Annotated in this window: 48 protein-coding genes (1 of these 48 cut by a window edge); 11 read left to right on the top strand and 37 right to left on the bottom strand. The window is 61.2% G+C overall.

Going from position 1 to position 57,671, the window contains the following annotated elements:
* Positions 1 to 214: 214 nt before the first annotated feature.
* A complete protein-coding gene (locus tag DV532_RS06675) occupies positions 215 to 2,227 on the bottom strand; it encodes a nucleoside-diphosphate sugar epimerase/dehydratase (protein WP_056807302.1) in 2,013 nt (670 codons plus the stop codon).
* A gap of 291 nt (positions 2,228 to 2,518) precedes the next feature.
* Here DV532_RS06675 and DV532_RS06670 point away from each other — a divergent pair, with 291 nt between their 5' ends.
* Positions 2,519 to 3,754 carry an EpsG family protein gene (locus DV532_RS06670; RefSeq protein WP_082477204.1) on the top strand — a complete coding sequence of 412 codons (1,236 nt, stop codon included), beginning with the start codon at positions 2,519 to 2,521 and terminating at the stop codon, positions 3,752 to 3,754.
* Between the two features lie 92 nt (positions 3,755 to 3,846).
* Here DV532_RS06670 and DV532_RS06665 read toward each other — a convergent pair whose 3' ends face one another.
* The 23 genes from DV532_RS06665 to mtnA form a co-directional block, all read right to left on the bottom strand.
* On the bottom strand, positions 3,847 to 5,844 hold the full coding sequence (locus DV532_RS06665; RefSeq protein WP_056807308.1) for a nucleoside-diphosphate sugar epimerase/dehydratase: 1,998 nt from the start codon (positions 5,842 to 5,844) through the stop codon (positions 3,847 to 3,849).
* 51 nt (positions 5,845 to 5,895) lie between these two features.
* Positions 5,896 to 7,071 (bottom strand): DegT/DnrJ/EryC1/StrS aminotransferase family protein, encoded by a 1,176-nt coding sequence (locus DV532_RS06660; RefSeq protein WP_056807309.1) that lies wholly within the window; start codon positions 7,069 to 7,071, stop codon positions 5,896 to 5,898.
* 89 nt (positions 7,072 to 7,160) lie between these two features.
* Complete coding sequence (locus DV532_RS06655) at positions 7,161 to 7,784, bottom strand: acetyltransferase (protein WP_056807312.1); 624 nt, start codon at positions 7,782 to 7,784, stop codon at positions 7,161 to 7,163.
* Positions 7,781 to 8,377: a sugar transferase gene (locus tag DV532_RS06650; protein ID WP_056807315.1), complete on the bottom strand. Its 597-nt coding sequence runs from the start codon at positions 8,375 to 8,377 to the stop codon at positions 7,781 to 7,783. The genes DV532_RS06655 and DV532_RS06650 overlap by 4 nt, the downstream gene beginning before the upstream one ends.
* Before the next feature lie 46 nt (positions 8,378 to 8,423).
* Positions 8,424 to 9,644 (bottom strand): glycosyltransferase family 4 protein, encoded by a 1,221-nt coding sequence (locus tag DV532_RS06645; RefSeq protein WP_056807318.1) that lies wholly within the window; start codon positions 9,642 to 9,644, stop codon positions 8,424 to 8,426.
* Positions 9,645 to 9,650: 6 nt separating this feature from the next.
* Positions 9,651 to 10,781: a non-hydrolyzing UDP-N-acetylglucosamine 2-epimerase gene (gene wecB / locus DV532_RS06640; protein WP_056807321.1), complete on the bottom strand. Its 1,131-nt coding sequence runs from the start codon at positions 10,779 to 10,781 to the stop codon at positions 9,651 to 9,653.
* Between the two features lie 25 nt (positions 10,782 to 10,806).
* A complete protein-coding gene (locus DV532_RS06635; protein ID WP_056807324.1) occupies positions 10,807 to 11,919 on the bottom strand; it encodes an NAD-dependent epimerase/dehydratase family protein in 1,113 nt (370 codons plus the stop codon).
* Between the two features lie 3 nt (positions 11,920 to 11,922).
* Complete coding sequence (locus DV532_RS06630; RefSeq protein WP_056807327.1) at positions 11,923 to 12,957, bottom strand: polysaccharide biosynthesis protein; 1,035 nt, start codon at positions 12,955 to 12,957, stop codon at positions 11,923 to 11,925.
* A gap of 21 nt (positions 12,958 to 12,978) precedes the next feature.
* Positions 12,979 to 14,280 (bottom strand): hypothetical protein, encoded by a 1,302-nt coding sequence (locus DV532_RS06625; RefSeq protein ID WP_056807330.1) that lies wholly within the window; start codon positions 14,278 to 14,280, stop codon positions 12,979 to 12,981.
* Between the two features lies 1 nt (position 14,281).
* Positions 14,282 to 15,499: a glycosyltransferase family 4 protein gene (locus DV532_RS06620; protein WP_056807333.1), complete on the bottom strand. Its 1,218-nt coding sequence runs from the start codon at positions 15,497 to 15,499 to the stop codon at positions 14,282 to 14,284.
* Entirely contained in the window at positions 15,496 to 16,767 is a 1,272-nt protein-coding gene (locus DV532_RS06615; protein WP_236707566.1) for an O-antigen translocase, read from the bottom strand. The genes DV532_RS06620 and DV532_RS06615 overlap by 4 nt, the downstream gene beginning before the upstream one ends.
* 82 nt (positions 16,768 to 16,849) lie before the next feature.
* A complete protein-coding gene (locus DV532_RS06610; RefSeq protein WP_056807338.1) occupies positions 16,850 to 17,890 on the bottom strand; it encodes a Wzz/FepE/Etk N-terminal domain-containing protein in 1,041 nt (346 codons plus the stop codon).
* 229 nt (positions 17,891 to 18,119) lie between these two features.
* Positions 18,120 to 19,565 carry an MBL fold metallo-hydrolase RNA specificity domain-containing protein gene (locus DV532_RS06605; RefSeq protein ID WP_056807340.1) on the bottom strand — a complete coding sequence of 482 codons (1,446 nt, stop codon included), beginning with the start codon at positions 19,563 to 19,565 and terminating at the stop codon, positions 18,120 to 18,122.
* 102 nt (positions 19,566 to 19,667) lie between these two features.
* The gene (locus DV532_RS06600; RefSeq protein WP_056807342.1) at positions 19,668 to 19,931 is read right to left on the bottom strand and encodes a lipopolysaccharide assembly protein LapA domain-containing protein; all 264 of its coding nucleotides are present in this window, start codon (positions 19,929 to 19,931) and stop codon (positions 19,668 to 19,670) included.
* Positions 19,932 to 19,952: 21 nt separating this feature from the next.
* Entirely contained in the window at positions 19,953 to 20,249 is a 297-nt protein-coding gene (gene ihfB / locus DV532_RS06595) for an integration host factor subunit beta (RefSeq protein ID WP_056807345.1), read from the bottom strand.
* A 330-nt stretch (positions 20,250 to 20,579) separates the two neighbouring features.
* On the bottom strand, positions 20,580 to 21,644 hold the full coding sequence (locus DV532_RS06590) for an acyltransferase (protein WP_056807347.1): 1,065 nt from the start codon (positions 21,642 to 21,644) through the stop codon (positions 20,580 to 20,582).
* A gap of 83 nt (positions 21,645 to 21,727) precedes the next feature.
* Positions 21,728 to 23,404, bottom strand: coding sequence for a 30S ribosomal protein S1 (gene rpsA / locus DV532_RS06585; RefSeq protein ID WP_003252673.1), 1,677 nt, complete (start codon positions 23,402 to 23,404; stop codon positions 21,728 to 21,730).
* Between the two features lie 124 nt (positions 23,405 to 23,528).
* Positions 23,529 to 24,215, bottom strand: coding sequence for a (d)CMP kinase (gene cmk / locus DV532_RS06580; protein ID WP_056807350.1), 687 nt, complete (start codon positions 24,213 to 24,215; stop codon positions 23,529 to 23,531).
* Positions 24,212 to 26,419 (bottom strand): bifunctional prephenate dehydrogenase/3-phosphoshikimate 1-carboxyvinyltransferase, encoded by a 2,208-nt coding sequence (locus DV532_RS06575; RefSeq protein ID WP_236707567.1) that lies wholly within the window; start codon positions 26,417 to 26,419, stop codon positions 24,212 to 24,214. Before DV532_RS06575 ends, cmk begins: the two co-directional genes overlap by 4 nt.
* Positions 26,420 to 26,529: 110 nt before the next feature.
* The gene (gene pheA / locus DV532_RS06570) at positions 26,530 to 27,624 is read right to left on the bottom strand and encodes a prephenate dehydratase (RefSeq protein WP_016485356.1); all 1,095 of its coding nucleotides are present in this window, start codon (positions 27,622 to 27,624) and stop codon (positions 26,530 to 26,532) included.
* Positions 27,624 to 28,709 carry a 3-phosphoserine/phosphohydroxythreonine transaminase gene (gene serC, locus DV532_RS06565; protein ID WP_056807565.1) on the bottom strand — a complete coding sequence of 362 codons (1,086 nt, stop codon included), beginning with the start codon at positions 28,707 to 28,709 and terminating at the stop codon, positions 27,624 to 27,626. Before serC ends, pheA begins: the two co-directional genes overlap by 1 nt.
* Before the next feature lie 129 nt (positions 28,710 to 28,838).
* Positions 28,839 to 31,604: a DNA gyrase subunit A gene (gyrA, locus tag DV532_RS06560; protein WP_056807356.1), complete on the bottom strand. Its 2,766-nt coding sequence runs from the start codon at positions 31,602 to 31,604 to the stop codon at positions 28,839 to 28,841.
* A gap of 363 nt (positions 31,605 to 31,967) precedes the next feature.
* Entirely contained in the window at positions 31,968 to 33,044 is a 1,077-nt protein-coding gene (gene mtnA / locus DV532_RS06555) for an S-methyl-5-thioribose-1-phosphate isomerase (RefSeq protein ID WP_056807358.1), read from the bottom strand.
* Between the two features lie 110 nt (positions 33,045 to 33,154).
* Here mtnA and ubiG point away from each other — a divergent pair, with 110 nt between their 5' ends.
* From ubiG to DV532_RS06540, 3 genes are read left to right on the top strand one after another with little or no spacing between them, the layout of a single operon-like run.
* On the top strand, positions 33,155 to 33,853 hold the full coding sequence (ubiG, locus tag DV532_RS06550) for a bifunctional 2-polyprenyl-6-hydroxyphenol methylase/3-demethylubiquinol 3-O-methyltransferase UbiG (protein WP_056807361.1): 699 nt from the start codon (positions 33,155 to 33,157) through the stop codon (positions 33,851 to 33,853).
* 2 nt (positions 33,854 to 33,855) lie between these two features.
* A complete protein-coding gene (gene mupP / locus DV532_RS06545) occupies positions 33,856 to 34,527 on the top strand; it encodes an N-acetylmuramic acid 6-phosphate phosphatase MupP (RefSeq protein WP_056807363.1) in 672 nt (223 codons plus the stop codon).
* A 59-nt stretch (positions 34,528 to 34,586) separates the two neighbouring features.
* Complete coding sequence (locus DV532_RS06540; protein WP_056807366.1) at positions 34,587 to 35,327, top strand: YciK family oxidoreductase; 741 nt, start codon at positions 34,587 to 34,589, stop codon at positions 35,325 to 35,327.
* A 51-nt stretch (positions 35,328 to 35,378) separates the two neighbouring features.
* Here the strand turns inward: DV532_RS06540 and DV532_RS06535 are convergent, their stop codons facing one another.
* The 7 genes from DV532_RS06535 to DV532_RS06505 form a co-directional block, all read right to left on the bottom strand.
* The gene (locus DV532_RS06535; RefSeq protein WP_056807369.1) at positions 35,379 to 36,164 is read right to left on the bottom strand and encodes a TenA family transcriptional regulator; all 786 of its coding nucleotides are present in this window, start codon (positions 36,162 to 36,164) and stop codon (positions 35,379 to 35,381) included.
* Between the two features lie 30 nt (positions 36,165 to 36,194).
* Complete coding sequence (locus DV532_RS06530; protein WP_056807371.1) at positions 36,195 to 38,651, bottom strand: EAL domain-containing protein; 2,457 nt, start codon at positions 38,649 to 38,651, stop codon at positions 36,195 to 36,197.
* 97 nt (positions 38,652 to 38,748) lie between these two features.
* The gene (locus DV532_RS06525) at positions 38,749 to 40,581 is read right to left on the bottom strand and encodes an ABC transporter ATP-binding protein (RefSeq protein ID WP_056807374.1); all 1,833 of its coding nucleotides are present in this window, start codon (positions 40,579 to 40,581) and stop codon (positions 38,749 to 38,751) included.
* The gene (locus tag DV532_RS06520) at positions 40,574 to 41,206 is read right to left on the bottom strand and encodes a DsbA family protein (protein WP_056807377.1); all 633 of its coding nucleotides are present in this window, start codon (positions 41,204 to 41,206) and stop codon (positions 40,574 to 40,576) included. Before DV532_RS06520 ends, DV532_RS06525 begins: the two co-directional genes overlap by 8 nt.
* A gap of 3 nt (positions 41,207 to 41,209) precedes the next feature.
* Complete coding sequence (locus tag DV532_RS06515) at positions 41,210 to 42,142, bottom strand: rhodanese-related sulfurtransferase (RefSeq protein ID WP_056807379.1); 933 nt, start codon at positions 42,140 to 42,142, stop codon at positions 41,210 to 41,212.
* Positions 42,143 to 42,329: 187 nt separating this feature from the next.
* A complete protein-coding gene (locus tag DV532_RS06510; protein WP_056807382.1) occupies positions 42,330 to 42,626 on the bottom strand; it encodes a BolA family transcriptional regulator in 297 nt (98 codons plus the stop codon).
* Positions 42,627 to 42,636: 10 nt separating this feature from the next.
* Entirely contained in the window at positions 42,637 to 43,161 is a 525-nt protein-coding gene (locus tag DV532_RS06505; RefSeq protein WP_003252642.1) for a DUF2059 domain-containing protein, read from the bottom strand.
* 155 nt (positions 43,162 to 43,316) lie between these two features.
* Here DV532_RS06505 and DV532_RS06500 point away from each other — a divergent pair, with 155 nt between their 5' ends.
* Complete coding sequence (locus tag DV532_RS06500; RefSeq protein ID WP_056807385.1) at positions 43,317 to 44,711, top strand: class II fumarate hydratase; 1,395 nt, start codon at positions 43,317 to 43,319, stop codon at positions 44,709 to 44,711.
* A 123-nt stretch (positions 44,712 to 44,834) separates the two neighbouring features.
* Here the strand turns inward: DV532_RS06500 and DV532_RS06495 are convergent, their stop codons facing one another.
* The gene (locus DV532_RS06495; RefSeq protein WP_056807388.1) at positions 44,835 to 45,797 is read right to left on the bottom strand and encodes a DMT family transporter; all 963 of its coding nucleotides are present in this window, start codon (positions 45,795 to 45,797) and stop codon (positions 44,835 to 44,837) included.
* A 237-nt stretch (positions 45,798 to 46,034) separates the two neighbouring features.
* Entirely contained in the window at positions 46,035 to 47,528 is a 1,494-nt protein-coding gene (gene pap / locus DV532_RS06490; protein WP_056807391.1) for a polyphosphate:AMP phosphotransferase, read from the bottom strand.
* 127 nt (positions 47,529 to 47,655) lie between these two features.
* Here pap and mnmC point away from each other — a divergent pair, with 127 nt between their 5' ends.
* The 5 genes from mnmC to DV532_RS06465 all read left to right on the top strand — a co-directional run bounded on the left by mnmC (position 47,656) and on the right by DV532_RS06465 (position 54,909).
* Positions 47,656 to 49,635, top strand: a complete 1,980-nt coding sequence (gene mnmC / locus DV532_RS06485; protein ID WP_056807396.1) for a bifunctional tRNA (5-methylaminomethyl-2-thiouridine)(34)-methyltransferase MnmD/FAD-dependent 5-carboxymethylaminomethyl-2-thiouridine(34) oxidoreductase MnmC — start codon at positions 47,656 to 47,658, stop codon at positions 49,633 to 49,635.
* Positions 49,636 to 49,766: 131 nt separating this feature from the next.
* Entirely contained in the window at positions 49,767 to 51,554 is a 1,788-nt protein-coding gene (locus DV532_RS06480) for an N-acetylglutaminylglutamine amidotransferase (protein WP_056807399.1), read from the top strand.
* A 3-nt stretch (positions 51,555 to 51,557) separates the two neighbouring features.
* Positions 51,558 to 53,303, top strand: coding sequence for an N-acetylglutaminylglutamine synthetase (ngg, locus tag DV532_RS06475; RefSeq protein WP_056807402.1), 1,746 nt, complete (start codon positions 51,558 to 51,560; stop codon positions 53,301 to 53,303).
* Positions 53,304 to 53,412: 109 nt separating this feature from the next.
* On the top strand, positions 53,413 to 54,597 hold the full coding sequence (locus tag DV532_RS06470) for an osmoprotectant NAGGN system M42 family peptidase (protein ID WP_056807408.1): 1,185 nt from the start codon (positions 53,413 to 53,415) through the stop codon (positions 54,595 to 54,597).
* Positions 54,598 to 54,681: 84 nt separating this feature from the next.
* Positions 54,682 to 54,909: a YheU family protein gene (locus DV532_RS06465; protein WP_003252629.1), complete on the top strand. Its 228-nt coding sequence runs from the start codon at positions 54,682 to 54,684 to the stop codon at positions 54,907 to 54,909.
* Positions 54,910 to 54,913: 4 nt separating this feature from the next.
* Here the strand turns inward: DV532_RS06465 and csrA are convergent, their stop codons facing one another.
* A complete protein-coding gene (gene csrA, locus DV532_RS06460; RefSeq protein WP_056807411.1) occupies positions 54,914 to 55,102 on the bottom strand; it encodes a carbon storage regulator CsrA in 189 nt (62 codons plus the stop codon).
* A 118-nt stretch (positions 55,103 to 55,220) separates the two neighbouring features.
* Positions 55,221 to 56,030 carry an SDR family oxidoreductase gene (locus tag DV532_RS06455; protein ID WP_056807415.1) on the bottom strand — a complete coding sequence of 270 codons (810 nt, stop codon included), beginning with the start codon at positions 56,028 to 56,030 and terminating at the stop codon, positions 55,221 to 55,223.
* Positions 56,031 to 56,246: 216 nt separating this feature from the next.
* Between DV532_RS06455 and DV532_RS06450 the strand changes: the two genes are divergently transcribed.
* Positions 56,247 to 56,399: a DUF3309 family protein gene (locus tag DV532_RS06450; RefSeq protein ID WP_003252624.1), complete on the top strand. Its 153-nt coding sequence runs from the start codon at positions 56,247 to 56,249 to the stop codon at positions 56,397 to 56,399.
* A gap of 16 nt (positions 56,400 to 56,415) precedes the next feature.
* Here DV532_RS06450 and DV532_RS06445 read toward each other — a convergent pair whose 3' ends face one another.
* Complete coding sequence (locus DV532_RS06445; RefSeq protein ID WP_056807418.1) at positions 56,416 to 57,579, bottom strand: hypothetical protein; 1,164 nt, start codon at positions 57,577 to 57,579, stop codon at positions 56,416 to 56,418.
* A gap of 12 nt (positions 57,580 to 57,591) precedes the next feature.
* On the bottom strand, positions 57,592 to 57,671 hold the final stretch of the coding sequence (locus DV532_RS06440; protein ID WP_056807421.1) for a hypothetical protein. It continues 655 nt past the right edge of the window; the window shows 80 of its 735 coding nt (coding positions 656-735); its start codon lies off the right edge, out of view — the gene reads right to left on this strand; its stop codon occupies positions 57,592 to 57,594.

The raw sequence follows: 57,671 nt of genomic DNA, 5'->3' as shown, positions 1-57,671 counted from the left end.
GGATGATACGCGGGATGGGGGGGAGGGAAAACCCTGGGATGAAGGCAGGATGGCGCTGAAGTTATGAAATTGCCTGGGTGCAGCGGTAGCATATCGCCACCTTCCACACCCTGCGCACTCATTTGGGGGGCTTGTCCGCTAGCAGCGGCGACACCGGTGGCATCTAACGCGCCGCCTGCCCGCCCGCACATTTAAAACGGTGATCGCCTGACGCTCAATGCTCCAGGCGCCGCTGCTGGTAGATCCAGTCGACGATCTCCCCTTCCGGCGCATAACCGATGACCGTTTCACGCAGCAACTGCCGCACCCGCACGAAGTCGTCGGCTGCAGCGGCAGCCAACAACTGGCTCAACGCGTCTTTCAACGCATCCCATGCCAGGAAATCTTCATCGGCACTCATGATCATCGGGTGGCGGGTGGCGATCACATTGTCACCGATCAGCAGTTCCTCATAGAGCTTCTCACCCGGCCGCAAGCCGGTGAACTCGATGGCAATGTCGCCTTTCGGGTTACGCTCGGAACGCACGCTGAAGCCCGACAGGTGAATCATCTTTTCCGCCAGTTCGACAATGCGTACCGGCTCGCCCATGTCGAGCACGAATACATCGCCGCCCTTGCCCATGGACCCGGCCTGGATGACTAACTGCGCGGCTTCTGGAATGGTCATGAAGTAACGGGTGATCTTCGGGTGCGTGACCGTCAGCGGGCCACCGGCCTGGATCTGCTTGTGGAACAGCGGAATCACCGACCCCGAAGAGCCCAGCACGTTGCCGAAGCGAACCATGGTAAAGCGGGTTTTGTTGACCTGCGAAACGTTACCCGCATCGCCGAACAGCACCGGGGCCACTTCGCGGCTGAGGGCTTGCAGGGTCATTTCGGCCAGGCGCTTGGTGCTACCCATGACGTTGGTCGGGCGCACTGCCTTGTCGGTGGAGATCAGCACAAAGTTGGCGACACCGGCCTGCAGGGCAGCCTGGGCGGTGTGCAAGGTGCCGATGACGTTGTTGATCAGGCCTTCGCTAATATTGTGCTCGACCATTGGCACATGCTTGTAGGCCGCGGCGTGATACACGGTATCAACCCGCCAGGTTTTCATGATGTCGAGCATTTGCGACTGGTTGCGCACCGAGCCCAGGATCGGGATCAGGCTGACTGACAACGACTCACGGGCAACACGCTGCTCCAGCTCCGTGAGGATACTGTAGAGGTTGAATTCGCTGTGATCGACCAGCAGCAGTGTCTTGGGAGCTTGCCCAAGGATCTGACGGCACAGCTCGGAGCCGATTGAGCCACCTGCCCCGGTGACCAGCACCGCCTGGCCGACAATGCAACGCTCCAGCAGGTCGCCTTGCGCAGGCACGGCATCACGGCCCAGCAAATCGGCAATGTCGACTTCCTGAATGTCATCCACCTTGACCTTGCCACTGGCCAGGTCCATGAAGCCAGGCACACTGCGTACGTGCAGTGGGAAGCTTTCGAGGTAGGTCAGAATCTCCCGGCGACGGGTGCGGGTCGTAGACGGGACCGCCAGCAGAATCTCCTGGGCGCCGGTCACGTCGATCAGCCGCTGCAGTTGGTCGGGGTGGTACACCTGCAAACCGGCAATCACCCGGTCGGTGATGCTGGCATCGTCATCGATGAAGGCCACAGGGCGCATGGCCTTGTCCATGCGCAGTGCAGCCACCAACTGGTTGCCTGCGGCGCCTGCGCCGTAAATGGCCACTTTCGGCAACCCATCGTCGCGGCTGGCGAATGGCACATGCTGGACAGCGGCGGAAAACCAGTCACCCAGGAAGTACTGCCGCATGGCCAAGCGCAGCCCGCCAACCATGATCAGGCTCAGCCACCAGTAGTTGAACGTGATCGAGCGGGGGACCACGGCCTGACGGTCGCCCACCCAATAGATGATGACGCCAAGAATCAGTGCCGAGAGCGTAACCGCCTTGATGATTGCAATCATGGCGTCACTGCCAAAGTACCTCATTACGGCGCGGTAAAGCCCAAAACGGACAAACAACGGGATGGCCACAAACGGGGCACACAAAAACAACCATGCATGCTTAAACAACGGACTGAACAGGTCCTCTACCCCCAGCCTGACCACGAATGCCAACCACAAAGCGCACCAAACCAGAACGACGTCACTCACCACCTGTATTAAGCGCTTGTGCTCGCGCGGCAGCCTTTGCAAGCGTTCTCGAATGCTGTTGTCGGCCCACTTCCCCATAGCGATAGCGCCCCCATCTTTCAGTTTATTGTTATCACTTTAGGCAAGGCTTACCTAGGCGCATTGAGTGTCTAGCGATGTTGCAGTGCCATTTATCGGTCACACAGGACGATTCTCCGGGCATCACTTTATCAAGCTTTCCCGCGTCCATCGCTGCATTACGGCGGTGCACGGCCACCCAGAACATCCAGCATTTCACACGTGCTTCGCAGGGAACCCTCTGCCGCCGGGCAATGTCCACATTAGCCGAATCGGTGGCCCTTTCATTTATTGACTGCGACCAGCCCCTGAATGGCCATGACGGCCGCGCTCGATGCCCAGTTGTCCCTACCGTCTGGCAGCCAGACCAGAGAGGCCAAGATGATTTTTTACCTGTGTGTGGCCATGGCGCTCTGGCTGATGTCGGCCCCTAGCATATTCTCGCTGCGTAGCACTGGGATTAGCCTGGTGCTAGGGACGGTACTGGTCTGGTCCGTGTGCGCTTTGCGTTTCGAGACTGGCTTTGACTGGATGGTGTATGAAAGCTACTTCAATGCCATCGCGCAAAGCCCTTTCCTCGCCCAGCCACAGGACGTGGTGGCGATGGAGCCACTTTTCTATTTACTCAACTACCTGATCGCGCAGATTGGAAACTTTCAACTGTTTTTGCTGGTGGTGGGTACCATCAACATTCTAAGCGCTGTGTACTTCCTTCAGCGCTTTGATATCCGCGTGGTATTTGGCCTGGCCTATGTGTTTTGCTGGGTGTTCCTGCCGCTAGAACTGGGCACAATCCGCCAGTCGCTTGCCGTGTCGGCGCTGCTGGTATGTTTGACCCTATTGGCAGATGGCAAGGGCAAATGGTCCGTACTCTGGTTCATCGCCGCCGTGGGGTTTCAATATTCCGCGCTGATCTACGGTATCGTTTACGTGCGTAAAGCATTGCGCCCGCTTATGCATCATGCGGCAGCCGTTGCAGTCGTATGTTTCGTCTTCTACTGTATTGCACCGGCGGGGATTGGCCAGGCGACACTCGCCTTGGGCAGCGGCCTTGATATTCCATTTATTTCAGAGAAGCTAGCGGTGTACGCAGACTTTGGTGGGTCCCCCCGGTCTGTTGCAGGCTACGGTTTTATCCTGTTTAACTGCGCGCTGCTGGTGGCTACCCGCTACACCCTCGATTATCAGGCGCCACGCTACGTGCTTCTGGTGAGCCTGCTGCTGTGCCTGATCTTCGCGCAAGCGCTACTGTTCGACTTCGCGCTTATTTGGAACCGGGTGCACTATTTGGCCGCTTTCGTACAGGCGATATTGATCTATGACATTCTGGCAACGCAAACCATGCCAATCCGGGTACCCGCGTTTGTGCTGGTAATGGCGCTCAGCATCGCGGCAATTGGATTGTTCCTGCGCTCCCCGGCCGCCCTTCTGTTTGTGCCGTACCAGTCGTATGTTTCCAAAGAGTGGTCGAACACTGCAAGCGACGGCCGTGAACGTACACTTGAATACTACCGTATGTTCGAAGCTTCCAAGGCGCAGAACAACTAACCAGCTACCTGTCAGCCTTTGCAGGAAGCCTGTGCAACGCCCCCGTAGCGTTGCAATCCGCGCTCCGTAGCCCAACCACGGAGCGCATGCTGTCAGGGTTCCAGGCGACGTTGAAGATGCAGGAAGTCAACAATTTCGCCCTGAGGGGTGTAGCCAGCCACTGTTTCGCGCAGAATCTGCCGAATAGTCACGTAGTCATCCGATTCAATCGCTGCGAGGAGCGCCGTCAGCCTTTGCTTCATGGTGTCCCAAGGTAAATAATCTTCTTGCGCGCTCATGATCATCGGATGACGCGTGGCGATGACATTGTCACCAATCAGCAACTCCTCATACAGTTTCTCCCCCGGCCGCAGGCCGCTGAACTCAATGGTAATATCGCCATGCGGGTTACGTTCGGAGCGCACACTCAGGCCCGACAAATGAACCATCCTTTCAGCGAGCTCGACAATTTTCACCGGCTCGCCCATGTCCAATACGAATACGTCGCCACCCTGCCCCATGGAACCGGCCTGGATAACCAGTTGAGCGGCCTCCGGAATGGTCATGAAGTAACGTGTGATCTTCGGGTGAGTGACCGTAACGGGGCCACCGGCCTGAATCTGCTTATGGAATAGCGGGATTACAGAGCCCGACGAGCCCAACACGTTGCCGAACCGCACCATGGTGAAACGCGTGCGGTTGACCTGAGACACATTGCCCTCCTCGCCAAAAAGCACAGGAGCCGCTTCGTGGCTCAAAGCCTGCAATGCAAGTTCGGCCAGGCGCTTGGTGCTGCCCATGACATTGGTGGGGCGTACCGCCTTGTCTGTTGAAATAAGCACAAAATTGGCAACGCCTGCCTGCAATGCCGCCTGCGCGGTATAAAGGGTGCCGATGGCATTATTCAGCACACCTTCGGCGACATTGTGCTCGACCATCGGCACATGCTTGTAAGCCGCGGCGTGGTACACCGTATCCACCTTCCAACTTTGCAGCACATCCAGCAACAAGCGGGGATTACGCACCGAACCGAGTATGGGTAATAACCGCGTGGCCAACCCTTCGCGATTAATACGCTGCTCCAACTCCGACTGGATGTTGTAGAGGTTGAACTCACTGTGCTCGAACATCAGCAAGATGGTGGGCGACAGGCTTAGAATCTGCCTGCACAGCTCAGACCCTATCGAGCCGCCGGCCCCGGTGACCAGCACCGTTTGCCCCGTGATGCAGCGCTCCAGCAAATCCTCTTGCGCAGGTACTGCATCACGGCCAAGCAGATCGGCAACATCAACCTCTTGGATGTCATCCACCTTGACCCGGCCACTGGCCAGGTCCATGAACCCTGGGATACTGCGCACGTGCAGCGGAAAGCGTTCAAGGCAGGTCAGGATTTCCCGGCGCCGCACCCTGGTGGCGGAAGGGATAGCCAGCAGGATCTCCTGCGCCCCCGTAATATCCAGCATCTTCTCGATATGCTCAGGTTTGTAGACCTGCAAACCCGAGATCACCCTGTCAGCAATACTGTCGTCATCGTCGATGAATGCCACCGGGCGCATCATCTTGCCAATGCGCAGCGCCGCCACGAGCTGGTTGCCGGCGGCACCGGCCCCGTAGATTGCCACCCGTGGCAACCCGTCCTGCCGGCTGGCGAACGGCACATGTTGTGCTGCCGTGAACCAGTCGCCAAGGAAGTACTGCCGCATCGCGAGGCGTAGCCCGCCTACCATGATCAGGCTCAGCCACCAGTAGTTGAAGATGACCGATCTTGGCACCAAGTGCTCATGGTTGCTGTACCAATACACCACAAGCCCCAGAATCAAGGCAGACAAGCTAACCGCCTTGATAATGGTGATCAGGGCCTCGTTGCCAAAATAACGCATGACCGCTCGGTACATGCCAAATCGCACGAACAGTGGGATAGAAACGGCAGGAGCGGCGATAAACAGCCATGCATGCTCCAGCACCGGGTTGGCCAGTTCATCGATACCCAGCCTGACCAGAAACGCCAGCCACAGCGCCACCCACACCAGTAAGATATCTGCGATTACCTGAACAAGGCGCTTGTGGCGCCTGGGCAAGGCCAGCAACCAGGCGCGCAGTCTGTTAATCATGCTTCCACTTCCATGCCATGTTCCACCTAGGTCCCGTACAGTTGCGGAGCATTACGCCGCTGCCAACGCCATGACGTCTTTCAGTACCTGGCAGGTTTTCTCGATTTCCGCGGCGCTCAAGGTTGGGTGGACCATGAACATCAGGCTGTTTTCGCCAAGTTCCCGGGCAACACTCAGATGCGGGTCTGGGCGCCAGTTGGTGCCGTCAAATGCTTTTTCAAGATAGACCTCGGAGCAGGAGCCTGAGAAACAGGGCACCCCGCGCTCAGCAATCGCCCCCAAAATACGGTCACGCGACCAATCCGGGCGCAATGCTCCCGGCTCGACGAAAACGTAACATTTGTAGGCTGCATGGCCGATGTCCTGCGGGAGGACAGGCACCCGCAAGCCCTTGAGCCCTTTGGCACACTCCCAGATCGCAGTGGCATTGCCGATTCGCGCTTTGGCCCAATCAGGCATGCGACGCAACTGTATACGGCCGATAACGCCTTGCATTTCCATCATGCGCCAGTTGGTGCCGAAGCTCTCGTGCAACCAGCGGAAACCGGGGGCATGCTCGCGCTGATAAACCGCTTCCCAACTTTTGCCGTGGTCCTTGTACGCCCACATCTTTGCCCAAAGCTCACGGTCATTTGTGGTGACCATGCCGCCCTCGCCACCAGTGGTCATGATCTTGTCCTGGCAGAATGACCAAGCGCCGACGTGACCAATGGAGCCCACCGAACGCCCCTTGTAGGTTGCACCGTGCGCCTGTGCACAGTCTTCAATCACTTTCAGGTCATGCTGGGTGGCCAATGCCATGATGGGGTCCATGTCGCACGGCCACCCGGCGAGGTGAACACAGATTACGGCCCGGGTACGCGGCGTGAGCACTGCGCGGATGGTTTCGGCAGTGATATTTTGCGTATCCCTGTCGACTTCAGCAAAAACCGGCACCGCCCCGGCATTGACGATACTGGACACCGACGCGAGGAAGGTGCGCGGGGTGACGACGACTTCATCACCCTCGCCAATGCCCAGTGCATTCAATGCCAAATCCAGCGCAACGGTACCGTTGGCAAGCGCTACCGCATGGGCTGTCCCCGCCCAGGCAGCAAACTCTTGCTCAAACTGGCGGCACTCTTGGCCAGTCCAGTAATTGACCTTGTTGGACAGAACGACATCGCGAACTGCATTGGCCTCTTCTTCGGTGAATGATGGCCAAGGGGCAAAAGAAGTATTCAACACAGTGATCTACTCGCTATCCAAAATGTTCGTCGATACTGGCGACAAGCTGCGCCAGCAATAAATGCTTGGTTCGGTCACGTTAAGCGTGATCATTTGCCAACGGCCCGTGCGGGAACCCCAACGACAGTCAGGTGATCGGCAACCGTCGAAACTACCACCGCTCCGGCGCCCACTGTGACATGCGCGCCGATGCTGGTCAGTTGCCGCACGCAGGCGCCAATGCCTACCCAGCTCTCGTCGCCGACCTGCACCTGGCCTGCCAGACGCGCCCCAGGGCTGACATGAACAAATGCCCCTAGGCTGCAATCGTGATCGACACTACAACCGGTGTTAAGAATGGCACCGTCACCGACCTCGCAAAACGGGTTAATCACAGCTGTGGCAAACACTACGCTGCCGGCACCCAAACGCGCATGTTTACTGACCACCGCGGCAGGATGGATGATGGTCGCCATGACAGCCCCAGCCTGCTCAAGCAACTGCTGTTTGGCGCGGCGGATGGCGTTGTTGCCGATCGCCACGACTACGCCCTCATAGGCATCAACCGCAGCAAGCAGCTGGGTACTGCCCCCGACAATTGACCACGCGCCACATACACTGCGCTCAGGCCAGGCATCGTCAAAGAAGTCGATGTGTGTCCAGCCGCACAACGCTGCGGCATCGGCCACTACCTTACCGTGGCCGCTGGCACCCAGAATCGCCAGCCGGTTCATTTGCGCGAACCGGTAAATTTGGACATGGTGACCTCGCCCTGCGCACTAATACCGTCACGTATAAGGACTTTTTTCACCGTAAGAAGGATGACTTTGAGGTCAAGCCAGAATGAGCGGTTGTCTACATACCAGACGTCGAGCTGAAACTTTTCCTCCCAGCTCAGTGCATTGCGACCGTTGATTTGAGCCCAGCCGGTAACACCTGGCCGCACATCATGGCGACGTCGCTGCTCAGCGTCGTACAACGGCAGATACTCCATCAACAGCGGTCGAGGGCCGACCAGGCTCATATCGCCTTTTACGACGTTCCACAGTTCGGGCAACTCATCCAGGCTGCTTGAGCGCAAGAAACTGCCGAACCGAGTCATGCGCTGGGCGTCTGGTAGCGGGTTCCCTTGGCTATCGAGCGCGTCGCGCATGGTACGGAATTTGACCATCTCGAAAGGCTTGCCGCCCATACCGGGGCGTACCTGACGGAACAACACCGGTGAGCCAAGCTTGCGCCGGATCATCATCGCCACGACGACGATGACTGGCGACAGGATTATCAGGCCTGCCATCGCTGCTACCACATCGAACAATCGTTTCAACATCTCAATACCCAACCAGATTCAACGGCGCGCCCATGGAATTGCCCAATTAATTGCCCAAGCGCCGGAAATGCTCGCCAAAGCGTTGTACACCCACTTTCAAGGACAGCTTCTGCCGATAGAACTCCGCGCCTCGCTGGCCCATCTGAATCCGCTGCTGCTCACTCAGCAAGCTGAGCTCGATGCAGGCATCTGCTAGGGCTTGAGGGTTCTGCGGCTCGGCTATCACTCCGCAGTCGGCATCGCGTACCAACTGTGCTGCATCGCCTTCCACTGCCATGATCAGCGGCTTCCCGGCTGCCATGTAAGCTTGGGTCTTGGACGGAATGGTAATGGTAAAAAGCGGGTCCTTCTTCAGGTGTACCATCAACGCATCAGCACTCGCCAGGTATGCCCCCACCTCCGCCATGGGCACTCCCGGCAAAAAGGTCACGTTGTCGAGTTGCCGTTCCCGGGCAACAGCCTGCAGGCGCGAGACCTCAACGCCCCCGCCCAGGAAGGTCAGCGAGACATTGGCAGCCCTTTGCTTCAGGATCGCTGCCGCTTCGATGACCGCATCCAGCGCTTGCGCCTTGCCCATATTGCCGGCGAACAACACCCGGAAGGTGTCGTCAGGCGTGAAGTTCAAGGGCTTACCTGCATCCGCGGCACACACCATGTCCTCGGCACACCAGTTATAAATCACATCGATCTTTGCTGCCGGCACACCCCGCTCAATGAGCAACCGCTTGAAACCAGGCGAAAGTACCACGATCTGATCCACACGGCGGTACACCCAGTCGCATACCCGGCTGACCAGTTTCAGTGCCTTCTCGTTCGAGAACATGCCAGTAGCCTTCAAGGTATCCGGCCACATGTCCTGAATGTCATACACCACCGGTACGCGGCGGAGCATCCGTATCAGTGCTGCAGACATACCCACTGTCAACGGCGGGTGGTAGGCATAGATGACGTGCGGTTTACGCACGCCAAACAACCCATAAAATAGGCTAGTTGCAGCAAAACTTGCATAATTGAGCACACGCCCGATACCGCTCTGCCCATGGCTGGGATAGAGCGGAACGCGCGTCACCTTAACGCCATCGATCACTTCACGCTGTATGAGCTTGACCTTGTATCCCGAGTACAACTTACCGCCAGGGTAATTGGGGAAACCGGTTAAAACTTCCACCTCAAACCCCTGAGCGACAAGCTCACGGGCAAACACCAGCCCTTTGAAGGTGGGCTCCGGGTCAAACCATTGCGTCAGCAGTAGAATGCGCGTGGCCATGGCGGATCAGTACCTTCTCCAGACGGTACGCATTACATAGTCACGATAGCTGTGAATAATCCGCACCACTTTTTCGGACACGTTTGGCATGCTGTAGTCTTCGACCAGACGCAAGCCACGGACCTCGCCACGTGGTTGGCTTTCCAGTACGGCCAACCCCTGCAGCACGCGGGCCACCTCCAAGCCAGTCATCATCACTGCAGCCTCTTCCATTCCCTCGGGGCGCTCATGTGCTTCGCGCAAATTCAATGCTGGGAAATTGAGGATCGACGACTCTTCGTTGATTGTCCCGCTGTCTGACAGAACAGCCTTGGAGGCCAACTGCAGCTTGTTGTAATCGGTGAAACCCAGCGGTTTAAGCAGGCGTACGTTGGCGTGAAACTTGACGCCCAGCGCATCGACACGTTTCTGCGTGCGAGGATGGGTCGACACAATCACTGGCAGGTCAAACTCGGCTGCCACGGTATTGAGCACGTCCACCAGTTTGAGGAAGTTCTTGTCGGCCTCAATGTTTTCTTCGCGGTGCGCGCTGACCACGAAGAACTGCCCCTCTTCCAGCCCCAGACGTTGCAGGACATCCGACGCTTCGATCGACGGGCGATAATAGTTAAGGACTTCGAACATCGGGCTGCCGGTCTTAATAACCATGTCTGGCGGCAACCCCTCGCGCAGCAGGTAGTCACGGGCGATCGTGCTGTAGGTCAGGTTGATATCCGCCGTGTGGTCCACAATCCGCCGGTTGATTTCCTCTGGCACGCGCATATCGAAGCAGCGGTTACCGGCCTCCATGTGGAAGGTCGGGATCTTGCGGCGCTTGGCGGGGATCACAGCCATGCAGCTGTTGGTATCGCCCAGCACCAGAAGCGCTTCAGGTTCGATTTCGGCCAGTACCTTGTCCACCGCAATGATGACATTACCGATGGTCTCGGCCCCCGAGGCACCAGCAGCATTAAGGAAGTGATCCGGCTTACGAATCCCGAGATCGTTGAAGAAGATCTCGTTCAGTTCGTAATCATAGTTCTGCCCGGTGTGCACCAGCACCTGTTCGCAATGCTGGTCCAGTGCGGCCATGACACGCGACAGGCGGATGATTTCTGGTCGGGTGCCGACAACGGTGACAACCTTCAACTTTTTCATATCTATTCCTTGCTGATGCTGGCGCTCAAGCGTTCAATGGCTTCGCATAGGTGTCGGGAAGCTCGCGATCAAATATCTCGTTGGCCCACAGCATGACGACCATTTCTTCATCACCGATGTTGGTGATGTCATGGGTCCAACCTGGCACGGTCTCGACGACTACGGGCTTGTCACCCGACGTCTGTAGCTCATAAAACTCTCCCGACACCATATGACGGAAGCGGAAGCTGGCAGTGCCCTTGATCACCAGGAATTTTTCGGTCTTGGTGTGATGGTAATGGCCGCCCCGGGTAACCCCAGGGTGTGCGGTGAAATAAGAGAACTGGCCGCTGTCACGGGTCTTGAGCATCTCCACGAATACACCACGCTCATCGCCGTACTTGGGCACCTCGTACGTGAAGCGGTCCTCGGGCAGATAGCTGACATAAGTGGAATACAAGGCGCGTACGAAACCAGTCCCCACCGGCTCGGTGATCAGGTTTTTGCGGCTGGCCTGGAAGGCATTGAGATGGTCGGCGATTTCACCCACCGTCGCAGTGTACTGCGGCTCAACATTCACAAACGCCTTGCCGGCATGCTCACCACGCATCACTTCCAGGAAGCACCGGATGACGTCATCAATGTAAACCAGGTTGACCGCCGCCATCGGATCGTTAATTTGAATAGGCAAACCACGGGCAATGTTGTGGCAGAACGTCGCCACTGCGGAGTTGTAATTAGGCCGCGCCCATTTGCCAAATACGTTTGGTAAACGGAACAGATAAACAGGCGACCCCGTTGCCGCAGCCAACTGCTCCAATGCCTCTTCGGCCCCACGCTTGCTTACACCGTAAGCATTGTCCAAGGTTGCCTGGCTGGAGGACGTGTACAGCAAAGGGATCGCTTTGCCGCTCGCGCGAACGGCGTCGGCCAGCGCAAGGGTAAGGTCGACATTACCGGTCGTGAATTCCTGCGGGTCCTGCGGGCGGTTGATACCTGCCAGATGGAACACGAAGTCTGCTTCAGCGACCTTTGCCGGGAGAGCAGCGATATCATCGTGGCGCGTGAATGTGCTCACCACGGTGCCTTCAAGCTCTTGCAAGTGCACCAGCAGGTTCTTGCCGATAAAACCATCGGCTCCCGTTACCAGAACGTTCATCAATCACTCCTCCGGTACGGCATGCTCGCCGCGCTGGATCGCCTGCATGAACTCAAGCTTCAGCAGCAGGCGCTGCATGCCCTCAACGTCCAGACGCTCGGTGTTATGCGAGTTGTAATCTTCGGTGCGCGAAATCTCTACTTCGCCCTGCTCGACAAATTTTGCGTAGTTCAGGTCGCGAAGATCTGGCGGGACGCGATAATAGTCGCCCATGTCTTCGGCACACACCATTTCCTCGCGGCTCAGCAGAGCCTCGTACAGTTTTTCGCCGTGACGGGTACCAATCACCTGAATTGGGTGCTCTGGCTTGCCCAGCATCCGGGTCAATGCCTCTGCCAGTGTCTGGACGGTCGCCGCCGGTGCCTTCTGCACGAACAGATCGCCATTTTCGCCGTGCTCGAAGGCAAACAGCACCAGGTCAACAGCATCCGACAAGGTCATCATGAACCGGGTCATGTTGGGGTCGGTCAGTGTCAGCGCCTTGCCGGCACGTATCTGCTCGATGAACAACGGAATCACAGAACCCCGAGACGCCATGACGTTGCCATAGCGAGTACCACAGATAACCGTACAGTTGCTATCGACATTACGCGACTTTGCAACCATTACCTTTTCCATCATCGCCTTGGAAATGCCCATGGCGTTGATCGGGTATACCGCCTTGTCGGTACTCAGGCAAACGACACGCTTCACCCCATTCTGGATCGCTGCCTCAAGTACGTTCTCGGTGCCCAGCACATTGGTCTTGACGGCTTCCAGGGGGTGGAACTCGCAAGAAGGCACTTGTTTGAGCGCAGCCGCGTGGTAGATAAAATCCACGCCTCGGCTGGCATTGAGGATGCTCTGGTAGTCACGCACATCACCGATGTAGAACTTCAGTTTGCTACTGGCATAGCGCTTGCGCATGTCATCCTGTTTCTTTTCATCGCGACTGAAAACACGAATTTCAGCGATGTCGCTATCAAGAAAACGCTTGAGGACGGCGTTACCAAACGAGCCGGTGCCACCGGTGATTAAGAGTGTTTTACCTTTGAACATGACAACCTCACAAATTTGTAATTAGGCATTAACCAAGGCCGGTTCTTTGCGTTGCTGGCCCAGCCAGATGAACAGCCAGAATACAAATGCAAAATAGGAATCCAGCGTTTGCGTCAACTGATTGTTAGCAGGTGCGTACAAAACCGAAAGTGTCAAAAACAGGAACACGAGGGTGCCTGCTTCACTGCCATTGAACAACGCGCTTTTCCAAGCGCCCCCCCAAAGAAACCCCATTACCAGAATCACCAAGGGCACCAACGGAAAGCCAACATCGCTGGCGATCCAAGTGAACATTGTCGACCATTGGGCGGTATCACTCCACCCCGCCAGGTTCACCTTGCTAAGGTAGCTGCGCTGATAGAGTGAATCGTCCACCACCTTGGAAAAATTGCTCATCAAGAACGATGAATGCCCGAGGCCCATCGTCGAGGTGAAATCCTCCTCCAACGCCAGCGATAACCCGTAATATCCTTGGGCCATGTAGGCAGAAAGCATCTCCATGGCAAAATTCAATTTATCTGCCAGAGGCTCATCACTGGGCGAGCGGTGCGAACACACCACCCCCTCAGCGATACAGAACATGCCGCTTCCGCCCATTCGGGCTTCCTTGCGTTCAATGAACAGGAACAATGTCGAGAACAGCAGGACCACTAGCAGCAAACCAGCCACGCCTACTTTGCCGGCACTGAAAGGGAACCGCCCCCGTCGAATCATGGCCTGGCCTGCCAGCACCATAAAGGTACCACCCACAAAAACCAGCAGCTCGCCGGTTTCGCGATCGGTACCGCGCATTAGCGAAAACACCAGGACGGCGCCGACGTGGCCTAGCAGCAGCAGGACATCCAAAAGCGTCAAGGAGCGCCAGTTAAGGATGGCGAAAGGGATCACACAGCAGACGAATGGCGCGGCCAGTGCTCGTGCGAGTGAAACATAACTACGAATGCCGGATTCGTTAGCCTCCAGCGCTTTGAGCATTTCCTGATAGGCGGCCCCCTGATCACTCAAGACGCTCAGCACCTCCCAGGGCCACTTACCGGTGTACACATACGTCGAAGGAAACAGCAAAATGATGCTGGCCACTGCCCCCACGCGGTAGCATTTCCGCCAGCTGATCAATGGCCGCCCCGGGATGATGGCGTGGCCACTCAGCGTATAACCCAGCGCCAGGGCCAACAGTGTCACCAGGAGAAATCCAAGGACCACGCCGCCATTATTCAGCGGCCAATCAAAGGGGCCGAAGAAAAACAGCGCAATGGTTGCACCCAGGTACAAGAGGCCTAGCCAAAGCGGAAGCAGCCTCAAACTGGTCAAGAGGATTGGCATCCTAGCGCTCCGGTCGTCCCACCTGGTTAATCAACTGTCGGGCAACGTGCTCGACATCGAAGTGCTCGGCCATGCATTCAGGGCCGCGACGCGCCATACGCGCCAGGCGCTGCGGGTCTGCCAGTAGCTGCTCAATGCATTCATGAAGCTGCACAGGCTCCCCGGCCTCGACCCTTACGCCCACGTCCTGCTCGACAATAAAATCGCCATAGTCGGTGCTGCGCTCTACCGAAGCGACAATCGGCAAACCCACACGCAGGTAGTCGATGGTTTTGGAAGGGAAACTCGGCACGTCTACATCACGCACGGTACACACCAATGCCACATCGCAGGCCTGGGCGACATCGAGATAGCGCTCACGAGGCACCCTAGCGATCCACGAAAGGTTACCGTGGCCTTCATCCAGATAGGCTTTTACCTGGCCTTCCAAGGTCCCACTGCCCATGATGAGGTAGTAACTTCGAGAGCCTTCACGTGCGGCGATCCGTGCCACTTGCAACAAATCTTCTACCCCCCGCCCGTGCACCAGTTGCCCCCCAAACACCACAATGGGGCGGTCTACCGGAAGGCCCATCTCTTCCCTGGTTTGCTGACGGTCCAGAGGCATGACAGCCGTATTGCGCCCCCATATCGGCAGCGTGTGGACTTGCTGAGACGGGCGCAAACGGTAGTGCCGCTTAAGGTAGGCAATATTGGCGGGGGACATGCACCCTATATGATCGAAAGTACGTATCAATGTACTCTCAAACCATTTGGCAATGGCAAAGACTAGCCCAGAAGGCATTAGGCCAATCTGCTGTTGATGGTGCGGAAAGAAGTCCCACAGCACCATGTAAGCTTTCGCCTGCCCCCTGTAGCGCTGCCATAACAACGGCAACGACATGGTGACTGCAGGCGAAAAGCCGACAACCAGATCGATAGGGCGAGTACGGCTGACTTCGCGCAGAAGTTTCACCACCCTGAGCGAGGACCCGGCCCACTTCATCACCTTCGAGAGCATTGGCAGCCGGGAACGCACAAGCAAAGGTGCAACCGAAATGACCTCTACTCCCTTGGAGGTTCGCAGCCGATGATCCGGCTCACCCGCCGCGGCAGCCCAATCAAGATTGATCACCGTGACCGAATGCCCTTGCCCCTGCAACGCTTCAGCCATTTCATTGGTCAGCCACGGATCGTTCTCCTGCAAGGAAAATTTCGTGCAGAGCATCACGATATTCACTGGGCTTTCCTTCTCATCCAAAACAACAAACCAAAGGCCATTACCACTGACAGGAAGCAATAGGTGACCATGTGGGCATACACAGGAGCCATCGTGCCTTCAGTGCTGAAGAACCAGCTGAATGCACCGACCAGGAGTACCCCCTGGGCCAGCTCGAATGCAAACGACACACGCACCAGGCCACGTGCCATGAACACGTAGGAAATGGAGGCCGCGATGGTACGAAACACATCACCCGCCATCTGCGGCGCCAGCAGCGCTTTCATGGGCAGAAAATCACTGGAAAACACCAACGTAATTAAAAAGTCGCGCATCAAGTAGAACACCGCAAAACCTGCCAGCAGCACCCCGACAAGCGCGCAAACACTTCCCGACCACTCTTTCAGGACATGCCGCATGTCGCTGGCAGCTGCAATGCGCGGCAACACGAAATTGATCAACACCACGCCCATGAACTGCATGTAGACGTCTGAAAGCTTGATCACACCTTGCCATTGCCCTACCTGCTCCCAGCCCATAGCGCGCCCCATTACATCGCGTATGAACAGCTGGGCCAGCGGGACGGATACTGCCCCGATCAATGTGACCATGGAGAAGGACAGCAACAGCTTCATGCGCTCAGGCGCTATAGACCATGAGCAAGAGGTGAGGAGTTCACGCCGACGAAAAACGGCATACAACAACGCGAACACACCAACCATCGCCGGCATCAACACCAGCGAGTATGCAGCTTCTTCAAAAGCGCCATAGTGCACGGCGGCGATTACCATTGCCGCGCCTGCCAGCGTGCCAGCTATGTTGATAACCGAGAATGTACGGCTGCTGCCACGGCTGCTGGCCTCCGCCAAAGGAAGGTTACCGTAGCCTATAAGCGCCTGACTAAAAGCGAGCACAATGAAAAGCAGCATACCAACGCCCGGCACTAGGTAACTGGCGAGTACCGGGGACAATGCAGCAATCAAAACCGCCGAGGCGCAGCAGAGGATAGTTGTCAGGGTATAGGCTGAGGCATACCAGGCCTGCCCCTCAGTCGTAGCCAGCGGCGTCTTGGCCAGCACCCGGATAAGACCGTTGCTAATGCCACCGCCCGCCAACATGCCGACGATGGCGACCACCGTCATCAACTGACCCAGTAGCCCAAAACCCTCCGGCCCCAACTTCCAGGCGAGCATCTTGATAACCAACAAGCCAGCAAGTGTCTTGACCAGAACCATGGAGCCAAAGTAGAGGCCTGCTTTTATTCTTGACAAACGTGACGCCTCATTCATTGCCCCTGCAATACACATCTACATTCTGCAAACATTGGACTTGCTCTTGCCCAAGTTACACGAACACTGAAACTTAATACCCCTATAGCGAACGTGCACGCCCCCCTCGGTACAGCGCAAGGCATACGCCGAGTAGCAGACCAGCCACGACGCCCAGCAAAACAATTAATGTTTTCTTAGGCTTGACTGGGCGATCGGGCACTTCAATAGCGCCATCCTGACGATAGAGGCGTACTGCATCGGTATCTAGATGCAAATCGCGATAGAACTGCATCGTCAGCTGGTTGTCACGTAGCCCGCTGACAAATGGATCGTCTGACGTGCGTTTACGTAAATTATCGATATCCGCTTCAAGCGCTTTACTTCCGCGCATGTACGCGAGGGTTCCTTCCATACCGGCAGAAACCTCAAGAGAAAGCGTGTTGGAAATCAGCGGCGGCTTCTCCAAACCTACCGACCGGGCGATGTTCAAGGCTTCTGTTAACCGAGTAATCTGATCTTCTCGCACCTTGCGGGCCGCATCCCGAGCAGCTTGGATCTGGCGGCTGAGCCTATCCGCCTTGCCCAGCGCGTCCGCGCGCAAGTCCTTTGCCAGCTCCTGCTTACTCCAGTCGCTGGTCATTTGCACATATTGCGTAACCCAGTCAGCCGCCACTTTAGGGTCCGCCAGGGTTACGGCTACGCTATAGCGATCTGGGGCAACGGGCCCAACAGCAGTGACCGCTAACGTTTTATTGAACTCTGCATAGAGTTGATCTTGCGAACCTTGACGGGCGTTATCAGCCAAGCTAGGAAGGTACACTTCTTGGAAGAACTTTCGGCGCAGCGCCTGGGACTGCAAATTACTCAGGTAGACGCTATAGACGTCTTTAGCGCTCAGAAGCTGAAGCCCGGTGCCTTCACCCCGACCAATATTTACTTGCGAAATATCGTCTTGTGTCGGCGTCCGTACCGCTACCCGCGCTTCATAGAAAGGCGTCGATAGCATTGCATAAGCCACTGCACACAATGTGACGGCAATCGTCACCAGTGCCACCAAGGCTTTCTGCTGTCCTATCAGGCGGACCAACTGGGAAAAATCGATGTCTTCATTACCGTTCGGGCGCTCAGCTACATTGCGCATTGGCTCTAGTGTTCCCTTGAATCATTATTTTTTGAGTTCCAGAACAAGCACGCGCTGGCGGCTGCCCTGCAGTAAAGCTGCTGATGCCCCCCATCGACCGTCATCAGCTGATGACAGACAGGAGCACTATGCTGCAAGCATTGCGACGCATACACTACAGCGAAAGCCTGCAGCAAAGTAGGGGCAACCCAAAAAATCCTCCATCCACTTCCAAATGCGCCCAAAGGTGCTAGCCCTTTGCCTCCTTTGCAATGCTCACCTGGAGCTCAACCCCATGCACTGCAGCGTGACGGTGCAATGCAGCCGCCAGCTGGCTCTTCACCTGATGCTCGCCATGCACCAGAATCACGCGCCTGCTCGCGTGGTTCAATCCCGCTGCAAATCTGATCAGCCCTAGCTGATCTGCATGCCCAGAATATCCGGGCACTGTTACAACCTTCGCTCTCACCTCATACATCCGCCCATCCAAATCAATCTGCACAAACCCCTCCGCCCCCTCACTCGCCTGGATCACCGCCCCCGGCGTACCTTTAGCCTGATACCCCACAAACATCACCTCATGCCGCGTATCGCCGAGCATGGCCTTGAGGTAATTGACTATCCGACCACCCGAGCACATGCCATTGCCAGCAATCACAATCGCCGGTCGCCCGGTGCTCTTCAGGTAATTGACCACCTGCTGATGCTTGGCATGGGTATCCACGCTGACAAGCTGACTGAACCCCAGCGGGTCGCGCCCTTCGGCAAGCCGAGCCCTGGCTTCGGCATTCCAAAAATCATGTAGCCCCCTGTAGACACCCGTGATGCGCTGAGCCAATGGCGAGTCAAGAATGATGGGCAGCTGCGACCAATCGATTGGATCATCACCTGACGCCTGGGCCGTACCGCCCAGCAATGCCTTGCGGTAAAGAATGTCTTCGAGCTCATACAGCAGCTCTTGGGTGCGGCCAAGGCTGAATGCCGGGATGAGGATAGTGCCCTTGTCAGCCAGCGCCCTATCGATGGCGGCTTCCAGCCGTTGCAGGCGATCACTGGCTTTGGCGTGCAGGCGGTCACCGTAGGTGCTTTCCAGCACCAGCACATCCGCCCGTTCCGGTGGCTGCACTGGGCGCAGCAAAGGGTTGCCGGCGCTACCCAGGTCCCCGGAAAACACGTAGCGGGTATCGGCCTGCCCGATCAGCACATCGCACTCGACATACGCCGACCCCAGCAGATGCCCTGCGCGCTGCAGGCGAATACGACAGCCGAGCTCCGGCGCACTCACAACCTCGTGCCATTGCTCGAACGGCAGCGGGACGATGCGCTCTTCGAGAAACGCGAGATACCGCGCTACATGCGCAGGCTCACTGCTGATGCCCAGCTTGTAGGCATCCTCCAGCACCAGCGGAAGCAGCCTGGCGGAGGGCTCACTGCAGTAGATGGGGCCTCGAAAGCCCGCCGCCAGCAATGCCGGTATACGGCCGACATGGTCAAGGTGGACATGGGTGATGACCAAGGCCTGAATGCCCTGCACATCAAAACCAAGCGGGGCGGATTCTGAACCGGGCGAAGCGTCGGCGCCCTGCTCCAGGCCACAGTCGACCAACAGGCTGGTGGTCGGGCTCAGGTGCAATTGATGGCAAGAGCCGGTTACACCCCGAGTGCCACCGTGATGGGAAAGGACTGGAAATTCCATGCTGCTGCACGCTCGCCAAGGCCGAAATGAAGTGTGGTATTACTCCATGACAGCCGGCGCAGGCATAGGTGAGACTTTCTTAACGTGCGGTAAGAATTTTCTTTAGTTACCGCTCAACGCTGCCTGACGAGCAGAAGCCCTTATCTTGCGCTTGCTGCGCTGCACGCCATAGGCACCGAGCAATGGCCCAACTGCGAGGCCAATGACCAGGGCTGCCAGTACCAACACGGCCACCGGCACTTCCGGCGCTGCCCAGCCAAACAGGACGAGCGATACGGCCTGCTGGTTCTCCAGCACAAAGAACAGCACCACAGCCGCCAACAGCAGCACGAACACCGCCGCCAGGGCGCGCTTGAGGTTACGCATCAGATTGCTCCTTGGGGAAAATCAGGTGTGGGCCTCGTCTTCTTCATTGACCCGGTCGCGCAACTCTTTACCGGGTTTGAAGTGCGGCACGAACTTGCCTTCGAGGCTGACCGACTGGCCGGTCTTCGGGTTACGGCCGACGCGCGGTGCGCGATAGTGCAGCGAGAAGCTGCCAAAACCGCGGATTTCGATGCGATCACCGGTGGCTAGGCATTGCGACATCTGCTCAAGCATGGTCTTGATGGCCAGCTCCACGTCCTTGGACGAGAGCAGCCCCTGATGGGTGACAATACGTTCGATCAGCTCCGACTTCGTCATATTTTTCCCTTCGTTATCAAGCAGCTAGATCATTGCTTAACCAGTTTGTAGCACGCCGGGAAGGATTTGAACAGGGTGGTTCTTGACTTAATAAAAAAATTCAAGATTGAAGTTCTATAGGAATGGTCTAGCCGGCGCGGTTACCCGGCACGAAGGCGACCCCATCTTTGGAGGCCCGGGCTTATCCGCGAACACGGGCGAAGCCCGTGCCATCCACCGCGGCGCTTGCTTCGCGGGCAAGCCCGCTACTACAGGGCATTGGGCTAGGCCTCAAACGCGCCGGCACACAACTGTCTTGAAGCAGCCCTACCCCCGACCATGAGCGCGAACCTAAGCCAACTGTTGCTGGGAATCGCCCGGGAAAAAGCGTTTTTTCATGGCCAATGCAGGCTTCTCGACCAACTCCCACGACACAAACCCCGCCAACCAGGACGCCGGCACGGCAGCCAGCATCAACCAGTAAGGCCCTGCCGAGGGCATCGCTGCGGCCAATACCTGCTGAATCGGGAATGCATACAGGTAGATACCGTACGAGTAGTCCTGCACGTACGCGGGCAGCCTCAACGGCGAACAATAAGCCGCGTATAGCGTGCCGTATATCGTCAACACGGCAAACGCAAAAACCTCAAAGCGGCCACCCTTGGCCGCCCAAAACAACCCAACACAGGCCAGCAACAACCAGCCGCTATACGGGATCACTGCCCGGTACGAATAGAACACCGACCCCGCCAGGAAGCACACCACCAGCTTATACGGGTACCCTGCAAAGGCGGGATGCAGGGTATACAAGCCCAGCGCAACAACCAGCGCCGCAAGCGTTAACCCCGTCATCGGCAACCGAGTCACCCTGGCCACCCACACCAACACCCCCAGCACCACGTACATGCGCATTTCCAACGGGATGGTCCACAAGCTGCCATTGATCGAATCCCCATAGAAGCGTGGGGTAAAGCTCACCCCAGGCAACACGAACTGGGCATCTTTGAAAACCAACAGCGGGCTATAGACGTACCGATAAACCTGGCGCTCGGAAAAGTACTCAGTGAGCGGCAACGAGGTAACGATAGGCCCGAGCACAAAAGCCATGAGCAACAAACACACCAACAAGCCAGGCAAAATTCGCAATGCACGGGCCAGGTAAAAATCCCGGGCGCTGTTTTTTTCACCACTGGCAGCGATCAAGAGCCCGCTCAGCATGAAGAAAACCTCCACGCCCAGGCTATGGACGGGCACCGGCATACCCAGCTGCAACCCCGGGTCAGTGCAACTCGGGCACTCTAGGTAGGAAAGCGCAAAGGAATGCCCCACCACCACGGCGGTGGCCGCCAACAGCCTGATAATCAGGAAATTGTTATCGCGCCCGCGACCTTTCATGACGTCGGCAAACATCAACATCACACAATCCCCCGCTGTGGCTTTCTTACAGCATAAAAAAAAGGCGACCCGAAGGTCGCCTTTTTTTACCGATCAAACAAAACTTAGTTCTGTTTGGCCATTGCTTCGCGCAGCAGCGCAGCCATGGTGGTGTCGGCAGCAGCTTCCGGAGCGTTTTTCAGGCTCTGGATAGCTTCGCGCTCTTCAGCGTCGTCTTTCGATTTGATCGACAGGCTGATAACGCGGGACTTGCGGTCAACGCTGATGATCTTGGCTTCGATCTCTTCGCCTTCCTTCAGGACGTTACGCGCGTCTTCAACGCGGTCACGGCTGATTTCGGAAGCTTTCAGAGTAGCTTCGATGTCGTCGGCCAGAGTGACGATGGCGCCTTTGGCGTCAACTTCTTTCACGATGCCCTTGACGATAGCGCCCTTGTCATTGACAGCAACGAAGTTGGAGAACGGATCGTCTTCCAGCTGCTTGATGCCCAGGGAGATGCGCTCCCGCTCTGGGTCGACCGACAGGATGACGGTTTCCAGCTCGTCGCCCTTCTTGAAACGACGTACGGCTTCTTCGCCGGTTTCGTTCCAGGAGATGTCGGACAGGTGAACCAGGCCGTCGATGCCGCCGTCCAGACCAATGAAGATACCGAAGTCGGTGATCGACTTGATGGTACCGGTGATCTTGTCACCCTTGTTGAACTGGCCGGAGAAGTCTTCCCATGGGTTGGACTTGCACTGCTTGATGCCCAGGGAGATACGACGACGCTCTTCGTCGATGTCCAGAACCATGACTTCCACTTCGTCGCCAACCTGAACGACTTTCGACGGGTGGATGTTCTTGTTGGTCCAGTCCATTTCGGAAACGTGTACCAGACCTTCAACGCCTTCTTCCAGCTCAGCGAAGCAGCCGTAGTCGGTCAGGTTGGTAACGCGCGCTTGTACGCGAGTACCTTCTGGGTAACGGGCAGTGATAGCTACCCACGGATCTTCGCCCATCTGCTTCAGACCCAGCGAAACGCGGTTGCGCTCACGGTCGAACTTCAGAACGCGTACGTCGACTTCGTCGCCAACGTTAACGATTTCCGATGGGTGCTTGATGCGCTTCCAAGCCATGTCGGTGATGTGCAGCAGGCCGTCGATACCGCCCAGGTCCACGAATGCGCCGTAGTCGGTGAGGTTCTTGACGATACCTTTGACTTGCTGGCCTTCCTGCAGGGTTTCCAGCAGGGCTTCGCGCTCGGCGGAGTTCTCGGCTTCCAGCACGCTGCGACGCGAAACAACAACGTTGTTGCGCTTCTGGTCCAGCTTGATGACCTTGAATTCCAGCTCTTTGCCTTCCAGGTGGGTGGTGTCGCGCACTGGGCGGACATCAACCAGGGAGCCCGGCAGGAACGCACGGATGCCGTTAACGTCGACAGTGAAGCCGCCTTTAACCTTACCGTTGATAACGCCCTTGACCACTTCTTCGGCGGCGAAAGCTGCTTCCAGAACAATCCAGCACTCGGCGCGCTTGGCTTTTTCACGGGACAGTTTGGTTTCGCCAAAGCCGTCTTCGACCGCGTCCAGCGCAACGTGAACTTCGTCACCGACCTTGATGGTCAGCTCGCCAGCTTCGTTGTAGAACTGCTCGAGCGGGATGACGCCCTCGGACTTCAGGCCAGCGTGTACGGTAACCCAGTCGCCGTCGATGTCGACAACGATACCGGTGATGATCGCACCCGGCTGAAGATTGAGGGTTTTCAGGCTTTCTTCAAAGAGTTCTGCAAAGCTTTCGCTCATTTTAATTCCTGTAGATTCGGGCGAAACAAACGCCCCTCGCCACATTCCAGACAATGTGGGTCTGTTTTAAGTAAAGGAAAGCCGGCAGGACGTTGACTGGTGCACCTGCCTGCTCTCCTGGCTATCAGAGAAGGTCGCGCAGGGCGATCTCACTCCTGATACGTTGCAACACCTGCTCGATGGACAACTCGGTAGAGTCCAACTGAATGGCATCGGCCGCTGGTTTCAGCGGGGCCACTGCACGTAGGGTGTCACGTTCATCACGCACACGAATCTCATCCAGCAGACTCGACAGACTAACATCTTCACCCTTGCCCTTCAACTGCAGGTAGCGCCGACGTGCGCGCTCCTCCGCACTGGCGGTGAGGAAGACCTTCAACGGCGCATCTGGGAACACCACAGTACCCATGTCGCGACCGTCGGCGATCAGCCCGGGCATTTCACGGAAGGCACGTTGACGCTGCAGCAATGCTTCGCGCACGGCGGGCAGCGAGGCGACCATCGAGGCACCGGCACCGACGGTTTCGGTACGAATGGCCTGGCTGACATCCTCACCCTCTAGGATGGTTTGTTGCAGCTTACCGGGCTCGGCGGCAATGAATTGTACATCCAGATGGGCGGCAAGCTTGGTCAGCAGCTCTTCGTTGGTCAGGTCGACGCCGTGGTTGCTGGCGTTGAACGCCAGCAGGCGGTACAGCGCACCGGAATCCAGCAGGCGCCAGCCCAGCTCGCGGGCCAGCAGCCCCGCGACCGTGCCCTTGCCCGAGCCACTTGGGCCATCGATGGTGATGATGGGTGCTTGCGAACTCACGACTTGCCCTCTTCTGCCACACGGATGCCGACTTCTGCACACAGTGCCAGGAAATTAGGGAACGACGTGGCGACGTTGGCGCAATCGTGGATGCGGATCGGCGCGCTGGCGCGCAGCGAGGCAACGCTGAAGGCCATGGCGATACGGTGGTCACCGTGACCATGCACTTCACCGCCACCCAGCTGACCACCGTCGATGATGATGCCGTCCGGGGTCGGCTCGCACTTGATGCCCAGGGTGATCAGGCCGTCGGCCATGACCTGGATGCGGTCGGACTCCTTCACCCGCAGCTCTTCGGCACCGCGCAGCACGGTACGCCCTTCGGCGCAGGCAGCGGCAACGAACAACACCGGGAATTCGTCGATAGCCAGCGGCACCAGTTGCTCAGGGATGTCGATACCTTTCAGCTTGGCACCACGCACCCGCAGATCGGCCACTGGCTCGCCACCGACTTCACGCTGGTTTTCCAGGGTGATGTCGCCGCCCATCAGGCGCAGAATGTCGATCACGCCGGTACGGGTCGGGTTGATACCCACATGCTCAAGCACCAGCTCAGAGCCTTCGGCGATGGACGCTGCCACCAGGAAGAACGCGGCCGAGGAAATGTCGGCCGGCACTTCGATGCGGGTGGCTGTGAGCTTGCCGCCAGACTGCAGCGAAGCCACCGGGCCGTTGGACTCGACGCTGTAGCCGAAGCCGCGCAGCATGCGCTCGGTGTGGTCACGGGTAGGAGCCGGCTCGGTGACCGTGGTCTTGCCTTCGGCGTACAGGCCAGCCAGCAGCAGGCAGGATTTGACCTGGGCACTGGCCATCGGCAGCGTGTAGGTCAGCCCCTTGAGCTTGTGGCCACCGCGGATAGTCAGCGGCGGGCGGCCCTCAGGGCCGGTTTCGACCACCGCACCCATTTCGCGCAGCGGGTTGGCCACACGGTTCATCGGGCGCTTGGACAGCGAGGCGTCACCGGTCATGGTCACGTCGAACGACTGGCCGGCCAGCAGGCCCGACAACAGGCGCATCGAAGTACCCGAGTTGCCTACGTACAGCGGCCCCGGTGGCGGCTTGAGGCCGTGCAGGCCAACGCCGTGAATGGTCACCCGACCGTGGTTGGGGCCTTCGATGACCACACCCATGTCACGGAATGCCTGCAGGGTCGCCAGCGCGTCCTCACCCTCGAGGAAACCTTCGACCTCGGTAGTGCCTTCGGCCAGCGAGCCGAGCATGATCGAGCGGTGGGAAATCGACTTGTCGCCCGGTACGCGGATCCGCCCGGACAGGCGGCCACCCGGTTGGGCCAGGAAAATCAGATCGTTGGCGTTCATAGCGTCCACATAGGCCCGGCGGGCCAGGATTTTACTGAAATGCTCGCGGGCCACCCGAGCGCGGGTGAATACACCCAGCAGCTGGTGCCCGTCCCCTTCAGCGATCGCGTCGCGCAAGGCGTCAAGATCGCTGCGATATGTATCAAGTGTGCGCAGAACAGCGTCGCGGTTGGCGAGGAAGATGTCGTGCCACATGGTCGGATCGCTGCCGGCGATTCTCGTGAAATCGCGGAAACCTCCCGCAGCGTACCGGAAGATCTCAAGGTTTTCATTGCGCTTGGCCAGTGAATCGACCAGACCGAAGGCCAACAGGTGCGGCAGGTGACTGGTAGCGGCCAACACTTCGTCGTGGCGCTCGACCGGCATGTGCTCCACGTCGGCGTCCAGCGCGCGCCACAGGCGGTCGACCAGGGCCAAGGCAGCCGGGTCGGTTTCCGCCAGCGGCGTGAGGATGACCTTGTGCCGACGGAACAGGGTAGCGTTGGAGGCCTCTACCCCGCTTTGCTCGGAACCGGCAATAGGGTGCCCGGGGACGAAGCGCGACAGGCGCCCGCCAAACACTTCGCGTGCGGCACGCACCACGTTGCCCTTGGCACTGCCGACGTCGGTGATGATGGCATCGCCGAGCTGGAGCTGGGCCAGGCGGGCCAGCAGTTTTTCCATGGCCAGGATCGGCACCGCCAGCTGGATGACATCGGCCCCGACACAGGCGGCGGCGAGGTCTTCTTCGCAGCGGTCGACCACGCCCAGGGCCACGGCCTGCTTGCGCGAGGGGGCGTCCAGGTCGACACCGACCACTTCGCGGCACAGGCCGCTTTCACGCAGCCCCTTGGCGAACGAGCCACCGATCAGGCCGAGGCCGACCACCACCAGGCGACTGATGATTGGCGCGGGTTTGGTTGTTGCTGCTTTTACCACTGGTGCGAACCCTGTTCAGAAATCTAGGCAGCCTGTGAAGGCCATTGGGGCCGCGGTGCGGCCCCGGCAATCTTCGATCAAAGCACCGCCTTCGGATACGACCCCAGCACCTTCAGCGCCACAGCCTCCTGGCTGATCTGCTCGAGCACCGCCTTGATCAGCGGGTCGCGGTGGTGGCCGACGAAGTCGATGAAGAACACGTAGGTCCACTTGCCACTGCGCGACGGTCGGGTCTCGATGCGGGTCAGGTCGATGCCGTTCTGGTGGAACGGTACCAGCAGTTCGTGCAAGGCACCCGGCTTGTTGCTCATCGAAACAATGATCGAAGTCTTGTCGTCGCCGGTCGGCGGCACTTCTTGGCTGCCGATCATCAGGAAGCGCGTGGAGTTGTCCGGGCGGTCTTCGATCTTCTCGGCCAGGCGGGTCAACCCGTACAGGTTGGCCGCCATATCGCCGGCGATCGCCGCCGAGTTCCACTCACCCTTGACCCGCTTGGCCGCCTCGGCATTGCTCGACACTGCCACACGCTCCACGTTCGGGTAGTGCGCGTCCAGCCACTTGCGGCACTGGGCCAGCGACTGGGCGTGGGAGTAGATGCGGGTGATGCTGTCGGTCTTGGTGTTTTCGCCGACCAGCAGGTGGTGGTGGATACGCAGCTCGACTTCGCCGCAAATCACCATGTCGTGCTCGAGGAAGCTGTCCAGCGTGTGGCTGACGGCGCCTTCAGTGGAGTTTTCCACCGGCACCACGCCGAAGTTGACCGCACCGGCCGCTACTTCGCGGAAAACTTCGTCGATGGCCGCCATCGGCCGGCTGATCACCGCGTGGCCGAAGTGCTTCATCGCCGCCGCCTGGGTGAAGGTACCCTCAGGGCCGAGGTAGGCGATTTTCAGCGGCTCTTCCAAGGCCAGGCAGGACGACATGATTTCGCGGAACAGCCGCGCCATCTCTTCGTTACCCAGTGGCCCCTTGTTGCGCTCCATCACCCGCTTGAGCACGGCAGCTTCACGCTCGGGGCGGTAGAACACCGGCTTCTCGCCCTCTTTCAGCGAGGCGGTCTTGACCCGGGCGACTTCTTCAGCGCAACGGGCGCGGTCGCTGATCAGCTCGAGGATTTTCTCGTCGAGGCTGTCGATACGCACGCGCAGCGCCTTGAGCTCCTGTTCGGACATCAAGCGTGCTCCTTCTCGAATTCGGCCATGTAGCCAACCAGCGCTTCAACCGCTTCCAGGCCCAGCGCGTTGTAGATGGAAGCGCGCATGCCACCCACCGAACGGTGCCCCTTGAGGTTGAGCAGGCCACGGGCGTCGGCGCCGGCGAGGAAAGCCTTGTCCAGGCGCTCGTCAGCCAGGCGGAACGGCACGTTCATCCACGAACGCGCGTTGTGGCTGATCGGGTTGGTGTAAAACGCGCTGTTGTCGATGAAGCCATACAGGCGCTCTTTTTTGGCGCGGTTGCGCTGCTCCATGGCCTCGACGCCACCCTGCTCTTTCAGCCACTCGAACACCAGGCCCGAGAGGTACCAGGAGTAGGTGGCCGGGGTGTTGTACATCGAGCCGTTGTCGGCCGAGACCTTGTAGTCGAGCATGGTCGGGCAGTGGCTACGGGCGCGGCCCAGCAGGTCTTCGCGGACGATTACCACCACCAGGCCGCTTGGGCCGATGTTTTTCTGCGCACCGGCGTAGATCAGGCCGTACTGCGACACGTCGATCGGGCGCGAGAGGATGTCGGACGACATGTCGACCACCAGCGGCACGTCACCGGTCTCGGGCACCCAGTCAAACTGCAGGCCACCGATGGTCTCGTTGGACGCATAGTGCACGTACGCCGCGTTTTTGCTCAGGTTCCACTCGTTCTGGCCGGGGATAGCCAGGTAGTCGTAGGGCTTGGCGCTGGCGGCGACATTGACGTTGCCGAAGCGGCGCGCTTCCTCGATGGCCTTCTTCGACCAGATACCGGTCTCGATGTAGTCGGCGGTACCGTTTTCCGGCAGCAGGTTGAGCGGAATTTCGGCGAACTGCTGGCTGGCGCCGCCCTGCAGGAACAGCACCTTGTAGTTGGAGGGGACGGCCAGCAGGTCACGCAGGTCCTGCTCGGCCTTTTCGGCGATGGCCACGTAATCGTCGCTGCGATGGCTCATCTCCATCACCGACAAGCCCTTGCCATGCCAGTCCAGCATCTCGGCCTGGGCGCGCTGCAACACAGCGTCAGGAAGCGCGGCAGGGCCTGCGCAGAAGTTAAAGGCTCGTTTGCTCACATCCACTCTCGCTCTAATAGATCTAAACAGCTAGTTCTGCAGGAACCCTGTGGCAGCGGGCCAGGCATTGCCCGGCCTAATCAGTCAAACGGGGCGACCTTGGTCGCCCCGTTTGGGTTCTACGCTTGCTTACTCTTGCGGTGCCTCTTCGGCGCCGGCAGCATCTTCGTTATCTGGCGCTTCCGCCTCGACACCTTCCTCGCCCACCTCGATTACCTCATCGAGGTCTTCCTCGGACGGCTCCTGGATCCGCTCCAGGCCCACCAACGTCTCGTCAGCGGCCAGCTTGATCAGGGTAACGCCCTGGGTGTTACGGCTCAGGCTGGACACTTCGCCAACGCGGGTACGCACCAACGTGCCCTGGTCGGAGATCAGCATGATCTCCTCCCCATCATGCACCTGGATAGCACCAATCAGCAGGCCGTTGCGCCCTTTGGTACCCATGGCAATCACGCCCTGGCCACCACGGCCGCGACGCGGGAACTTGGACAGCGGGGTGCGCTTGCCAAAGCCACGCTCGGAGGCGGTAAGAATTTGCGCGCCCGACTCCGGGATCAGCATCGAAATGATCTGCTGCCCCTTGCCCAGCTTCATGCCGCGCACGCCACGGGCGGTACGGCCCATTTCCCGCACCACGCTCTCGGCGAAGCGGATGACCTTGCCAGCGTCAGAGAACATCATGACTTCTTTGGCGCCGTCGGTGATGGCCGCCGCAATCAAGGTGTCGCCTTCTTTCAGCTTCAAGGCAATCAGGCCGTTGGAGCGCGGACGGGCGAACTGCACCAGCGGGGTCTTCTTGACGGTACCGGAAGCAGTGGCCATGAAGATGTACGCGCCGGTCGGCTCGGCCACCCACTCCGGGGTGTCGCCGTCTTCTTCGTCGACTTCTTCGGCTTCTACCAGCTCACCCTCGAGCACGGTGTCATCAGCCTCTTCCAGCTCTTCGTCGAGGTCGGCGTTTTGCTGCAGCGCTTCGAGGTCAATCTGCAGCATGGCGGTGATGCGCTCACCCTCCTCCAGCGGCAACAGGTTGACCAGCGGGCGCCCACGAGCAGCACGGGACGCTTCGGGGATTTCGTAGGTCTTTTTCCAGTACACCTTGCCCTTGCTGGAGAACAGCAACAGGGTGGCGTGGCTATTGGCGACCAACAGGTGTTCGATGTAATCCTCGTCCTTCACGCCGGTCGCCGACTTGCCTTTGCCGCCGCGGCGCTGGGCCTGGTAAGCGGACAATGGCTGGGTCTTGGCATAACCACCGTGGGAGATGGTGACCACGCGCTCTTCCTCCGGGATCATGTCGCCGTAGTTGAGGTCGTGGCTGGCATTGAGGATTTCGGTGCGGCGGGCATCGCCGTACTCGGCGCGAATGGCTTCCAGCTCTTCGCGGATCACTTCCATCAGGCGCTCGGCGCTGCTGAGGATGCGGATCAGCTCGCCAATCTGCTCGAGGATTTCCTGGTACTCGGCCAGCAGCTTCTCGTGCTCCAGGCCGGTCAGGCGGTGCAGGCGCAGGTCGAGAATGGCCTGGGCCTGCTCTGGCGACAGGAAGTACTTGCCGTCATGCAGGCCATACTGCTCTGGCAGGTCCTCAGGGCGGCAGGAATCGGCGCCGGCGCGCTCGACCATGACCTGCACGGCACTGGATTCCCACGGCGTGGACACCAGGGCTTCCTTGGCTTCGGACGGGGTCGGCGAGGCCTTGATCAGGGCGATGACCGGGTCGATGTTGGACAGCGCGACCGCCTGGCCTTCAAGGATGTGCCCGCGTTCACGGGCCTTGCGCAGTTCGAACACGGTACGGCGGGTCACCACTTCACGGCGGTGACGGACGAACGCTTCGAGCAGGTCCTTGAGGTTGAGCAGGCGCGGGCGGCCGTCGACAAGGGCAACCACGTTGATGCCGAACACGCTCTGCAGCTGGGTTTGCTGGTAGAGGTTGTTCAGCACCACCTCCGGCACCTCGCCGCGACGCAGCTCGATCACGATACGCATGCCGTCCTTGTCGGACTCGTCGCGCAGCTCGGTGATGCCTTCGATTTTCTTCTCTTTTACCAGCTCGGCGATCTTTTCGATCAAGCGCGCTTTGTTCAGCTGGTATGGCAGCTCGGTGACGACGATCTGCTGGCGGCCGCCGACCTTGTCGATGTCTTCGATTTCGGAGCGGGCGCGCATGTAGATGCGGCCACGGCCGGTACGATAGGCCTCGATGATGCCCTGGCGGCCGTTGATGATGCCGGCAGTCGGGAAGTCTGGGCCAGGAATGAACTGCATCAGCTCATCGATGGTGACTTCCGGATTTTCGATCAGTGCCAGGCAGCCATCGATGACTTCACCGAGGTTGTGTGGCGGAATGTTGGTCGCCATGCCCACGGCGATACCGCTGGAGCCGTTGACCAGCAGGTTGGGAATACGCGTCGGCATGACCGCCGGGATTTGCTCGGTACCGTCGTAGTTGGGCACCCAGTCGACGGTTTCTTTGTGCAGATCGGCCAGCAGCTCGTGGGCCAACTTGGTCATGCGCACTTCGGTGTATCGCATGGCCGCGGCGTTGTCGCCGTCCACCGAACCGAAGTTGCCCTGGCCGTCGACCAGCAGGTAGCGCAGCGAGAACGGCTGGGCCATACGCACGATGGTGTCGTAGACCGCGGTGTCGCCGTGCGGGTGATACTTACCGATCACGTCACCGACCACACGGGCGGATTTCTTGTACGGTTTGTTCCAGTCGTTGCCCAGTTCGCTCATCGCATAGAGAACGCGACGATGCACGGGCTTCAAGCCGTCACGCGCATCGGGCAGCGCTCGCCCGACAATCACGCTCATCGCGTAGTCGAGGTAAGACTGTCTCAGTTCGTCTTCGATATTGACCGGGAGGATTTCTTTGGCCAGTTCGCCCATGAGAAGCCTGATTCCTTTTTCTGGTGAAACTTCGCAGCTCCATCAAGGGCCGAACGAAGCTCGCCGCCGCAGCGCATAAGGGTGCGACGACTTACGACAAATCAATGAGTTGTGCCATGGATCTGCGCAATATAGGCCGCCGTGATGGGCGGTCTTGGAAACTGCCGGATGTTATCACAAAGGCAGGGGCGGTGGGGAGATGTACCGGGTAGCCCGAAGCGGGTTTGAATCTTGATTTTTTATTGCCTGTACCGGCCTCTTCGCGGGTGAACCCGCCCCTACAGGGATATCACAAGGCCTGGGGGCACGAGGCTCATGTAGGAGCGGGTTTACCCGCGAAGAGGCGGCACAGGCATACAAAAATCAGTGCAGGCGCTTGCGGCACATCAGTTGCGCCAACTTGGCGGTGTCCGGGCGCTCGACGATACCGCGCTCGGTCACGATCACGTCGATCAGATCAGCCGGGGTCACGTCGAACACCGGGTTGAACACCTCGACATCCGGCGCCACCCGGGTACCGCCAATGTCCAGCAACTCGTCGGCGGCGCGCTCTTCGAGCGGGATGTCCTCACCCGTGGCCAGGTTGAGGTCGATGCTGGTACTCGGCGCCACCACCATGAAGCGCACACCGTGATGCATGGCGCTGACCGCCAGTTGGTAGGTGCCGATCTTGCTGGCCACATCGCCGTTGGCGGCAATGCAGTCCGCGCCCACCACCACCCAGGTAATGCCCTTGGTTTTCATCAGGTGAGCCAGCGCCGAGTCGGCGCACAGGGTCACCGGGATGCCTTCGTTGGCCAGCTCCCAGGCGGTCAGACGCGCGCCCTGCAGCCAAGGGCGGGTTTCGCCGGCATACACCCGCTCCACCATGCCCTCCAGGTAGCCAGCGCGGATCACCCCCAGCGCGGTGCCGAAGCCACCGCTGGCCAGGGCACCGGCATTGCCGTAGGTGAGCAGAGCCTGGGCGTTGCCCTGGTGGCGCCGGATCAGTTCGATGCCCTGCTGGGCCATGGTCAGGTTGGCTTCACGGTCGCTTTCGTGGATAGCCACCGCTTCGGCCTCCAGCGCCGCCAACACGTTTTCGTCCGGGCGCAGGCGCTGCAGGCGCTCACGCATGCGGTTCAGCGCCCAAAACAGGTTGGCAGCGGTAGGGCGCGCCTCGGCCAGGATGAGAAAATCCTCTTCCAGGTCCATCTCCCAGTCGCCGCCCTCGGCCAGCCGCTCTTCCAGGGCCAGCACCAAGCCATAAGCCGCGGCAATACCAATGGCTGACGCGCCACGCACGGCCATGTCGCGGATCGCCGCCGCCACCTGCGTGACAGTGTCGCAGGCCAGCCAGCGTTCCTCCGACGGCAGCAGGCGCTGGTCGAGCAGGTGCAAGATGCCGCCCTGCCAGCGGATCCCGGTCACCTTCTCCGCCGCCAAAAGTCGCTCGCGCATCGCCTCTCCCCGTCGTTTGGATATCAAAAGCCGGCGATTATAGCGACCCTCGGGGCCAAGCGCTCGGGTATACTCCGGCGCAATTTTGCGAAGTTTCAGAGGACTGTTCAATGAGCAACGTCGACCGCGCCGAAATCGCCAAGTTCGAAGCGCTGGCCCACCGCTGGTGGGACCGCGAAAGCGAGTTCAAGCCGCTGCACGAAATCAACCCACTGCGCGTCAACTGGATCGACGAACGCGCCAGCCTGGCCGGCAAGAAGGTGCTGGACGTGGGCTGCGGCGGCGGCATCCTCAGCGAGGCCATGGCCCTGCGCGGCGCGACGGTCACCGGTATCGACATGGGCGAGGCACCGCTGGCCGTGGCCCAGTTGCACCAGCTGGAGTCGGGCGTGCAGGTGGAGTACCGGCAGATCACCGCCGAAGCCTTGGCCGAAGAAATGCCTGAACAGTTCGACGTGGTGACCTGCCTGGAAATGCTCGAACACGTGCCCGACCCGTCCTCGGTCATTCGCGCCTGCTACCGCATGGTCAAGCCTGGCGGCCAGGTGTTCTTCTCCACCATCAACCGCAACCCCAAGGCCTACCTGCTGGCCATCGTCGGCGCCGAGTACATCCTGAAGATGCTGCCGCGTGGCACCCACGACTTCAAGAAGTTCATCCGCCCGTCCGAACTGGGCGCCTGGAGCCGCGATGCCGGCCTGCAGGTGAAGGACATCATCGGCCTGACCTACAACCCGCTGACCAAGCACTACAAGCTCAGCAGCGACGTCGACGTCAACTACATGATCCAGACCCTGCGCGAGGCATGAGCATGCGTTTGCAAGCAGTACTCTTCGACATGGACGGCACCTTGCTCGACACGGCACCGGACTTCATCGCCATCTGCCAGGCCATGCTCACCGAGCGTGGCCTGCCGGCCGTTGACGACAACCTGATCCGCGGCGTGATTTCGGGCGGTGCCCGCGCCATGGTTGCAGCCACTTTTGCCATGGCCCCCGAGGCCGAGGGTTTCGAGGCCCTGCGCCAGGAGTTCCTGGAGCGCTACCAGCGCGACTGCGCCGTGCACAGCAAGCTGTTCGATGGCATGGCCGAGCTGCTGGCCGACATCGAGAAAGGCAACCTGCTGTGGGGCGTGGTCACCAACAAGCCGGTGCGCTTCGCCGAGCCGATCATGCAGCAGCTGGGCCTGGCCGAGCGTTCGGCGCTGCTGATTTGCCCGGACCACGTGAAAAACAGCAAGCCCGACCCCGAGCCGCTGATCCTGGCCTGCAAAACCCTGAACCTGGACCCGGCCAGCGTGCTGTTCGTCGGCGACGACCTGCGCGACATCGAGTCAGGCCGCGATGCCGGCACCCGCACGGCGGCAGTGCGCTACGGCTATATTCATCCAGAGGACAACCCCAACAACTGGGGCGCCGACGTGGTGGTGGACCACCCGTTGGACCTGCGCAAAGTGATCGACAGCGCGCTGTGCGGCTGCTGAGTAGCCACGGCTGACGCCCGCTCCCACAAGGTCTGTCGCGCCATAAAAAGGGAATAGATATGTTCGACTACACCGCCCGCCCCGGCCTGCTGCAAGGCCGGGTCATCCTGGTTACCGGTGCCGGCCGCGGCATCGGCGCCGCTGCCGCCAAGGCCTATGCCGCGCTAGGGGCTACCGTGCTGCTGCTGGGCAAGACCGAGGCCAACCTCAACGAGGTCTACGACCAGATCGAAGCTGCCGGGCACCCGCAACCAGTGGTAATTCCGTTCAACCTGGAAACCGCCCTGCCCCACCAGTACGACGAACTGGCGGTGATGATCGAGGACCAATTCGGCCGCCTCGACGGCTTGCTCAACAACGCCTCGATCATTGGCCCGCGCACGCCGCTGGAGCAGCTGTCGGGCGACAACTTCATGCGGGTGATGCACATCAACGTCGATGCCACCTTCATGCTCACCAGCACCTTGTTGCCGCTGCTGAAGCTGTCGGAAGACGCGTCGGTGGTGTTCACCAGCAGTAGCGTGGGGCGCAAGGGCCGGGCCTACTGGGGCGCTTACGGGGTGTCGAAGTTCGCCACCGAGGGCCTCATGCAAACCTTGGCTGACGAACTGGAAGGCGTAGCGCCGGTGCGCTCCAACAGCATCAACCCGGGCGCCACGCGCACGGCAATGCGCGCCCAGGCGTACCCCAGCGAGAACCCGCAGAGCAACCCACTGCCTGAAGAGATCATGCCGGTGTACCTGTACTTGATGGGGCCGGACAGCAAAGCGGTGAACGGGCAGGCGTTCAACGCCCAGTAAGCCTGCCCTGGCCTCTTCGCGGGCACGCCCGCGAAGAGGCTAAAGCAGGTATCAGCCCGCCGCCAACGCCGGGCGCATACGCCCCTGCTGGCGCCCTTCCAGCTGCATGCACCGTTCCAGGAACAGGTACATGCAGTCATAACTCTTGCAAATCGCCCTGCGCAGTTCGTTGCGCAGCCCCAGGGTCGGGTTCTCGCCGGCCAGGGTGCAGATGATCTCCAACGCCTCCCACGGGTGCGCGTCATCATATTGGGCATGCATCTTCAACCACTTCATCGCCCGTTTGCGTTGGTCCTCCGGGAAGCCCAGCGCATAGGTGTCGGTCGAGCACACCACCGCCGACCATTCCCCAGTCGCGCCTTCGATGGCGTAGTTGGTCGCCGCCATGGAAATGGCCAGGTTCTCGGTGGCGCACACGCGCCAGCACCAGTCGTTCAGGCCATTCAGCTCAGGCGGCACCTCCTGGGCCTGCAACTGATGCAGGTGCACACCGTGCGCCTGGCACCAGTTCACCCAGTAGTCGGCATGGTTGAGCTCGACGCGGATGTTGCGCATCAACCAGCGCCGTGCCATGTCTTCGCCCTGGTGGCGGCCATAGCGGGTCTTGGTCAGGTTGTGAGCCATGTACAGCGAGAACTGCTCCACCACCGGCCAGCCACCGATCAGGTACTGGCGAATGGTCGACTGTTTCAGCTGGCCGTCGCGCAGGCGCGCATAAAACTCATGTTCAACCACCCGGCGCTTGCTCTCGCGGCAGTCTTCGATCAATTGCTGGGCCCATTGAGGGTAGCTGGCGGGGTCCATCAAAGGCCCGATACGAACGAATGCATCAATCACTTTCAGCTCCTTGATCCTTGTGATGTGTAGCTAGCGAAACGTGCCAGGCGCCCGCTGCAACAGAGGCCGGGTGGCGATCCGTTGGCGCTGCAGACTGTCACAGGTGAACACCTGGGGGCGTTCGATCAGGTAGCCCTGGGCGTAATCCACGCCAATTTCCTGCAAGGCCTGCTCGATCAAGGGTGTTTCGACGAATTCGGCAATGGTGCGCTTACCCATTACGTGGCCGATGTGGTTGATGACCTCGACCATGGCCCGGTTGACCGGGTCGTCGAGCATGTCCTTGACGAAACTGCCGTCGATCTTCAGGTAATCCACGGGCAAGTGCTTGAGATAGGCAAACGAGGACATGCCAGCGCAGAAGTCGTCGAGCGAGAAGCGGCAACCCAGCCCCTTCAACTCGTTGATAAAGCGAATGGCACTGCCCAGGTTGGCGATGGCGCTGGTTTCGGTGATTTCAAAACAGATCATGCGCGGCGGAATGGCGTACTCGACGAACAGCCGCTGCAGGTATTCAAGGAACTTGTCGTCACCAATGCTCGACCCCGACAGGTTGATCGCGCAGACCGACAACGGCCCTTCCCGCCCTTCATCAAGGCACTGGCGGATCACCAGAAACACATTGCGCACCACCCAGCGGTCCAGCGCGGTCATCAGGCCGTAGCGTTCAGCCGCCGGGATAAAGCTGTTGGGCAGGATGGTGCGGCCGCTTTCGTCGTGCAGGCGCAGCAGGATCTCGATATGGCCCGGGCCTTCGAAGGTTTTCAGCGGAGCGATTTCCTGGGCGTACAGGCAGAAGCGGTTTTCTTCCAGGGCCACATGCAGGCGCTGGATCCAGGCCATTTCGCCAAAGCGCATGGACAGCTCGCTGTCATCGGCGTGGTACACCTGCACGCGGTTGCGGCCTTTTTCCTTGGCCATGTAGCAGGCCATGTCGGCGGCGCGCAGCGAGGCTTCCAGGGTGCCGGGGGCCTGGGCCATGTGCACCAGGCCGATACTGACCGTGGTCACGAACGGCCGCCCCTTCCACACGAAGTGCAGGCTCTGCACCATCTGGCGTAACTGCTCGGCAATGCGCTCGGCTTGGTCGCCCGGGCAGTTTTCCAGCAATACGCCGAATTCATCGCCGCCCAAGCGGGCCAGGGTGTCACCTTCGCGCAGGCCGGATTGCAGCACCGCACAAATGTGCCGCAGCAACTCGTCACCGGCGGCATGCCCGCAGGTGTCGTTGACCAGCTTGAACTGATCGAGGTCGAGGAACATCAGCGAATGCCGCCCAACCTGGCGCGCCAGGTCATTGAGGGCCTGCTCCAGGCGGTATTCGAATTCGCGGCGGTTGGCCAACCCGGTCAAGGCGTCATGGGTGGCCTGCCAGGACAGGTTGGCAATGTACTGGCGCTCCTGGGTCATGTCGTGCAGCACCAGCACGATTCCGCTGACCTGGCCGTCATTGACGATGGGCGAGCCGACCAGGTTGATCGACACGGTGCTACCGTCCAGGCGCTGGATCAGCCGGGCATGCTCGGCACCGCCCTGGAGGCTGCCGCTGAGCACCTGCTCGACCAAGCTGCGGCCATCTTCCTCGGCTTGTTCATCCACCAGGCTGAACAACGCCGACAGCGGCAGGCCAAGGGCCTGGCCGGCCTGCCAATGGGTCAATTGCTCGGCGGCCGGGTTCATGTAGCCGATAGCGCCTTCCACATCGGTGGTAATCACCGCATCGCCGATGGCCTGCAGGGTAATCTGCGCCCGCTCCTTTTCCTCCTGCAGGGCACTGGCAAAGGCCTGGCGCTGGGCCAGCAGCTTGCTGGAACGGCGCCAGGCAATGGTGATCAGGAACAGCGCGGTCAGCAGGTTGGTGATGAGCAGCACCCGCAGCAACATGCGCGAGCCTTCACCCAGCGCATCGCTGAACGCCTTGGCGGCCGGGGTGACCCCTTCGTTGATGGTCACGATGCGGGCCTTCCAGTCGCTTACCGTGCGGGCATCAACCTGGCCAACGGCGAAGCTGCCGCGCATCTCGATGGCCAGCATGTCCAGCTTGGCCAGGTAGTCGTCGCCGATGTCCCAATAGTCGATGGCCGTCTGCATGTAGCTGACATTGCGGAAGTTGCGGTAGAACCAAATGATCCGCTCGACATCGTCGGGGTGGTTACCGCCCTGCAACACGGCCTGGCGCGCGGCATCCAGGTCAGGCCTGGGCTGGTCGAGCACCTCGCGCAGGCGGTGGTCGCCCTGGGGCACGGTGATTGCCTGGCGATAGCGCTGATAGACGCTGTCGTCACGGGTCTCGGCGTACAGGTTGAGGTAGTAGATAGCGTCTTTTTGCGCCTTCGACCACAGGCTTTCGCCGGCGACATAGGCGCGCACGGCCGAAAGCGTATAAAGGCTGAGGCTACCCAGCGCCACCTGGAAGACCACAACGGCGATGAAGGGCCAGGTAATACCGAGCAACTTTGGCGCTTCTAGAGTGCGATGTCCCTTCATGGAGTCCCTGTCACAGAGCAGATAAGGCGCAAATCAACCCAGACAAGCACAGCGTAGGCCATTTGCCATCGCCGTGATTGGGTTTTTTATGACAGGTTCAGCTCTGCTGCAGGTGCCCATACAGCTTGGCATACAACCCACCCTCAGCAATCAGCTGCTGGTGGTCGCCATCTTCGGCCACATGCCCGCCGTCGAACACTAGCACCCGGTCGGCCTGTTTCACTGCCGACAGGCGGTGGGCGATGATCAGTGTGGTGCGGCCGCTGAGGAAGCGCGCCAGGGCCTGGTGCAGGTTGTACTCGGTGGCGGCATCCAGCGCCGAAGTGGCTTCGTCGAGGATCACCACCTTAGGCTCGGCCAGTACCATGCGGGCAATCGCCAGGCGCTGGCGCTGGCCACCGGACAAGCGCACGCCGGAGCGCCCCACCACGCTGTCCAGGCCTTGCGGCAACGCGGCGATGGTGGCATCCAGCTGGGCGATGCGCAGCGCCTGCCAGCAGGCCTCGTCGCTGCAGTCGCGGCCCATGGTCAGGTTGGCTCGCACGCTGTCGTTGAACAACGACGGGTGCTGCAGCACCACCGCGACGTTTTCGCGCAGGGTTTCCAGGCCGATCTCCTGCAAGCTGGCACCGCCAAAGCGGATGGTCCCAGCCTGGGCGCTGTACAGGCCCAGCAACAGTTGCACCAGGGTGCTCTTGCCGCCACCGCTGGCACCGACGATTGCCACCTTCTCGCCCGGGGCGATAGACAGGTCGAGGTGCTCGAGCACCGGCTCGTCAGCATAGGCAAAACGCAAGTCGCGCACTTCGATGCCCACCGTCTCGCGGCCGGCAAACGGGTCGCTGGCGGCCGGGTATTGCGGCTCGTCGGCACGCGCCAGCAGCTCGTTGAGGCGGCTTAGCGCTCCGCCGGCGGCATAATAGGCGTATTGCAGGTTGAGCAACTGCTCCACAGGGCCAATCATGAACCACAGGTAGCTGAACACCGCCAGCATCTGGCCAATCGACAGGTCGGAGAACAGCACGGTGAGCATCGCTGCCGCGCGAAAGATGTCGATGCCGAACTGGAACAGCAGGCCACTGGCGCGGCCGCTGGCATCGCTCTTCCATTGCGAGTCCACGGCATAGTCGCGCACTTCGCGGGCACGCAGGCCCAAACGGCCAAGGAAATAGCCCTGGCGGTTGCCGGCGCGGATTTCCTGAATGGCGTCGAGGGTTTCCGCCAGCGCCTGGGTAAACCGCGCGGTGCTGTCGTTTTCGAGTTTTTTCAGGTGTTTGACGCGCTTGCCCAACTGCACGGTGAAGTAGATCACCAGCGGGTTGAACAGCAGGATCAGCAAGGCCAGCTGCCAATGCATCCAGATCAGGATGGCCGCCGTACCGGTCAGGGTCAGCATGGCAACCAAGAAGCGGCTAAGGGTTTCGCCAACGAACTTGTCGAGGGTGTCCAGGTCGGTGACCAGGTGGGTGGTCACCGTGCCGCTGCCGAGGCTTTCGTATTCCTTCAGCGAAATACGCTTGAGCCGCTCGATCAGGCGAATGCGCAGGCGGTACACGATGTCTTTGGCCAAGCCGGCGAACAGCTTGGCCTGGAGTACGTTGAACGCCAGTGCGGCCAGGCGCAAGCACAGAGTAAGTGCGAGCATCAGGCCGATATAACCGGCGGCCACTTGCCAGTTGGACGGCAGCAGCTGGTTCATCCACTTCAACGCAGCATCGCCATGGCCGAGCAACACTTCGTCCACCAGCAGCGGCAGCAGCAACGGGATAGGCACGCTGCAGCAAGCCGCCAATACGGCAATCAGGTTGGCGGACCAGAGGTTTTTCTTGTGATGCAGGGCCAGGCGGCGGATTTCCGCCCAGCTCAGTCGATCGGCCACAGTGTGAGGCTTGCCCGGCACCGGGTCGGGTGACCCAGGCACATCAAGCACACGCGGCCTGCTGCAGCCAGCGGCCGAGCAAGGGCTGCAGGCGCTCCAACGGCTGGTAGCCGTTGGTCAGCAGGGCCAGTTGGCCCTTACGCTCGGCCAGCAGCGTGGGGAAGCCGGCGATGCCGAGGTCTTGGGCCCAGGCAAAATCGGCCACGGTGGCGGCGCGAGTGGCGGCGCGGGCAAAGGCCTCGGCGAACACGGCGCGGTCGAAACCGGCCTGTTCGGCCAACTCGACCAGCTGCGGGGCAATGGTCACATCCACGCTCTGTTGGTAGAACGAACGCTGGATCAGCGCCAGCAGCGGCCAGACGCGCTCGGCGTCCAACTCGCGGGCAGTGACCAGAGCCCGGCACGCAGGCTCGGTATCGTAGACGAAGCCATCGGGCATGGCCCCCTCGAAGCGGAACGGCTGCGCAGTGGCTTCGGCCACCGCCTGCCAGTGTTCGAGGATGTATTTGCGGGTGGAGCTGTCCAAGGCGCTGCCGCCGCTGCGCAACCCGCCAACCACCAGCTGGGTGGGCACGCCTGCCTCACGCGCCTGGGCGATCAAGGCCTCGGCCACGGGGGCAAAACCCCAGCACCAAGAGCACATCGGGTCCATCACATAGATCAGGCGTGCAGGCATGCATCAAGCCTCGGCTTTGTAGTTGTAACCGATCGGGTGCGGCAGGTTGCGGGCCTTGGCCAGCTCGATCTGCTTTTGCCGGTCGATGGCGCTACGCCGGGTTTTCTCGCTCAGGGTGTCCCAGCAATGCGGGCAGCTGACCCCTGGCGAATAGTGCTCGGACGCGCGCTCCTCTGCATTGATTGGGTGGCGGCAGGCATGGCACTGGTCGTACTCGCCTTCGCTCAGGTCATGGCGCACCGTGACGCGGTTGTCGAAGACGAAGCAGTCGCCGTCCCACAGGCTTTGTTCCTGAGGCACTTCCTCGAAGTATTTCAGGATGCCGCCCTTAAGATGATAGACCGCCTCGAAGCCTTCACCGAGCATGTAGCTGGAAGCTTTTTCGCAACGAATGCCACCGGTGCAGAACATGGCAACCTTCTTGTGCTTGCTGGGGTCGAAGTTGGCCTTGATGTAGTCGGGGAACTCGCGGAAGGTTTCAGTCTTCGGGTCGATGGCGCCCTTGAAGGTGCCAATGGCCACTTCGTAGTCGTTGCGGGTGTCGATCAGCAGTACTTCCGGGTCGCTGATCAGCGCGTTCCAGTCCTTGGGTTCAACGTAGGTGCCCACTGCCTGGTTCGGGTCCACGCCCGGTACGCCGAGGGTGACGATCTCTTTCTTGAGCTTGACCTTGGTGCGGTAGAACGGCTGTTCGTCGCAGTACGATTCCTTGTGGTCGACATCGACCAGGCGCGGGTCGTTGCGCAGCCAGGCCAGCAGGCCGTCGATGCCTTCGCGGGTGGCCGACACGGTGCCGTTGATGCCTTCGTGGGCCAGCAGCAGGGTGCCTTTGACGTCGTTGTCGAGCATGGCCTTGAGCAGTGGCTCACGCAGCTCGACGTAGTCTTGCAGGGTGACGAATTTGTACAGCGCCGCGACGACGATGGGTTGGGACATGAAGCAGGTTCTCCAGGTGGTTGCCCTCGTAAGGGGCGGACCGGGTTACACAATAAACAAGGGGCCGCTGCGCGCCCATCGCCGGCAAGCCGGCTCCCACAGGTGTGGGAGCCGGCTTGCCGGCGATGGGCTGCACAGCAGCCCCCTTTTGGGATGAAGCGGATTCTACCAGAACAACAAAAAGGTTTCAGTGCCCGCCGCCCGCGCACACCGGCGAGGCCGGCGCCACGCCAACCTTGGCCCACTCTTCGGCGGTGTAGGTGTGGATAGCCAGGGCGTGGATCTGGCCCATCAGCTCGGCCATGGTGGCGTACACCTTCTGGTGGCGCTTGACGCTGTTCAACCCAGCAAACTGCTCGCTGACGATCACTGCCTTGTAGTGGGTCTCCTGACCACGACTGTGCATGTGGCTTTCGTCGAGCACTTGCAGGTGTTGCGGCGCCAGGGCGGCCAACTGCTGTTCGATACGCTGTTGCATGGTCATCGCGGCGTACTCACTTCTTCGCTGGGGCGGCGGCCTTGCCAGCGTTAGGGTCCAGCTCCTTGGTCATGTCTTCCAGCAGCTTGTTCACCACCGGTACCGCTGGCTCCAGGCTCTGCTGGGTCAGCTGGGCCGACTGCTGGGTAACCTTGGGCATTTCGCGCAGCACTTTCTTGCCCAGCGGCGATTCGTAGAACTTGACCAGGTCCTTGAGCTCTTGCTCGGTGAAGGTCTGGGTGTACAGGTCGACCATCTTCGGCTTCAGCTTGTTCCAGCCAATGGCGTTGTCCAGGGCGGCGTTGGCCTTGGCCTGGTAGCTTTCCAGCACTGGCTGCTTGGCGGCCGGGGCCTTGGTCTGGGCGAAACGCTGGGCGAACATCTGCTGAACCTGCATGTACACCGGGGTGCCCAGCTTGTCGGCGTTGGCCAGGGTCAGGAACTTCTCGGCAGCAGCGTTGTGGCTGGCAGTGGCAGCGAGCACCTGGCCGCTGGCGCAAACCAGGGCAACGGCGGCACAAAGGACACGGAGACGGGTCATTGCATTTCCTTCAGAAGAGAGGGAGGCGGGTACCTCAGAGTAGAGCATTCTGCGCCGTGGTGGCGATGTGCTCAAGTGGCACGACGAGCGACGGAACCGCTCGGTCGAAACAGGGCCTAAACTGCGATTTCGAACTACACAGGAGTGCGTACAGAATGAGCCGTATCGAGACAGACAGCCTGGGCCCGGTCGAAGTTCCGGAGGACGCCTATTGGGGTGCGCAAACCCAGCGTTCGCTGATCAACTTCGCCATTGGCAAGGAACGCATGCCCCTCGCGGTACTGCACGCCCTGGCACTGATCAAGAAGGCCGCAGCGCGCGTCAACGACCGCAATGGCGACCTGCCGGCCGACATCGCCCGGCTGATCGAACAGGCCGCCAACGAAGTGCTGGAGGGGCAGCACGATGACCAGTTCCCGTTGGTCGTGTGGCAGACCGGCAGCGGTACCCAGAGCAACATGAACGTCAACGAGGTGATTGCCGGGCGGGCCAACGAACTGGCCGGCAAGGGCCGTGGCGGCAAGGCGCCGGTGCACCCCAACGACCACGTCAACCGCTCGCAGAGCTCCAACGACTGCTTCCCCACCGCCATGCACATTGCCGCAGCGCAGGCGGTACACGACAAGCTGCTGCCGGCCATCGCCGAACTGTCCTCCGGGCTGGCCGAGCTGTCGGCACGCCACCACAAGCTGGTAAAGACCGGCCGCACGCACATGATGGACGCCACGCCGATCACCTTCGGCCAGGAGGTGTCCGCCTTCGTTGCCCAGCTCGACTACGCCCAGCGCGCCATCCGCGCCACCCTGCCGGCGGTGTGCGAACTGGCCCAGGGCGGTACGGCAGTGGGTACCGGGCTTAACGCCCCGCATGGTTTTGCCGAAGCCATCGCCGCCGAGCTGGCGGCGTTGTCCGGCCTGCCGTTCGTCACCGCGCCGAACAAGTTTGCTGCCCTCGCCGGCCACGAGCCGCTGACCAGCCTGGCCGGTGCCCTGAAGACCCTGGCCGTGGCCCTGATGAAAATCGCCAACGACCTGCGCCTGCTGGGCTCCGGCCCGCGTGCCGGGTTGGCCGAGGTGCGCCTGCCGGCCAACGAGCCGGGCAGCTCGATCATGCCGGGCAAGGTCAACCCGACCCAGTGCGAGGCGCTGTCGATGCTGGCCTGCCAAGTGCTGGGCAACGACGCGGCCATCGGCTTTGCTGCCAGCCAGGGGCATTTGCAGCTGAACGTGTTCAAGCCGGTGATCATTCACAACCTGCTGCAGTCGATCGAATTGCTGGCTGATGGTTGCCGCAACTTCCAACAGCACTGCGTGGCAGGGATCGAGCCGGATGCCGAACAGATGGCCGCGCACCTGGAGCGCGGGTTGATGCTGGTGACGGCGTTGAACCCGCACATTGGCTATGACAAGGCGGCGGAAATTGCCAAGAAGGCTTATAGCGAGGGCAAGACCCTGCGCGAGGCGGCATTGGAGTTGAAGTACCTGACCAATGAGCAGTTCGACCAGTGGGTAAGGCCGGAGAACATGCTCGCGCCCGGAGGTAAAGGCTAAACAATCAGTTGCCTGCACCGGCCTCTTCGCGGGTAAACCCGCTCCCACAGGGAACCCACACTATTCGGCCTTGGGGTAATCCTGTGGGAGTGGGTTGACCCGCGAAGAGGCCGGTACAGGCGATCAATGAACCTGCGCCAACCGCGCCCTGCGGGCGCGCCAACCGGCCACCAGCGATGGCCCCAACGCCACCAGCGCCGAGCCCAGCACTACCGTCACCGCCCCCACATAGCCCAGGCCATTGATGTCCTCGGCCTGCACATACTCCGGCCACACCACCGCCGCCAACGCCACCGCGACGAAGGTGACCAGCGGGGTCAGCGCCAGCGTGGCACTCACCCGCGACGCTTCCCAGTGCGCCAGCGCCTCGGCAAAGGCGCCATAAGCCACCAGGGTATTCAGGCAACAGGCCAGCAACAGCCAGCCTTGCACCGGGCTCAGTTGCAACGCCTCCAAGGGGTGTGCCCAAGGCGTGAGCAGTGCGGCGCAACTGAGGTAGATCACCACCATTACCTGTTGCGAGTGCCACGCCGTCAGCAGTTGCTTCTGGCTCAGGGCGTAGAACACCCAGATGCTAGTGGCCAGCAAAATGGTCAACACGCCGGTGGTGTAAGTGCCGAGCGAGGTCAGCAATTCTTCCAGACGTTGGTTGAAGAACAGGCCAAACCCCGCCAACAGGATCAACAGGCCCAGGCCCTGCCCCAGGCTGAAACGCTCGCGGAATACGAACACGCTGGCCACCAGCAACAGTACCGGGCCAATCTGCACCACCAGTTGCGCGGTGCCCGGGCTAAGTAGGTTGAGGCCGATCAGGTACAGCACGTAGTTGCCCATCAGGCCAAGCACGGCTACCACCACCAGGCCCTTGCCCTTGGTCGTCAGCTTGCCGAACGACGGCAAGCGCCGCTGGGCCGCCAGCCAGGCGAACAGCAGCCCCCCGGAAACCAGCAGGCGGTACCACGTGACCGTGACCGGGTCGACCACTTGCAGCACCTGCTTGAGCTTGATCGGCAAGATGCCCCAAAGCAGCGCAGTCAGCAGTGCCAGTAACAGGCCATAGCCCCAACGGCCAGTAGTGGTGTGCATAAAATCCTCGCTCGAGCCCGTGGTGGGGTGGTTGAATTCTACGGGCTTGGAGGGCGGGGACGGCGGCGAGTGCCGCGAAAAGAATTCATCAGGTCATTCTTCCGTGGCATGGCTTGGCAGGTGTACTGCCTGTACTGGCCCTATCGCCGGCAAGCCCGCTCCTACAGGTACTGCACAGGTCTCGAGGCAGTGATATTTCTGTGGGAGTTGGCTTGCCGGCGATAGGGCTGCAAAGGTTTACCGCTTGTCCTTGGCAAACGCCGCCTCAAGCGCCTGGTTGATGGTGCGCAACACCTTCACCCGCGCCCAGCGCTTGTCGTTGGCCTCAACCAGCGTCCACGGCGCAATTTCGCTGCTGGTGCGGTCGACCATGTCGCCCACCGCTTGGGTATAGTCATCCCATTTGTCGCGGTTGCGCCAATCATCCTCGGTGATCTTGTAGCGCTTGAACGGGATCTGCTCGCGCTCTTCGAAGCGCTCCAGCTGGGTCTGTTGGTCAATCGCCAACCAGAACTTGACCACCACCACACCGGCGTTCACCAGTTGCTCTTCGAAGTCGTTGATTTCGCTGTAGGCACGCATCCAGTCGGCCGGGCTGCAGAAGCCTTCCACCCGCTCCACCAGTACCCGGCCATACCAGGAGCGGTCGAAGATGGTGAACTTGCCGCGCGCTGGAATGTGCCGCCAGAACCGCCACAGGTAAGGCTGAGCGCGCTCTTCTTCAGTGGGCGCGGCAATCGGCACGATGCGGTACTGGCGCGGGTCCAACGCCGCCGCCACGCGGCGGATGGCACCGCCTTTGCCGGCAGCGTCGTTGCCTTCGAACACCGCCACCAGCGCATGCCGACGCATGCGCTTGTCGCGCAACAGGCCGGCCAGGCGGGCCTGTTCGGTGACCAGTTGTTCCTGGTAGTCGGCCTTGTCCAGGCGCAGGGTCATATCCAGGGCGCCGATCAGGCTGCGCTGGTCGATGCTGCGGCCCAACGGGGCGACGTTGCCCTGGTGCTTGCCCTTGGGGTTGTTGGCCAGCGCTGCCTGCAGGCTTTCGAGCAAAATGCGCCCCACCGCCAGGCTGCGGTAGTTGGGGTCGACGCCCTCGATGACATGCCACGGCGCATAGTCGCGGCTGGTGCGGCGTAACACGCGCTCGCCAAAGCGCACGAAACGGTCGTAGGTTTGCGATTGCTGCCAGTCCAGTGGGCTGATCTTCCAGCTGTGCAGCGGGTCGTCCTTGAGCGACTTCAGCCGCGCCTTCATCTGCTTCTTGGACAGGTGAAACCAAAATTTGATGATCAGCGCGCCTTCGTCGCACAGCATCTGCTCCAGGCGTTCGGCGCCAGTGATGGCTTGGTCGAGCACCGCATCCTTGAACACCCCATGCACCCGCCCCTGCAGCATCTGGCTGTACCAGTTGCCGAAGAACACGCCCATGCGCCCCTTGGGTGGCAGGGCCCGCCAGTAGCGCCAGGCGGGCGGGCGGGCCAGCTCTTCGTCGGTCTGCTGGTCGAACGTGAGCACGTCGATCATGCGCGGGTCCATCCACTCGTTGAGCAGTTTTACCGTCTCACCCTTGCCGGCGCCCTCGATGCCGTTGATCAACACGATCACCGGGAAGCGCGCCTGCTGCTTGAGTTCGTACTGGGCTTCGAGCAGGGCCTCGCGTAAAGCGGGTACCTCGGCGTCGTAAGCCTCCTTGTCGATGCTGTGGCCGATTTCGGCGGATTCGAACATGCATTGGCTCCTTCAATGGATAACCAAGACTAGCGGATTTGCGTATTACCCGCGAAGCGTGCCGCACAACCTGCGCAAACCTTGCGGATGGCATAAAATCGGCCAATCCGCTGCAACCGAGCCCACCATGTCCACCCTTCTCCAGCATGCCCAGATCGACTGGGACGACCACGGCCGCCCCCATTCGCGGCAGTACGACGACGTCTATTTCGCCGTCAACGAAGGTATCGAAGAAACCAAACACGTGTTCCTCGGCCAAACCCGCCTGGCCGAGCGCTTTGCCAACCTGGTGCCGCACGGCTGCCTGGTGATCGGCGAAACCGGCTTTGGCACGGGGATGAACTTTTTCTGCGCCTGGCAGCTGTTTGACCAGCACGCGCACAGCGACGCGCGCCTGCACTTCATCAGTGTCGAAAAGTACCCACTCAGCCACGATGACATGGCCCGCGCCGTGCGCCTGTGGCCTGAACTGGCTGCCTATACCGAGCCCCTGCTGGAGCAGTACGTAGCCGTGCACCCCGGCTTTCAGCAGTTCACCTTCGCCAATGGCCGGGTCACCCTCACCCTGTTGATCGGTGATGCACTGGAACAGCTGCCGCAGCTGGATGCGCAGATCGATGTGTGGTTCCTCGACGGCTTCGCCCCGGCCAAGAACCCCGACATGTGGACCCCGGAGCTGTTCGCGCAGCTGGCGCGGTTGTCGCACCCTGCCGCTGGCGAGCACGCCACGGTCCTGGGCACTTTCACCACCACCGGCTGGGTACGCCGCAGCTTGGTCGACGCCGGCTTCGCCATGAAAAAGGTGCCGGGCATCGGCAAAAAGTGGGAAGTGATGAGCGGCCCCTACGTCGGCCCCGTGCCCAGCCCCAATACGCCTTGGTACGCGCGCCCAGCTGCCGCGCCAGGGCCGCGTGCGGCGTTGGTGATAGGTGCGGGGCTCGCCGGCAGCTGCAGCGCCGCCAGCCTGGCCCGGCGTGGCTGGCAGGTGACCGTGCTGGAACGCCACGATGCCCCGGCCCGTGAAGCTTCGGGTAACCCGCAAGGCGTGCTGTACCTCAAGTTGTCCGCTCATGGTACAGCGCTGTCGCAAATGATCCTGTCCGGCTTCGGCTATACCCGGCGCCAGCTCGAACGCCTGCAGCGTGGTCGTGACTGGGATGCCTGCGGCGTGTTGCAGCTGGCCTTCGACAGCAAGGAGGCCGAGCGCCAGGGCAAGCTGGCCGCCGCCTTCGACCGCAACCTCTTGCATTGGCTGGAACGCGCCGAGGCTGAAGCCATGGCTGGGGTGGCGTTGCCGGCCGGCGGGCTGTTTTACCCTGAAGGCGGTTGGGTACACCCGCCAGCGCTGTGCCAGCAGCAGCTGCAGCACCCGGGCATTCGCTTGGTGACCCACCAGGAAGTGCTGGAACTGCGCAAGCTAGATGACCAGTGGCAGGCCTGGGCTGGCGAGCGCCTGCTGGCCAGTGCGCCAGTGGTGATCCTGGCCGGCGCCGCCGAGGTGCGACGCTTCGCGCCTTGTGCGCCGTTGCCGCTCAAACGTATTCGCGGGCAGATTACCCGCCTGCCAGCCACTGCCAGCAGCCGCGCGCTACGCACGGTGGTGTGCGCCGAGGGCTATGTGGCACCGCCGCGCGAGGGTGAACATACCCTGGGCGCGAGCTTCGACTTCCACAGCGAAGACCTGGCGCCGACAGCCGCCGAGCACCAGGGCAACCTGACGTTACTGGATGAGATATCCGCTGATTTGGCCCAGCGCCTGGGCGCTGCCGAGCTGGATGCAGCGCAGTTACAAGGGCGTGCCGCGTTCCGTTGCACCAGCCCGGATTACTTACCGATTGTCGGGCCGCTGGCGGATGCGCAGGTGTTCGCCGAGGCCTATGCCGTGCTGGGCCGCGATGCCCGGCAGGTGCCAGAGGTGGCCTGCCCTTGGCTGGGTGGGTTGTATGTGAACACTGGGCATGGCTCGCGCGGGTTGATTACGGCGCCGTTGAGTGGCGAGCTGGTGGCGGCCTGGGTGTGCGGGGAACCCCTGCCACTGCCGCGCGCGGTGGCGGAGGCTTGTCATCCCAACCGCTTTGCCTTGCGCAAGTTGATCCGCGGCAAGTGATAGGGCCAGGGGCTGCTGTGCAGCCCCATATAACAGAATGTTCTAAAACTCTCACAAAGCACCTAGGTCAGTTCCTTAAGGTGCCCTAATCCGGGGCACTCCCTCCCCAACGGAAAAACCGGTAAGGACCTATGTGCGGATTAGCAGGAGAGTTACGTTTCACCCCCGTCGACCAAGCCCCTCGCCCAGCCGACCTGGCTGCGGTAGAGCGCATCACCCATCACCTGGCGCCCCGCGGCCCAGATGCCTGGGGCTTCTATAGCCAAGGCCCGATTGCCCTCGGCCACCGGCGCCTTAAAATCATGGACCTGTCCGACGGCTCGGCACAGCCGATGGTCGACAACACCCTGGGCCTGTCGCTGGCGTTCAACGGCGCCGTCTACAACTTCCCCGAACTGCGCCAGGAGTTGCAGGCCTTGGGCTACAACTTTTGGTCCGACGGCGATACCGAAGTGCTGCTCAAGGGCTACCACGCCTGGGGCGCGGCCTTGCTGCCCAAGCTCAACGGCATGTTCGCCCTGGCCATCTGGGAGCGCGACAACCAGCGCTTGTTCCTGGCCCGCGACCGCCTCGGCGTCAAACCCCTTTATCTATCGCGCAACGGCGAGCGCCTGCGCTTTGCCTCGACCTTGCCGGCGCTGCTCAAGGGCGGCGATATCGACCCGATGCTCGACCCGGTAGCGCTCAACCACTACTTGAACTTCCACGCTGTGGTGCCGGCGCCACGCACCCTGTTGGCCAACGTGCAGAAGCTGGAGCCTGGCACCTGGATGCGCATCGACCGCCACGGCGAAGTGGAACGCCAGACCTGGTGGCAGCTGCGCTACGGTGCCCACGCCGATGAGCGTGAGCTGGACCTGGAAGGCTGGACCAGCCGCGTGCTCGACGCCACCCGTGACGCCGTGGCCATCCGCCAACGGGCTGCCGTCGACGTCGGTGTGCTGCTGTCCGGCGGGGTCGATTCCAGCCTGCTGGTCGGCCTGCTGCGCGAAGTGGGCGTGGACGACCTGTCGACCTTCTCCATCGGCTTTGAAGATGCCGGCGGCGAGCGCGGCGACGAGTTCCAGTATTCCGACCTGATCGCCAAGCACTACGGCACCCGCCACCATCAGCTGCGCATTGCCGAACACGAGATCATCGACCAGCTGCCGGCCGCCTTCCGCGCCATGAGCGAGCCGATGGTCAGCCATGACTGCATTGCCTTCTACCTGCTGTCGCGGGAAGTGGCCAAGCACTGCAAAGGCGTGCAGAGCGGCCAGGGTGCCGATGAACTGTTCGCCGGCTACCACTGGTACCCGCAAGTGAATGGCGCCGACGATGCCTATGCCGCCTACCGTGACGCGTTCTTCGACCGCAGCCACGGCGAATACCGCGACACCGTGCAGGCGCCCTGGCTGCTGGAAAACGACGCGGCCGGCGACTTCGTGCGCGAGCACTTCGCCCGCCCCGGTGCCACCGATGCGGTGGACAAAGCCCTGCGCCTGGACAGCACGGTGATGCTGGTGGACGACCCGGTCAAACGGGTGGACAACATGACCATGGCCTGGGGCCTGGAGGCGCGCACGCCGTTCCTCGACTACCGCCTGGTGGAACTGTCGGCGCGCATTCCGGCGCGCTTCAAACTGCCCGACGGCGGCAAGCAGGTGCTCAAGCAGGCGGCGCGGCGGGTGATCCCGCATGAGGTGATCGACCGCAAGAAAGGCTACTTCCCAGTGCCGGGCCTGAAGCACTTGGAAGGTGCCACGCTGGGCTGGGTGCGCGAGCTGCTGACCGACCCTAGCCAGGACCGCGGGCTGTTCAACCCAGCCATGCTCGACCGCCTGCTAAGCAACCCGCACGGCCAGCTGACGCCGCTGCGCGGCTCCAAGCTGTGGCAGTTGGCGGCGCTGAACCTGTGGCTGAGCGAACAAGGAATCTGACCCATGAAAGCCCACGAAATTGCTTACGGTCAGCGCCTGCTGCGCGGTCAGGCACCGTCCTACGAGCGCCTGCAGGCGCGCCTGGCCGGCGATGGCAGCCAACCGCACGACCAGCCGCGTGCCGTGCACTGCGGCTGGGGCCGGCTGCTGATCGGCCACACCTACCCCAACCCGGGCGGCCTGGCCGCAGACCTGCTGGACGAATGCCACGGCGAGCGTGACATCGCCCTGTATGTGGCGGCGCCGCAACAGCTGCTGGCCCAGGCCCCGCAGCAACTGTTTCTCGACCCGTCCGACACCCTGCGCCTGTGGTTCACCGACTACCGCCCGGCGCAGCGGGTGTTCCGCGGCTTCCGCGTGCGCCGGGCGCAAAACCCAGCCGACTGGCAGGCGATCAACACCTTGTACCAAGCGCGCGGCATGTTGCCGGTCGACGCGCAGCGGCTCACCCCCCGGCACCTGGGTGGCCCGGTGTACTGGCTGGCCGAAGACGAAGACAGCGGCGCGGTGATCGGCAGCGTCATGGGCCTGAACCACGCCAAGGCGTTCGACGACCCGGAGCACGGCAGCAGCCTGTGGTGCCTGGCGGTGGACCCGCATTGCACTCGCCCCGGTGTCGGTGAGGTGCTGGTGCGCCACCTGATCGAGCACTTCATGAGCCGCGGTTTGGCCTACCTCGACCTGTCGGTGCTGCACGACAATCGCCAGGCCAAGCGCCTGTACCAGAAGCTGGGGTTTCGCAACCTGCCCACCTTCGCGGTCAAGCGCAAGAACAGCATCAACGAGCAGCTGTTCCTGGGGCCTGGGCCGCAGGCCGACCTCAACCCGTACGCCCGCATCATCGTCGACGAAGCCCTGCGCCGCGGCATTGAGGTGCAGGTGGACGATGCCATGGGCGGCCTGTTCACCCTTAGCCTGGGCGGGCGCCGCATCCGCTGCCGTGAATCGCTCAGCGACCTGACCAGTGCGGTGACCATGACCCTGTGCCAGGACAAGCGCCTGACTCAACATGCCCTGCACCATGCTGGGCTGCGGGTGCCGGCGCAGCAGTTGGCCGGCAATGCCGACGACAACTTGGCGTTTCTCGACGAGCATGGCGCGGTGGTGGTCAAGCCGGTCGATGGCGAGCAAGGCCAGGGGGTGGTAGTGAACCTCACGTGTATCGACGACATCACCCGCGCCGTGGCGCACGCCCGCCAGTTCGACAGCCGTGTGTTGCTGGAAAGCTTCCATGCCGGGCATGACCTGCGCATCGTGGTCATCGGCTACGAAGTGGTGGCCGCTGCCATCCGGCACCCAGCGCAGGTGCTGGGCGACGGCACGCACAGCATTCGCCAGCTGATCGACGCCCAGAGCCGCCGGCGCCAAGCCGCCACCGCTGGCGAAAGCCGTATACCGCTGGACGATGAAACCGAGCGCACCTTGCGTGCGGCGGGCTTTGGCTATGACGACGTGTTGCCCGCCGGCCAGCGCCTGGCTGTGCGGCGCACCGCCAACCTGCACACCGGCGGCACCCTGGAAGACGTGACCGAACGCCTGCACCCGGTGCTGGCCGACGCCGCTGTGCGTGCGGCGCGGGCACTGGAGATTCCGGTGGTGGGGCTGGACTTCATGGTCGCTGATGCCGGGCAGCCGGAGTACGTGATCATCGAGGCCAACGAGCGCGCCGGGTTGGCCAACCATGAACCGCAACCGACCGCCGAGCGCTTTATCGACCTGCTGTTTCCGCATAGCCGGCCTTTGGCGTAAACCAGTACCGGCCTCTTCGCGGGTAAACCCGCCCCTACCGGGGCCTCACGGTTCCTGCGGGAAGCGCTGCAGCCGCGAAGAGGCCTGCACAGGCATAGAGGAGCCACCCATGCCCGACCGACATCCCGAACCCGATCTCGACTACCTCAAACGCGTGCTGCTGGAGATGCTCGCCATCCCTAGCCCCACCGGTTTCACCGACACCATCGTGCGCTACGTGGCCGAACGCCTGGACGAGCTGGGCATCCCCTTCGAACTGACCCGTCGTGGCACTATCCGCGCCACCCTCAAAGGCCGGCAAACCTCCCCCGACCGCGCCGTGTCCGCCCACCTCGATACCATCGGCGCCAGCGTGCGCCAGTTGCAGGACAACGGCCGCCTGGCCCTGGCACCGGTCGGCTGTTGGTCCAGCCGCTTCGCCGAGGGCAGCCGGGTCAGCGTATTCACCGACACTGGCGTGTTCCGCGGTAGCGTGCTGCCGCTGATGGCCAGCGGGCATGCTTTCAACACCGCCATCGACCAGATGCCAGTTAGCTGGGAACACGTCGAGGTGCGCCTGGACGCCTACTGCGCTACCCGCGCCGACTGCGAGGCGCTGGGCGTGAGCATTGGTGACTTCGTCGCTTTCGACCCGCTGCCCGAATTCACCGAAAGCGGCCACATCAGCGCCCGCCACCTGGACGACAAGGCTGGCGTAGCGGCCCTGCTGGCGGCGCTCAAAGCCGTGGTGGAAAGTGGCCACCAGCCCCTGATCGACTGCCACCCGCTGTTCACCATTACCGAAGAAACCGGCTCTGGCGCTGCTGGCGCCCTGCCCTGGGACGTCAGTGAGTTCGTCGGCATCGACATTGCCCCGGTAGCGCCCGGGCAGGCTTCTAGCGAGCATGCGGTGAGCGTGGCCATGCAGGATTCGTCGGGGCCTTATGACTACCACCTGTCCCGTCATTTGTTGAAACTGGCCGGCGACCACGACCTGCCGGTGCGCCGCGACCTGTTCCGCTACTACTTCAGTGATGCCCATTCGGCGGTGACGGCGGGGCACGATATTCGCACGGCGCTGGTGGCATTTGGTTGCGATGCCACCCATGGTTACGAGCGCACCCATATCGATAGCCTGGCGGCGTTGAGCCGGCTGTTATCGGCGTACCTGTTAAGCCCGCCGGTGTTCGCCAGCGACTCGCAGCCGGCCAATGCGTCGCTCGAGCGCTTCAGCCACCAGCTGGAGCATGATGCGCAGATGGAAAGCGACACGCGGGTGCCGGCGGTGGATAGCCTGGTCGGCAATAAAGGTTGAGGGCCCAGGGGGGCCGCAACGCGGCCCCAAAATGCCAAATGTTTCGCGTAGCATGCCCACATCCTCTGCCCAGATACCGCCACCATGCTGATCCCCTACGACCAACTGCAAGCCGAAACCCTCACCCGCCTGATCGAAGACTTCGTCACCCGCGACGGCACCGACAACGGCGATGACACCCCATTGGAAACCCGAGTGCTACGGGTACGCCAGGCCTTGGCCAAGGGCCAGGCATTCATCCTGTTCGACTTGGAAAGCCAGCAGTGCCAGTTGCTGGCCAAGCACGACGTGCCGCGCGAGCTGCTCGACTAGCCACTCAGGGCTTGCGCTTGTTGCTCGGCTCCCCGCCCTTGATGCGCTTGTACACCTCGGCCCGATGCACCGGCACCTCGCGCGGGGCATCGACGCCAAAGCGCACCACCCCGTCGCGGGTTTCCACCACCATGAGCCGAATGTCATCACCAATCATGATGACCTCCCCTATTTCACGTCCGATTACCAGCATGATCCGATCCTCCAGAAAGGGAAAACCGGAGCGTGCCTTGATGGCATTGGGCTACTCAAGAGCGCTCGAACGAATCAGAAACTCCTTACAACACAGGGTAATTTCCCCTACAGACCTGTCATCGAGCGTGAGCTTTTCCACGCATCTTCACCGCCATTTCGGCCATCTCGTCATACAGCCGCTCGGGGGCCTGGCGCTTCAGTTGCCAAGCCTGACGCCCGGCCTCATGGGGCAGGATGAGGAATTCACCGGCAGCGACCTGCTGGTGAATGTACTCGGCAATTTCCGCGGCACTGATTGGCGAGCCTTCCAGCAGCTTGCCAACCTGGGTCTTCATCGCCGGGTTGGGCCCGCGGAACGAGTCCAGCAGGTTGGTCTGGAAGAACGACGGGCACACCACATGCACGGCCACCTCCAGCTGGCGCAGCTCCACCAGCAGGCTTTCCGACAGGGCCAGTACGCCGGCCTTGGCCACGTTGTAGTTGCTCATGCCCGGGCCCTGCATCAGCGCGGCCATCGAGGCAATGTTGATGATGCGCCCCTTGCTGCGCTCCAGCAGCGGCAGGAAGGCCTTGCAGCCCTTGACCACGCCCATCAGGTTGACCGCGATCTGCCAGTCCCAGTCTTCCAGTGACAGTTCGGCGAAAAACCCGCCTGACGCGACGCCGGCATTGTTGACGATCACGTCGATGCCGCCAAACTGCTCGGCGCAGGCCTGGGCCAGCGCGGTGAGCTGGCTGTAGTCGCGCACATCGCAGCGCTGCACGAAGCCTTCGCCGCCAGCTTCACGCACCTTTTCCAAGGTTTCGCGCAGGCCGGCTTCGTTGACATCGGCCAGCGCCAGGCGCCAGCCCTCGCGCGCCCAGCGCAGGGCGATCTCGCGACCCAGGCCGGACCCGGCGCCGGTAATCATGATGCGGTTTTGCATGGTGGCTGGCCTTGTTTTAACAGGTAGTGCAGCGAGTCTAATCAAGGCCAGGGCGCCTGGCAGGGTTCATCAAGGTAGTGAATGGGCGGGCATGAGTAGGCGGCTAGCCGGTGCAGGCCACACTCAAATGGAATCTTTCACAAGCGGCGCCGGTCCCATTTTACAAGAGGCCAGCAGTCCGAGGCCCTTGACCCTCAACCACGCAAGGACTCCGTCATGACCACGATTCTCATCATCATCCTGATCCTTCTGCTGATTGGTGGCTTACCGGTCTTCCCGCACTCGCGCAGCTGGGGCTATGGCCCATCCGGCATCATCGGCGTGGTGCTGGTGATCCTCTTGGTGCTGTTGTTATTGGGCATGATATGAACGACCAGCCGCCCGGCTACAGGCTTGCATCGAACACCACGGTTACCGCGCCTGCATAAACCTGCCCAGGCTTCATGCGCCCGGTACCCGAAGTACCCTGTGGAAGCACATGGAAGTGCAACTGGCCGCGGCCTACCACAGGCCCAGTAGCGGGCAAGTCGAATACCAGGGCATCCTGCTGCCCGCCCAGCGAAAGTTCCTGCCGGTTGACCGCACCGCCACGGTATAAAGCCCCCGACAGGCTCACCGCCAGGTACAGCGGGGTTCGGTCGCCATTGGCGCTATGCAGGGGGCAGTCAGCACCGGTCGATGATGCACAGGCGGCCCAGACCTTGAACGGCCCGGTGCTAGCCAGGGTGAAGGGCAGGTCTTGTTCCAGCTTGGCGGGCAGCCCGTGGCGGCCGGCGTACCGCTCCCAGCCTGGCCTCGGCTGCAGCACTACGCGCTCTGCACCACCGCCAAAGCGCACATCCAGGTCATGCAGCACCTCCAGTTCGATATGAAAAACCACCGAGTCGCTGTCCAAGGCTGTCACCGACCTGCTCGAACCCAAGCCGATTGCTCTGTCGGGGCCGAGTGAATACTGGATCCGCCCGCGATACCTGCCAGCTGCCAGGCTCGCCGGGGCGGGCATTTTCAAGCGATAGCCAAGTAGCAGGTTACTGACGCGGTAGCGACCGATATCACCTGGCGGCAAGCTTAACCCGCAACCATTGGCGGGTACCGCCCAAAGCAGTGGGCGCCCTGCCCCAGCGGCTAGCACCGCCTGGCAGCCACTGTTTTGCAGGCCTGGCTGCGCAGGCAGCTCTGGCCCACCGTCCAGCCGCGTCACCGTGCCACCCATGTGGGTGATCTCGATTTCCACGCGGGTTTGCTCAGCCGACCCTTCGCGGGCCAGGTACAGAATGCCCGGCTGGCTCGGCCGTGCGAGATAGAAGCCGTCGGCCTGCTCACCATCAACCCGCTTTTCATAGCTGGCCTCCAATTGCACCACGCCTTGCAAGGGTTTGTCGCACAATGCAGGACGCTGGGCACAGGCCGCGGCGGCCCGAGGCGTAAGGTTCTCGAACTGCCGGGTTTCACCGCGGTAGCGCAGTGCAAGCGTGACATCGGCAGCCTGCGCGGCCTGCGCCACGAGCAGGCCGAAGGTGACCCACAAGGTAACAAGGGTTCGCTTCATCGGCTGCGCCTCTCAGGGGGCCTTGAACGTCAGGGCTTCGTGCGTCGCCCCCTCATGCAACTCAAAGCGGTACTCCCACCCCGGCTGCTCAG

The organism is Pseudomonas sp. Leaf58 (genome assembly GCF_003627215.1).
Taxonomy (GTDB): domain Bacteria; phylum Pseudomonadota; class Gammaproteobacteria; order Pseudomonadales; family Pseudomonadaceae; genus Aquipseudomonas.
The sequence above is the reverse complement of the archived record's forward strand: the minus strand, read 5'-3'. Positions and strand labels throughout refer to the sequence as shown.

Bases quoted from the DNA above. Each gene is read 5' to 3' on its own strand.
- DV532_RS06675 (WP_056807302.1), bottom strand. From the start codon at position 2,227: ATGGGGAAGTGGGCCGACAACAGCATTCGAGAACGCTTGCAAAGGCTG.
- DV532_RS06670 (WP_082477204.1), top strand. From the start codon at position 2,519: ATGGCCATGACGGCCGCGCTCGATGCCCAGTTGTCCCTACCGTCTGGC.
- DV532_RS06665 (WP_056807308.1), bottom strand. From the start codon at position 5,844: ATGATTAACAGACTGCGCGCCTGGTTGCTGGCCTTGCCCAGGCGCCAC.
- DV532_RS06655 (WP_056807312.1), bottom strand. From the start codon at position 7,784: ATGAACCGGCTGGCGATTCTGGGTGCCAGCGGCCACGGTAAGGTAGTG.
- DV532_RS06650 (WP_056807315.1), bottom strand. From the start codon at position 8,377: ATGTTGAAACGATTGTTCGATGTGGTAGCAGCGATGGCAGGCCTGATA.
- DV532_RS06645 (WP_056807318.1), bottom strand. From the start codon at position 9,644: ATGGCCACGCGCATTCTACTGCTGACGCAATGGTTTGACCCGGAGCCC.
- wecB (WP_056807321.1), bottom strand. From the start codon at position 10,781: ATGAAAAAGTTGAAGGTTGTCACCGTTGTCGGCACCCGACCAGAAATC.
- DV532_RS06635 (WP_056807324.1), bottom strand. From the start codon at position 11,919: ATGAACGTTCTGGTAACGGGAGCCGATGGTTTTATCGGCAAGAACCTG.
- DV532_RS06630 (WP_056807327.1), bottom strand. From the start codon at position 12,957: ATGTTCAAAGGTAAAACACTCTTAATCACCGGTGGCACCGGCTCGTTT.
- DV532_RS06625 (WP_056807330.1), bottom strand. From the start codon at position 14,280: ATGCCAATCCTCTTGACCAGTTTGAGGCTGCTTCCGCTTTGGCTAGGC.
- DV532_RS06615 (WP_236707566.1), bottom strand. From the start codon at position 16,767: ATGAATGAGGCGTCACGTTTGTCAAGAATAAAAGCAGGCCTCTACTTT.
- DV532_RS06610 (WP_056807338.1), bottom strand. From the start codon at position 17,890: ATGCGCAATGTAGCTGAGCGCCCGAACGGTAATGAAGACATCGATTTT.
- DV532_RS06605 (WP_056807340.1), bottom strand. From the start codon at position 19,565: ATGGAATTTCCAGTCCTTTCCCATCACGGTGGCACTCGGGGTGTAACC.
- DV532_RS06600 (WP_056807342.1), bottom strand. From the start codon at position 19,931: ATGCGTAACCTCAAGCGCGCCCTGGCGGCGGTGTTCGTGCTGCTGTTG.
- ihfB (WP_056807345.1), bottom strand. From the start codon at position 20,249: ATGACGAAGTCGGAGCTGATCGAACGTATTGTCACCCATCAGGGGCTG.
- DV532_RS06590 (WP_056807347.1), bottom strand. From the start codon at position 21,644: ATGTTGATGTTTGCCGACGTCATGAAAGGTCGCGGGCGCGATAACAAT.
- rpsA (WP_003252673.1), bottom strand. From the start codon at position 23,404: ATGAGCGAAAGCTTTGCAGAACTCTTTGAAGAAAGCCTGAAAACCCTC.
- pheA (WP_016485356.1), bottom strand. From the start codon at position 27,624: ATGTCCGAACAGGAGCTCAAGGCGCTGCGCGTGCGTATCGACAGCCTC.
- gyrA (WP_056807356.1), bottom strand. From the start codon at position 31,604: ATGGGCGAACTGGCCAAAGAAATCCTCCCGGTCAATATCGAAGACGAA.
- mtnA (WP_056807358.1), bottom strand. From the start codon at position 33,044: ATGCGCGAGCGACTTTTGGCGGCGGAGAAGGTGACCGGGATCCGCTGG.
- ubiG (WP_056807361.1), top strand. From the start codon at position 33,155: ATGAGCAACGTCGACCGCGCCGAAATCGCCAAGTTCGAAGCGCTGGCC.
- mupP (WP_056807363.1), top strand. From the start codon at position 33,856: ATGCGTTTGCAAGCAGTACTCTTCGACATGGACGGCACCTTGCTCGAC.
- DV532_RS06540 (WP_056807366.1), top strand. From the start codon at position 34,587: ATGTTCGACTACACCGCCCGCCCCGGCCTGCTGCAAGGCCGGGTCATC.
- DV532_RS06530 (WP_056807371.1), bottom strand. From the start codon at position 38,651: ATGAAGGGACATCGCACTCTAGAAGCGCCAAAGTTGCTCGGTATTACC.
- DV532_RS06520 (WP_056807377.1), bottom strand. From the start codon at position 41,206: ATGCCTGCACGCCTGATCTATGTGATGGACCCGATGTGCTCTTGGTGC.
- DV532_RS06515 (WP_056807379.1), bottom strand. From the start codon at position 42,142: ATGTCCCAACCCATCGTCGTCGCGGCGCTGTACAAATTCGTCACCCTG.
- DV532_RS06510 (WP_056807382.1), bottom strand. From the start codon at position 42,626: ATGACCATGCAACAGCGTATCGAACAGCAGTTGGCCGCCCTGGCGCCG.
- DV532_RS06505 (WP_003252642.1), bottom strand. From the start codon at position 43,161: ATGACCCGTCTCCGTGTCCTTTGTGCCGCCGTTGCCCTGGTTTGCGCC.
- DV532_RS06500 (WP_056807385.1), top strand. From the start codon at position 43,317: ATGAGCCGTATCGAGACAGACAGCCTGGGCCCGGTCGAAGTTCCGGAG.
- DV532_RS06495 (WP_056807388.1), bottom strand. From the start codon at position 45,797: ATGCACACCACTACTGGCCGTTGGGGCTATGGCCTGTTACTGGCACTG.
- pap (WP_056807391.1), bottom strand. From the start codon at position 47,528: ATGTTCGAATCCGCCGAAATCGGCCACAGCATCGACAAGGAGGCTTAC.
- mnmC (WP_056807396.1), top strand. From the start codon at position 47,656: ATGTCCACCCTTCTCCAGCATGCCCAGATCGACTGGGACGACCACGGC.
- DV532_RS06480 (WP_056807399.1), top strand. From the start codon at position 49,767: ATGTGCGGATTAGCAGGAGAGTTACGTTTCACCCCCGTCGACCAAGCC.
- ngg (WP_056807402.1), top strand. From the start codon at position 51,558: ATGAAAGCCCACGAAATTGCTTACGGTCAGCGCCTGCTGCGCGGTCAG.
- DV532_RS06470 (WP_056807408.1), top strand. From the start codon at position 53,413: ATGCCCGACCGACATCCCGAACCCGATCTCGACTACCTCAAACGCGTG.
- DV532_RS06465 (WP_003252629.1), top strand. From the start codon at position 54,682: ATGCTGATCCCCTACGACCAACTGCAAGCCGAAACCCTCACCCGCCTG.
- csrA (WP_056807411.1), bottom strand. From the start codon at position 55,102: ATGCTGGTAATCGGACGTGAAATAGGGGAGGTCATCATGATTGGTGAT.
- DV532_RS06455 (WP_056807415.1), bottom strand. From the start codon at position 56,030: ATGCAAAACCGCATCATGATTACCGGCGCCGGGTCCGGCCTGGGTCGC.
- DV532_RS06450 (WP_003252624.1), top strand. From the start codon at position 56,247: ATGACCACGATTCTCATCATCATCCTGATCCTTCTGCTGATTGGTGGC.
- DV532_RS06445 (WP_056807418.1), bottom strand. From the start codon at position 57,579: ATGAAGCGAACCCTTGTTACCTTGTGGGTCACCTTCGGCCTGCTCGTG.